The sequence below is a fragment of the Nocardia terpenica genome (assembly GCF_013186535.1).
Taxonomy (GTDB): Bacteria; Actinomycetota; Actinomycetes; order Mycobacteriales; family Mycobacteriaceae; genus Nocardia; species Nocardia terpenica.
This window is the reverse complement of sequence record NZ_JABMCZ010000003.1, coordinates 1700692-1757747: the sequence shown is the minus strand read 5'-3', so window position 1 is coordinate 1757747 and position 57056 is coordinate 1700692. Positions and strand designations below refer to the sequence as shown.

Genomic DNA, 57056 nt, shown 5'->3' with positions numbered 1-57056 from the left:
AGTCCCTGCTCCCGATCCTCGAAACACTGATCTTCTCACCGGACTCGGTGGTGGTGTTCGACACCGATATCGGCTACGACCTCGACGACATCATCGCGTTGTGGTGCGCCGCCCGCCTGGTCGGCGACCATCGTCTGGTCGTGGTCACCTCCGACGAGACCCGCGACCGGCGGGCGCGGCTGGCCCGGTATTTCCTGGATTTGATCGGCCGCCCCGATGCGCTGGTGATCGCGGGCCGCGACCTCGGCGGCCACCACCGATTCCTGCTGGACGACCGGTACCTGAGCATGGACCGGCCGGTGTCGACCGATGTGATCGAGGTGATCACCCACCTGTGCCACACCGCGACCGCGCCACTGGTGTGGGTGGGTCTGGGACCGTTGTCCAATCTGTCCGACGCCCTCGCCGCCCGCCCGTACCTGACCGAGATGATCGACGTCACCTGGATGGGCGGCTGGCTGGACCGGTACCGCCGCCCCGACCGCGCCTCCCACAACTTCCGGATGGACCCCCTCGCGACCGGCCACGTCCTGCGGGCCGCCCACCGGCCCCGATGCGTCCTGTCCACCCACACCGACCACCCGGCACTCGAACTCACCCCCGCCAGCCCTCTGCTCGCATGGTCGTCCACGCCGGGGCGCCCGGAATGGGCACAACTGATCGCCGCGCACGCCGACGCCTGGTTCGCGTACTGCCGCACACGCGGGGCCAAACCCCGTAGCTGTCAGGCCGACCCGCTCACGCTGGCCGCCGCTCTGGGGGCGCCTGTCGTCGAGTTCGGCACCGAGACAGTGACCATCGCCGACGACGCGCGCCTGTATCGCCGCGGCCGCGGCCTCAACCTCACCGTCTCCACCCACGTCGACTACCCGCGCTTCGGCCAGTGGCTCGCCAACGCCCTTCCCGAAACCGGTCTGCACCCCGCCATCCCGATCACCACACCCTCACCACCGACCCAGTAATCCGCCCGAATGTGCCCACTGTCCAAAGACATTCAGCACCCACCACGCAAGGAGCACCCCGTGAAGACAAGTCGCCGAATCACCATCCTGGCCGCCTACACGACCGCCGTCGCCGCCACGGCCAGCATTCTCACCCTCCTCGTCCGAGACCTGCGCTGGCTGTGGCCCCCAGCCCTCGACAGCGTCATCGGCCTCGACCACCGCCCGACCGCCTGAGCACCGCCTGCCACAGCACTGCACCGCCGTAGTCGCGGACGGTCGATGAGCTGATCGGTGACCTATCACGACCACCCCGCGCCCACCCTCTACCGACAGCGCCGCGGTGCCGTACGAAACGGTTCGGCGGACCGACGCCGTCGAATCCGTTGCCCTTGTTCATTTTCCGGAACCAACCGTAAGGAATAGCCCCGTGCCGACTTCAGTACGCCGCGTCGCGGCCTGGTTTGCCTACGCCGTCGCGGCAGCGCTTCTCGCCGATCTGATCGCCGAGATTGTCCACGTATCGATCGACATTGCGCGCCTGGCCGTGCGCGCCGTTGTCCGCCGCAGCATCCACCACGACGACGCTGGCGAGTATGCCTGAGCGAATCCCGGTCACAGCCCGGCATTTCCAGAGCCACGAGAGTGCGCCGATGAGGACCGCCAGCACCGGTCACGATGGGCCGGTCACCCACGCCAACGGGTGGCGAAGGTGGACATCCTGTTCTCGAGGTGGCGAATATCGTGGTCCCGTTGCTGCCCGCCTGACGGTTCCGGCTACCGGTCGAACCAGCCTCGGCGGTGGCGTTCTTCGAAGAACCGGTCCTCGGCTTCCTCGCGTTCGCGCTGCCGCCGGGCTTGTTCGGCTTGTTGCCGTGCCGCGTTCGCGTCCACGAAGGTGGACACGGCTTCGAAGCGGGGATCGGCTCGCAGTTCCCGCATGGCCTCGTCGGTCTTGGGTTCCTTGTCGCGCAGCGCTGCCCTGTAGGCGGCCAGGATGTCGGCTTCGTCGTCCACGGTGACCGATAGCAGCCGGTTTTCCGAGTCCACGACGACCCTGATCCCGTTCGCTACGCCGACGCCGCGGACCTGCCGCAGCGCGTAGTGGGCACGCTGTACCTTCGCGCCGAGGTCTCCGAGGTCGTTGTGCTCGGGCGACATGCACTGGTCCCTTCAATCCGATCACCGGCAGAGTTGTTGTCAGGATGGACGTGTCAGCTCGGGCGGTTGCGGTGTGGCTGTGCCCTTGGCGGCCTTCGGGAAGCAGGGTGATCCCGCGCCGATACTGAGTGAGCCGTCGCCTTTACCGGCGTCTTGCACGTTCAGCCGGTATTGGTCGGGTGTCATCACGGCGGCCCAGCGGGAATCGGAGCCCGGATGGAGGTGGAAACCGCGCCCGGTCCAGTAATCCCGGATAAGTTGGAAGTAATGGTCGTTCTGACCGCGCGGCACCCCGACCACCCAGTAACTGGTTTGGGCTTGGACAGGTCCGTCGGGATTGCTGTTGTCGTCCTCACACGGCACGGTGTTGGCTGCGCCCGTGCCCAGAGTTCCGAGGTTCGGGTTGTCGGGGGTGCGTGACAGGCCAACCCCAGGCGGCAGCGCCTCGAGCGTATCGAGAAGATAGGTGTTGATCTGCTCCCGTGCCGCGGCCTCGGTCAAGGGTGAATCCATCTGCGCTCCTTTGTGTTTGCCACACCCGGTGAGCAGCACGACCATAGCGATCAGCACCACACCCGCAGCGGCGCGCGCTGGCCGGGGTCCTCGCCGTGTCGATGTCATTTGATCTCCACCGCCGCATCGCCGTTGTTTGCAATGATGTCGCCGATGCCTTGCAGCGACTTGGAGCCTTGGTCCCAATAGTTGCTGTGCGTGCCGGGGTTGAATCCGGCCCACCAGCCCGCGTCTCCCGGATTCGATTCGAATACCCTTGCACCGTAGTCCTTTTCGGTGGGGTCCTGGCCGTAGTCGTCCAGGCCGGGGGTATACCGGGCGATCTGGCTGCGCGCGTACTCGGGCACCGGATCGTGGTCGGCCTTGGTGGCGAAGACGTGATTCGCCACGTCGTCGTGGGACACTCCGGTCAGGGTGAGTTGATCAGCACCCTCGACGGTCGTTCCGGGGCTGGCGACGAAGATCACCGAATCGGCATTCAGGCTGCGCCCGTGGGCGGCCGCATCGCCGACCGCGGTGGTCCCGTAGCTGTGCCCGAGCACCGTGTTGTACGACCGGGGACCGTCGTGGGACACCCGAAGACCATCCTGGAAGCTGTCCAGGGCAGGAGCCGCCGAATCCGCCCAATGCCGCTCGGTGGCCTCCGGCAACGACGGAGGCGCGGTGAGGTAGACCTCGGGCGCGGTGTCGGCGTCGCCGCCGACCCGTTTCCCGAGGCCCCCTCCCGCACCCGGCGTGCCCCTCTCGAGGCACCGGGCGCTCCATGTGTCTTGCCTGTTGGTCAACATGCTTGTGCTGTTGCCGGTTTCGGTTGCCAGGGGTTCGGGATCCGGCTACCGCGATAGCGGTAGCGGGTCACGGTGACGCTGGCCGCGCCGGTGAATACGACCCCGTTGTGCGCGAACCTCCATCCCCGATCACAGAAGCGGCGACGCATCTGTTTCATCGTGAGACGGTTCCGCCCTTTGTATTTCACCCTTATCCACCGCATCACTCGATTCCAGGTGAAGTCGTCCACCGCCTTGAACACGACTTTGGACACGCCGTAACGGAAGTAGTTCGCCCACCCCCTCAACGCCCCATTCAGGATGCGTAATAAACGATCCAGTTCGAGGACGCGGGTGGATCTGTGCGTCTTCTCCCGCACCTTGCCCTTGATCGCCTCGATCGCTTTCTTGGACGGCACGGTATAGACGTAATACTTGTTCGTTCCCCTCTTCCGGAAGCGCCGGATAGTGAACGAGAGGAAGTCGAAGCCCTCGTCGACATGGACCACCCGGGTCTTCTCCGATGACAGCCGTAACCCCATCGGGGCCAGCACGTCTGCCATTTCCTCGCGCAGTGCCTCGGCATGTTCCCTCGTACCGGACACCATGACGACGAGGTGAGTGGCCGGGCGGAGTCTCACCGCCCGGCTCTCGCAGAACCGGACTTGAACCTCTCGGCTCATCCGGCTCCCATTGCCCAGCCGTCAGGACGTGCGCCGAGCCGCCAGTGCGCGAACAGGCGGGGAGATCGGCGAGCGATCTCGGCCAGCCATGCCATCGCGCGGCGTTCCCGACGCTTGAGCCGTTTGTATTTCCTTGTGGCCCACCGCATGAGATGCCGGTTGAGCCTGCGGAGGAAGTAGAGCAACTCGGAACGGTAGAAGCGTCCGTAGTAGTTGATCCACCCCTGCACGACGCTGTTGAACATCAACGCAAGGTCATCGAGAGACTTGTCGCTGCGCTTGGCCATATGCCACGACCGGATCACCGCGCCCATCGCCTTCTTCGCGTCCCGGCTGACCGCGGGCAGGAACGACACGAAGTGCTTGCCGTGCCGGTTCTTGGCCATCCTCGGCCGGAATTCGTAGCCCAAGAACACAAACGACGTGACCTCATGATCGTCACGCCGATCGGCGTCCTTGCAGTAGACGATGCGCGTCTTGTCCGGATGCAACTCCAACCCGATCTGCTCCAACCGGGCAGCGATCGCGTCCCGGACCCGATAGGCCTGAAACTCGCTGCCGCAGTGCACCACCGCGTCGTCGCAGTAGCGTTCGAACCGGATGTTCGGGAACTCCCGGCTCATCCACACGTCGAACGCGTAGTGCATGAACAGGTTCGCCAGCAACGGACTGGTTACGCCCCCAACGCAGTTGGCAATGTTCGCCCTCCGTGTCGGTGTCGGCGGCGGACTCCTCGCCGCTGTTGGTGCGTTCACGCAGTGGGATGCGGTGGCGGATGGTGATCTTCTCGGGGCCGATGAGGACGTCTTTGACCAGCAGTTTCACCACGCGTCGGCGGTCGTCGACGGTCGCGGTCTCGGCGTTGGAGCGAAGCTGGGCGAGGAACCCTTCGAGGTCGCTGGCGAGCGCGAGGTAGCCTTCGCGGTCGGCTTGCTGGGCGTCGAGGGCGCCGATCTGGTTGCGCAGGCTGGTTTCGCGGGCCCGCAGCTCGGGCATGCGGGCGCGCAGTTCGTCGATCGTGATCAGCTGCTCACCGAACGCTTCGATCATCGCGGCGATCCCGGAGCGGGTCTTGGCCAGCGCGGTATCAAGTCGTTTGCGTTGCGCCACAACGGGGTCGGAGGATTTCGCGGTGTCGAGTCGTTTGTCGATCTCGGTGCGGATCAGCGCGGGGTCGGCGAGCAGGGCGGTGAGGTGGTCCCAGACGACGTCATCGAGGTAGTCCGCGCGGACCGGTTTGTTGTCACAGACCCGTCCGCCTTCGTAGCGGTAGTTGTCCGAGCCCAGGCATCGGTAGTAGGAGATCCGCTTGTTCGTGGTGCGGGTCGCGGTCCGGTAGTAGCCGTAACCGCATCGGGCGCACGCTGAAAGTCCTTGCAGCAGATACGATTCGGTGTGTCCCCGGCCTCGTCCGCGGCCTGTGGTGCGTTTGTTCTCGGCCAGCCGCGCGGCGACCCGGTCGAAGGTTGCTTGCGACACGATCGCCGGGACCGCGATCTCGATCCATTCCTCGCGTGGGCGGTCCACGGTTTTCGACGCGGTCGGTGTCGAGCGGCCCGCCAGCCGCGCCACCCGGTTGAGGTCCGCCGATTCGTGCACGACCTTCGTCTTGCCGAACACCGCCCGTCCGGCATAGGCCGGGTTACGCAGCATGCCCCAGATCACCGACCGATCCCACCGGGTCTTGCCGGTGCGGGTCGGGGTGCCGGTATCGGTGAGCCAGCGCGTCAGGTCGGCGATGGAGGCCCCGTCGTCGGCGTAACGCCGAAACATCTCCGCGACCAGCGTTGCCTCATGCTCGGCGATCTCGTAGACCGCGCCACTGTGGTCGGTTTTGCGCAGATAGCGGTAGCCGAACGGGGCACCGCCGAGCACGTTGACCGACCCCGATTTGGCGCGGTGGGTCTTGCCGCGCCGATACCGTTCCATGATCTGGGCTTTCTCGTATTCGGCGAACATGCCCTGGAACTGCACCATCAGCTGGTCTTCGGGGGTGTCGCCGCGCGGTCCGCGGACGAACTCGACCCGGACCCCGGCGCGGGTGAATTCCTCGATCAGCAGCGCCTGGTAGGCGAACTTGCGGGCGAGGCGGTCCGGTGAGTAGCACAGCACCACATCGATATCGACGCCCGCGATCAGGTCCCGCAACCGCTCGAGCGCCGGACGGATCAGCGTGGCCCCGGAATGCCCGTCGTCGCAGAAGATCCACTGCTCAGGCACCTCGAGCCCGAGGTCTGCCGCGTGGGCGCGCAGGGCTTCGATCTGGGAGCCGATCGTCTCGTTCTTCTTCTGCCGGGCCGAGGACACTCGGGCGTACATCACCGCGTTCGTCATGCGGTGTCATTCCTTCCTGACCGGCTCGCGGAATGCGGGCCCGTCGTTGCGGTACCAGAATGGCGTAGGCCACCGACACATCCGTGGCCGCGTGACGGTCGAACACGAACTCCGCTTCGACCGCCCGCTCGTTCACCTGCGACGCAGCTGTCCAGGGCCCCGCGCCAAGAACTCCGTCAACGCCGCCGCCACCAGGGCGGAGATCGTGATCTGCGAGCCCCGCGCCCGGTCCCGGACCCGCCCCGCCAGCACCGCCGGCAGCTTGACGGTGAAAACCACCGACTCGCCGGGAACCGTGACCCGGCCCTCGCGCACCGCGTGATCGGCATACCGGCGGGCTTGCCGCGTCGAGCAGTCGAACCGAGCTGCCACTGCCACAACAACTTCGGCGACCGATAGCCCCGTGGCGAGGAGATCGGCAGCGGCATTGACCCGCCGCGCGTACTCGACCGCACCCACCCGGACACGACCATCAGCCATGACATAAAACTACTACCCGACATGTCAATCCCGCTCCGGAACAGAGGAATTGGCACGAGGCATCAGCTCGAGCCGACGGTAACTCAGCTCGACGTCGAAGCAGAAGTTGCCAACTGCGTTGGGGGCGTAATCGCCGACCCTTGCGGGGTGCCGCGATCGCGAGCGACCAGCATGCCATCGCGTTGCCGCAGCGGCGCGGACAGCCACCGCCGCACATACAACGCAATCCACTGCTGGTCCGGTGAGATGTGGTGTTCGACCGCCTTGATCACCAGGTCGTGGGGCACGGTGTCGAAGAACGCCCGGATGTCGAGATCGATCACCCAGTCCGCCTTCCAGCATCGCTGCCGACAGGCACCGACCGCGTCCAACGCCGATTTGCCAGGACGATATCCGTAGGAATCCGGATGGAAGATCGGTTCGACCTTCGCCTCCAAATACATCCTGACCACCGTCTGCGCGACCCGGTCGGCCACCGTCGGCACGCCCAGCACCCGAACCCCTCTACCCCCGGACTTGGGGATCTCCACCGCCTTCACCGGCGGCGGAAAATACGAGCCCGACGACAACCGATTCCAGATCTTGTAGAGATTCCGGTCCCGATCCGCCTCGAACTCCTCGATCGATTCCTCGTCGACTCCCGCCGCGCCCTTGTTCGCCTTGACTCTCTGAAATGCTTCCCAGACCGACACCTTGTCGATCCGAAACGGCTTGTCCTGCAACCTCGATCCGCTCACCCGGCTCCTCCCAGCACAGCTGGTTGACCGCCGAACGAATCCGGGCAACCCGTCCCCTTCGCTCCACCCGCATTACCGGGCTTCACCGCTACTACGAGACGGTCCGTCCCTGTTCCCCGCACCGGTACTCGACTCCTCGCAGTTTCCGCTGCTTGGAGCACTCCCTTCGGCCGGTCGGTCCAACACCCGACCGGCACCGCTGGGGCGACAGGTTCCCACGTTCCGTGCCGGAGCCTGATCCGAGCTCGCGCCACCTTTACGCCGGTCACCACCTGGCCAATAGACAGGCACCCGCCAGACTCGTCCCGGGGCAACAACTGGACCCCGGTTTCGATGACATCGATACGCTTACGACGCTTCCTCAGTGGTTCACTCACGTTCGCCTTCTCGGACCACACCTGACGCATCACGTGCGCCTTTTCCGCAACGCTCACCACCACGACTCTTGACCGCAGCAGCTTGCGGTGGTTTGAGACCTCCCCCTGCAGGGCGATCCCGGAGGACCTACCTCCATCACCGACACGACACCGCATCCAAAGACCTTGGGCTCCTACACCTTTGCCTCCTTCAGCGTTCGTGGCGCACAGTCGTCCGCATAGCGGATCAACCGCCAGTTGGCCAACCCGTCCCGTCTGCGCACGAGCCGCTGGTACGACGTGGCCATCACGTCCCGCCGTTGCTGGTCGTAGTATTCATCCAGCACCGACAGGGCGATATTGGCCAGCAGCGGGGAGAGTATCCCACCCTGCGGCGTTCCCTGCGGTGTCTGTTCCCGGTCACCGGCTTCCGATAACACACCGGATTTCAGGAAGGCTTTCACCAGCGCACACACCCGCTTATCCGCGATCCTCCCACGCAGGCGTCTCATCAACGCCGTGTGCGAGATCTCGTCGAAACACGCCTCGATATCCGCGTCCACGACCCAGTAGTAGTCCGCGTTTCCGGTACTGGAGTGATGGATCTCGGCGATCGCGTCCTGCGCGCGCCGGTTCGGCCGGAACCCGTACGAGCACGGCAGGAAATCCGCCTCGAAAACAGGCTCGAGCACCAACTTCAGACTCGCCTGGACCACCCGATCCGTGACAGTCGGAATCCCCAGCTTACGGAACTTCCCGCTCGCCTTCGGAATCACCGCACGCCGCACCTCGACCGGACGGAACTCACTGGCTTTCAACAAGTTCCGCACATGTTCCAGAAAAGCCGGAACCCCGATAACCGACTCGATCCACGTCACCGTGACCTTATCGATCCCCGGAGTTCGCGCCCCAGCGTTACCGGACACACGCGTCCACGCGTGCATCAGAAACGCCGGGTCATAGACGAGGTTGAACAAATCCCCGAATCGACGGGAGCGGTCCGCTCCCGCCCAACAGTGCAGTTTGGTCTGCATCCTCCGTACCGTGAAGGACGCCGAATCCGCATCCGGCCACTCCACAGCACCGGTATTCACCGATGCGTCTCCGGGCATCGCAGTCCCTTCCTGACCGACACACTGCCGCCCTTCCCGATGTGCACGGCTTTCCCGCACTCGCAGTACTACGGCGGCTCCGCCCCGCTCGCGTTCCTCGGCTGACGTCGCACCTCTCTGCCCGCCGGTCCCTGGCTGAGGACCGATCACGCAGCACGAACACGAACGGTTCCCACGTTCACTGGCATCCGGTCGACGAGTTAGGCACCCGGCTCTACCCCTGCGGCATCACCATGGCTACGCCGTAGTCCTTCACCATGATCTCCCGGCCCAAGCTACGAAGACCCGACCGAAAGTTGCTCGCCCACAACAACTCTGGGAAAGCACGCACCGCGATCCAGCCCACATCCACCGGGTTCGAGCTGGCGGCTTGTCAAGAGGCGTAACAACACCGGTTCCTCTCGTATGCCTTCTCGTCTTGCTCACCACGCCCGGCCCATCCGGTAGTACTGAACCGTCGTGACTTTGTCGAGGCTGCTCCCACCCTCCCCAGCGACTCCCGGATCAGGCTGCCTCCAGCTTCAATTCCCCGCTACGACGAGGAACAGACGGCAGGTCTCTCACCCCCATCCGGAACTGCCAGCGCCTCGTGGCGCACTCATAACCGATCCAGGCAACGACCGACGGGTCCTTGGCTCCGCTTCGTTGAGCCTGTTCCCGCATACGCTCCGACCGATCCATTTCCCTGTCGATCGACGACGGGCGTGAGGTCGTGCCCGGTACGTAGGTCGCGACGTTCGACGCGGTGTCCGGGTTGCCGGTCGCAATCGCCGCGTGCGGGATTGCGCCGCTTTGACTGTCGAGCAGCAGCAGGTAGCGATCCGGCATGGCAACCGATTGCGAGACGGTATGCAGATCGCCGAGCTTGTCCTTGACGGTCGGGTCACCGGCTTGGGCTCGGGCGAGTTCGTCTTGCAACTTCAACCTGTTGTAGTGATCGCGGTCGACCGCCGGAAGCCCGTCACGATTTCCGAGGTACTGGTCATGGCGCCACAGCGCATCCTTCTCCGCTGGCGTCAAGGTCTGCCAGAAATCGTGCAGCTGCCTGGGGTCGGTCGGCAGCTGCGCTTTGCCGTCGAGGATGTCTTGGACCTGTGATCGGACCGGTGGCCCGTCCGGGGTCTTCTCGTAGATATCCAAGAGTTGCAGCTCGGTCGTGATCGCTTGTGCGGCTTTGTTTTCCGTGTCACCGAACTGTGCGAGCAGGGTCTTGATCCGGGCCTGGAACCCCGCCGCGTGACCATGTAACGCCTGCTGGACAAGCCCTGCCGCGATGCTGTTGGCCGCGCTGCTACTAGCGGACGGCAGCGTCGGGGCGGTGACGTTGCCCTCATCGTCCACGCGCAGCCCGGCGAACGGAAGTTCACCGTCGACGATGGTCAACAGGGCGGTCCGGTAGCCGTCGAGTTCGCTGCCGTAACCGTTGAAAAGATCCGCCACAGTCACGACCGTTTCGCTGAGGTGATTCCCGGCCAGCTCCTGCGACAACCCACGCGCCGACGCAGCGGCGGCGGCTTCGCCCTGCCAGCTGTTCAGGGTGGTGTCGACATCGTGATTCGCCTGCTCGACCCGCTTGGTGAAGGTGTCGTTCTGCGCAGCCAGATCGGCGGCGAAGGTGACCATCGACTGCGGATTGCACTGGCGGACATGACTGATCGTGGTCACCGCGGCGACTCCCCCCGGACATAGCGGCGCAGCTGGCCAGCGAACAGCTGATCGACTTCGGCGTAGGTGGTGGCCGCCGTGTTCGTCGCCTCCGACATCTGCCGAATGTTACCGCCGATCAAACCGTACGCCTTGATCACAGCATCGGTGACCTGCATCGACACATTCGACAGCGGCCAGTCGGGCATCGTGACCGTCGCCGAGATCGTGACCTGCCCGATAGCATCGGCATGCCCGGCGAGCGTACCGCCGAGCCTGTGCAGCGTGTCCAGGTCGGCCTGAAGCATCTCGCCCAACGAATCCCCCTGAAGAACCCGAGTTCCAACCGCAAAGCCTCCAGCGGACGTTAACACGCCGCCCCTGGTCAGGGCCATCACGACCCCTTTGGGGGCGTCGGCACCTGCCGCCTGGAATCGGGCCGCGCGCCTCGGCGGCTTCCGGGTGAACGCGAGAGCGGAACCATGTTGGCCCGTATGTTGGCCACCGATGGCTAAGAGTGCTTCTCGCACAGCAACATCCGGGGAAGATCGACACCATGACGGTGACCCCACTGCATCGTGAACTGGAACGCTACGGACGCAACGCGCGGCGCTTGGCTCTCGACACCGTGCTGGCCGCCGACACGTTGCTGGAAGCACTGGCCGGACCGGCGGCGATCACCGACCCAGCCGACCGTATCCGGCTCGCCAACTGGGTCCACGATCAACTGGAATGCATCATCGCCGGATTCTCCGACTACATCGACCACCGACTAGTGCCTTGTCACGCAACCTTCGGTAGGTAATCGGGTCGCCGGATCTTGGAGCCGACAGCGAAGTTGCGGACAGGTCCGGCGTGCTGGTTACGCCAGCGGATGTAGTCGCCGATGACCGCGTCCTGCTCGTCATGGCTGCGGTGATCGGTACCGTTCAGCGCGAAGTAGCGCAGGGCGGCGAACTCGCATTCGATGCGGTTCAGCCATGAGGAGTAGGTCGGCAGGAACACCAACTCGATCTGGTTGGCGGCGCACCACTCTCGCACCTCACGCCGTTTGTGGACCGAGTAGTTGTCGCAGATCAGGTACAACTTCTCGCCCGCCCAGCGGGCCCGCAAGGTCTTGAGGAAGGCCAGAAATTCGGTCCAGCGTTTGCGGTCACGGATCCGGTAGTACAACTGCCCGCTGCGCAGGTCCAGGGCGCCGAGCATGTGCCGCACGCCTTGGGTTCTGTTGTAGGTCGCTCGCAGCCGCTTGGGCCGGCGACGCGTGAACCAGCCGCGACCGGGCCGCGGCTGCAGATTCAACGGACCGAACTCGTCCACACAGATCACGCGCCCGTCTGCGGGTGGATGGTCGTAGAGGTCGAGCACCCGGTTCATCTTCTCGGTGAACTCGGGATCGTTGCTGGCCTTCCAGGTTTTGGTAGCCTGCCACGACACCCCACCGGCCTTCAGGATCCTGCGCAGCGTCTCGCGGCTGATTTCGGCGATCCTGTTGACCGCCAATACCTCTCGCAGTTTCGACAGGCTCCACGTCGTGAACGGCCAGCCTAGATCGAGGGGGCAGCACCGGGCGATCCGACAGATCCGATCACGCATCGCCTGATCGGTCTTCGCCGGTCTGCCCCCTCTCCATTTTGGGTCGAGCGCCTCGAAGCCCTTCTCGTTGAAATCGTGGATCACTTGCCGCACATACGATTCCGATACTTGCATCAGCTTCGCGATGAACCCGACCGGCTGATGCTGCGCCGAGGCCATCACCACCACCGCCCGCCGCATCCGCACTGGTTGCTTGCTGCGCCGGGCGATCTGGGCCAGCTTGCGACCCTCCTGCGGGGTCACCGCTCTGACGAACACATCCGGCTTCCGAGCCACCGGCACCACCTCCGCCAGGCAGCATCACCGGCCGACCAGTGGCGAGCAACCCGACACCCCGACGATTAACGCATCAACCTTTCCGGACGAGGCACTAGCCGAAACCATCCTCGCCGCAGGCCGCGAATTCCACGGCAAAGACGTCCAACAACGACGCGACTACCTGCGCAGTCACGACGAGACCTACGTCGAAAGCGCGTTCAAACGCCGCCGACGCCCCATCCTGGCCCGCATCGCCGCCGAGCCGGAGCAGGCATATCGCAACCGGTGTACCCCGCGCGTCGTCTTCTCCGGCCGCTACCTCAACGAACAACGTCAACACTCCCTGGCCCGCGCCCTGGGCACCGCGCTCGCCGCGTTGCCGATCACGCTGATCTGCGGCGGATCCCGCGTCGGCGCCCACACCGCCCACGCCATGGCCCGCGGCCTGCAAGCCAACGGCACCTACACCCCGCATCGCACGACCATGTACGTGCGCACCGCCTCGACCCGCCTCACGACCGTCTACCAGCCCCTCGGCAAGATCCTCCACCTCGACACCGGCCGCACCGAGATCCGCCGCCTCATGCTGCGCAACGCCCGCGCCTGCCTGGTGTTCGCGGGCGGCGACTTCGGTGACGCCGACGGCGACGGCACCGCCGAGGAAGTCGCACTCGCCCACCACCTCGCCATCCCCCTCATCCCCATCGCCGCCTCCGGCGGCACCGCCGAACACACCTGGCACCACATCCGCAACGAGCTCGCCGGAACGCCCCTCGCCGCCGACTTCGACAACCTCTGCAGTCCCGACCCGACGATCGTCATCGACGCCGCCGTACGGCTCCTTGCCCGCTATCTCGACCTACCGCACTAAGTGCCTACGAACCTGACTGCACCACAACCAATGTCAGAGTATCGGTGCCCGCAATGTGCGAGTTCGCATAACCGCGTCGCCGCGAACGCTGTCGTAGCGGATGCACCGACGGTGCACATCCAGCCCGACCGAGATCATGCCGGACTGCGCCCGGACAGCATGACTGAACCGCGAGGACAGCCAGAATTCGCCCGGCACCGCCCACGATTTATCAGCAAGGCCACGCTGTCATATACGGTCACAGATGACCAACGGAGGGCCTACGCTCGACAAACTGCAGTTCGGAAAGTGTCTTCCCCACGCGCGTGGGGGTGCACCAGCTCACGCCAGCGGACGATGTTGGCGGCCTCGGTCTTCCCCACGCGCGTGGGGTGCACCGTAGCTTGCCCAGAAGATCGCGAACGACCGCTGGCCCTCCCCACGCACGTGGGGTGCACCTGCGAAGCTCCGGGCCCCGTGGTGCGCTAGACCGATGTCTTGCGTCAAGAAGCTGGCAGGATCTCGGTGGTCATAAGGTTTACGCCGGTGGTGGGTGATCGTGCCAAATGCGCGGTAATAGCCGAGAAGCGCGCATCCAGACGGATACGCGCTTCTGCTGTTTCAGCATGCTGTACCGGGCGGGCCCGGTACGGCCGATGCCATTTACCCGGCGGACTCCTTGGTCTGGTCGTTCGGGTGCTTGGGCAGGTAGAACATCAGCGCCCACATCGCAATCAACGTGCCACCGACCCACCACAGCACACCGGTGAACGCGTCGCGGTTGAGTGCCCCGTCGGGTGAGCCGTCGGTGACGGCGAAGAATACGAGGCCGTTCAGGGCGATACCGAGGGCGTAGCCCAACTGCAGGGCGGTGTTGAACAGGCCGGAAGCCGAGCCGGCGCGTTCGTGTGGAACCTTCACCAGCGTCAGGTCGGCGAGCGGTCCGCTGATCATGCCGAGTCCGAACCCGAGCAACAGGACCGGGACGGTCATGGCGAGCAAGGTCAAATCCTCGCGCCCGCTACTGATCTGGAGCCCGTAGGCCGCCAGCGCGGCGAGGGTGATAAGTGCTCCGGTCTGAGGCAGTCGACGCGCGAAGCGTCCTGCGGTTTTCGTCGCTAGCATCGCACCGACGAACTCGCCGACGGCGAGCAGCACGAAGGCCAGTCCCGCCATCAGCGCACTCATGCCCAGGCCACGCTGCAGGTACAGCGTCCAGGTCATGAAGAACAACCCGACCAACAAACCCATCATCAGCTGCGCGGACAGACCACCGGAGAACTGCCTGACCTTGAACAGCGACAACTCCACCAGCGGGGCCTTTCCGGCGCGGCGCTGCTGCTGGCGCAAGAAGACACCGAGCACGGGCAGCCCACCGGCGAGCATGACGAAACACCACAAGGGCCAGCTGTGGGCGTGGCCCTCGGTGAGTGGGAAAACGATCAGCACCATCGCGATCGCGGACAGCCCCACGCCAGTGAGGTCGAGCCGGTCGGCCTTGGCCGCGGTCGACTCGGTGATGACCTTGCGCCCGAGGATGATCACGGCGAGCCCGACGGGCACGTTGATCAAGAAGATCGGCCGCCACGACAGCCCGAACAGGTCGGCGTCGGTGAGCACGCCGCCCAGCACCGGGCCCACGACATTGCCCATCGCCAGCACCGCCCCGAACAGGCCGAAAGCCCTGCTGCGGTTCTCGCCGACGAAAGTGACATGCAGGGTCGCCAGGACCTGAGGCATCATCACCGCGGCGGCACCGCCTTGCAGCACGCGCGCGGCGATCAGCATGCCGGGATCGGCGGCGAGCCCGCACAGCAGCGAGGCCAGCGTGAACCCGATAGCGCCCAGCAGGAACACTTTGCGCCGGCCGTAGATGTCGCCGAGCCTGCCGCCAGTGATCAGCGCGAGAGCGAAGGTCAGCGCGTAGCCCGCGGTCACCCACTGCACCGCGGCCGGTCCGGCACCGAGGGCCTGTTGCAGGGTCGGGATGGCGGTCAGGACGACCGAATCGTCGACTATGTTCATGAGCTCGCCGGTCAGCAGGACCGCGAGGGCGATCTTGGCGGTCGTTGTCATCGCTGAGGACGTGCCGGACGAATTCTGGGTTGATGGCTCGGGGATGTGCTCGGGCTCGTTGTCGAGCTCGGAGGAACTCACGATCGGACTCCTGTTCAGGAATCGGGGAGCTCACCGTCGACCACACCGGGGCAAGACAACACACACCTGGGGCAGACGGCAGAGCTGCACCCGGGAAACAGCGGAAAAGAATGGGTGGTGACGCAACTCAGGCCAGCGCGACGTCCGTCCCGCACACGTCCGAACGATCAGGACATACGGGTACACGGACGGCTACATGGCCTGGGATATAAGTCACCACCTCCGATCCACTACAGAAACAAAAGTCCACGCCCGCCTCCGCAGGAAAACATGCGGGGCAAGACCCAGTCCACCATACGACAACCCGTAGATCTCCCGACACCGGACCTGCGGTGTCCTCCGCCACTCTCATGCAGACAGCGCGCCTCGTAGCCCCAGGACCCCGTAGCCATAACTATCCGCTCATAGCCGCTTATCGGGCGGTTTTCCGCTGGTCAACGCCGGTGTAGGCCGTGGCGGGTGTTCGGTCGTCGAGCGCCTGGTGTGGCCTGGTCGTGTTGTAGAGGATGCGGAAGCGGTGGACTTCCATGTCCAGCGCGTCGCCGTCGGGCGATCACGCCACGGAACAGGTGCTCGTATTTGAGGGTGCCGAAGAACCGTTCGATGACACCGTTGGACAACGTCGTCAACTACACCCAGTCCCGACGATGCGGCGCGGAAGGTGCGGGTGACGCATCGGTTCCACCCGTTGTTCGGGCAGGAGTTCGAGTTCGTCGAGCATCGCCTGAACTGGGGCGAGGACCGGGTGAGCATGCGCGACGAGCAGGGCGTGCTGTTCTCGCTGCCAGCAGGCTGGACCGATGTCCCGGCGCCGGATCCGTTCGTAGTGATCGCCGAGGGCCGTTGCCCGTTCACGACCCCAGGGTTGCTCGAGTTGGCCGAGTTGATCGACCGGCTGCGCGCTCAGCCGAAACCCGACATTGCTGTCGACGAGATTTCGCCGTAGACGTCAAATGAATTACGCCGCAATCCAAAGGGTGCCGAGCATTCCAGATTGTCCTAATTTCAGTGCGCTGGACAGACTTTCACTGGTCAGTGTCTAGCTGTTGATCTCACATCGTTGTAATCTTCGGCGAAATCTATCGAACTGATTTCCGGAGAGATGGTATGGCGCAGCAGGGTTCGCCCACCGATCCCAAGGTCACCGAGTTGGCGGCGACACGGTGTTTGAATCCGCATCCCGAGGCGGTGACCGACGCGGGCTTCGCCGGCAGCGAGTTCTTCGATGCCCGCGACGTGGTGCAGGTCAAATACGAGATGGTGCGCCGTGTCCGCGTCGACGGGATCCCGGTGGCCGAGGCTGGCGCCGCGTTCGGGTATTCGCGGCAAACCGTGTATCAGGCGGCCGCCGCGCTGGATGCGTCCGGGCTGGAGGGCCTGGTGCCGGGAAAGCCCGGCCCGCGCGGCGGTCACAAGCTCACCGCGCAGGTCTGCGCCTTCGCCGAGGCGCAGTTGGCCGAGCACCCCGAATGGCGCGCGAAGGATCTGGTCGCCCCGATCCAGACGCGGTTCGGGGTGCGGGTGCATCCCCGCTCGATCGAACGCGCACTGACCCGATATCGGGACGGTCACTCCAAAAGTGGTTGAGCAACAACCCGATCCACCACAATCACTCCCGCAGCCGGAACCGAGGGCCGGTGGCCTGGATCCAGGCTACGAGCAACTGCGGCACGCCGCCGTTCACGCGCGCGCCGAGGCGTTCCCGCTCGGGTTCGCCATTCTGACCCGTCGCGGCGTGCTGGCCTGGCGGGCCGCGATCGGCCGAGCCGTCGACGCCTCGGCCGCGCCGAGGCCCGCACCAGTCGCCGCACTGGTGCGGTTGTCCGGGGTCGTCACCGCCGAGCTGGTCGACGCCCTCGCCGGTCTGGCACTCACAGGAACGTGAATCACGTTACTACCCAACTATTTTCGATTCCCACCGTCGGTGGGAGGAAGGATCGTGCTCGTGTTCGTCGACGCTGTCACGACGAAAGTGACCGCTACACACCTGAACAGAGCAGCCTTGCTCTATGTCCGCCAATCCACGCTCAAGCAGGTCATCCACAACTCCGAGTCCGCGCACCGGCAATACGACCTGCGCTCCCGGGCGATCGCGCTGGGCTGGCAAGCCGACCAGATCCAGGTCATCGACGTCGACCAGGGCCACTCCGGGGCCTCGGCGGCGGACCGGGAAGGATTCCAGCACCTGGTCGCCGAGGTGTCCCTCGGCCGCGCCGGGATCGTGCTCGGACTGGAATGCTCGCGGCTGGCCCGCAACTCCGCCGACTGGCACCAGCTGCTGGAACTGTGCGCCATGACCGGCACCCTGATCTGCGACGAGGACGGCCTCTACGACCCCAGAGAATTCAACGACAGGCTCGTACTCGGCATGAAAGGCCAAATGTCGGAAGCCGAGCTGCACTTCATCAAGGCCCGGCTGCGCGGCGGAGTGCTATCGAAAGCTCGTCGCGGCGAACTGATCACCCCGCTGCCGGTCGGACTCGTCTACGACGGCGCCGACCACGTCGTCCTCGACCCCGACCAGGCCGTGCAACACGCCCTGCGGCGCCTGTTCGACACCTTCGCCGCGACCGGATCGGCGACGGCATGCGTGAAGACGTTCCGGTCTGCGGGCCTGCAGTTTCCCTGGCGGCATCTCAAGGGCCCACGCAAGGGCGAGCTGGACTGGAAACCCCTGCAACACCACACCGTGCTGCGCGTGCTGCACAATCCTCGCTATGCCGGCGCGTTCACCTACGGACGCCACGGCCACGGCCCGGCAATCCACTCACGGGTGAAACTTCCTCGCGAGCAATGGATTTCGTTCATCCCCGACGTCCATCCCGGATATATCACCCTCACCGAGTTCGACCGCAACCAGACCCGGCTGGCCGCCAACGCCGCTGCCCACGGCCGCGACCGCACTGCCGGACCACCCCGCGAGGGCTTCGCCTTGCTGCAGGGCATGATCGTCTGCGGGCGGTGCGGCAAACGCATGACCGTGCGCTACCACCGCCGCCGCGGCCGCGATTTCCCCACCTACGTGTGTCAACGCGACGGCATCGAAAACGGCGAACCCGCCTGCGCGGTCATCCCCGGCGCCGACCTCGACACCCGTATCGGGCAACTGCTCATCGACACCCTCTCACCGCTGGCCGTCGAGGCCGCGCTGGCGGTGTCCGCCGAGCTCGACGCCCGCGCCGCCGACGCCGACCGCATGCGCGCCGCGGCCGTGCAACGCGCCCAATACCGCGCCGACCTCGCCCGCCGGCGTTACCTCGCCGTCGACCCCGCCAACCGGCTCGTCGCCGACAGTCTCGAAGCCGACTGGAACACCGCACTGCGGGAACTGCAAACCGCGCAACACGATTACGACACCGCCCACGACCGGCAGACCGGACAACTCACCGACGCCCAGCAAGCCCACATCCACCAGCTCGTCACCGACCTGCCCGCGATCTGGAACGACCCGAATACCCCGTCGCGGGAACGCAAACGCATCGCCCGCCTGCTCCTCACCGACGTCACCGTCTCCCGCGACTCCGACACCATTACCGCCCACCTCCGCTTCCCCGCCGGCCAGCACGAAACACTGACCATCCCCGTTCCCAAGACCGGGCCCGAGGCCCGCCGCACCCCCGCCGAGATCGTCTCCCTCATCGACGAACTACTCGACCACCACGTCAGCGGCGAGGTCGCCGACATCCTCAACCAGCGCGGACTGCACTCCGGGACCGGAGAACCATTCCACCGCTCGATCATCGACCACATCATCCGCGCCTACCACCTACGCACCCGACGCCGACGATTCCGCGACCAAGGCTGGCTCACCCCCACCGAAATGGCCGAGGGCCTCGGCATCGCCATCCCCACGCTGAACACCTGGCGCCGGGCCGGACTTGTCACCGCCGTGCGCTACAACGACAAAGGCGAATCCCTCTACCAGCCACCCGACCCCGACAACCCACCCGAACGCCCCCACATCGGCCGACCACCGAAAACCACCTGACCAGCAACAACACAAACCACATTCGAATCATGCGAAAGAGGTGCAGTATGCAACCACCGGTTTGGTCTGGGGCGACCGCACGCGGGTGCGGACATGCCGCAGCAGCGGGTCCGGTCCGGCGAACGCGGTCGCGAACACCTCACCCCGGAAGCACGGCCCGTTGTCGGAGACCACCGCGATCGGGGCCGGGGCCACCCCGATCACGTCCCCGGCCGGGCCGAGGACATCGGCATCGCCGCGATCGGACCGCAGATCATCCAGCCCGAGGACCCGCTCGGCCTCGGCCACCGCCTTCTTCAGGCAAGCCAACGCGTCGATGCCGCGGGCGGTCGGGGTGACTGTCACCGCCAAGCAGTACTTGGTCACGTAGTCGATCACCGCGCAGATCCGCCAGATCCCGCCACCGGTGGTCTCGAACTCGCTGAAATCGGTCTGCCACACCCGATTACGATGCGTGGGCGGATCCCGGAACACCTTGCGCCGCAACACCGCCCACGACTTGCGGTCGGCGCGATATCCGCGCGGCAACAGCAGGCCACGTCGACGCAGCGCCCGCTCCACCGTGGAGGTCGACACCTCGTAACCGTCGGCGCGCATCAATGCGGCGATCTTGCGATGCCCCCACGCAGGCCATTCCTCGGCATACTTGGCCGCGATCGGCTCGAACCGCTCCACCTTCGGCGACGGCCACGGCCCGCACGGCGGCGCACCGTCTCGCAAGCGAGCCCGCCGTCGGCGGTAGGTGCGTTCGGGGATACCGGCCAGCCGAGCGAACCTCGAAACCGGCACCCCTTCTGCCGTTCTCAGGGCTTCGAGGTCAGCGAAGGGACCTGATCCACCAGAGCGGCACCGTGCTGCCAGATCCGCAACTGCACCGTCGCCTCCGCCAACGCCAGCTTCAACTGCTCGTTCTCCATCCGCAACCGCCGCTGCTCCGGCGTGCCCTGCGCACCCGCCGGACCGCTCGGACGATCCTCCAGCGCCTTGGTACCGGCATCCAGGAACGCCTGCTTCCACTTGCCGACCGCCATCGGACTCACACCACGCCGCCGAGCGGCCTCCGACGCACTGACCTCACCGGTCAGCACCGACAACACCACGCGGACCTTGTCCTCGACCGGAATCTTCGAACGCTGCGATCTCGCCACCGCGCATCTCCCTCCTGATCTTGTGCGCTCGGAGCGTAAACCGAGCGACCCTGCCAGGAAGTTTGACGCACTAGACCGATAGTATGGCGAACATGTGTTCGAACGACCGTGTGGAAGGGTGGACACCACCGATTATCGATGCTCACCGCGGAATCACGGCTGGGCCCAAACCGGTCTGGGTGCGGCTTGATGCCTTGTATGTGCGCCCGCCCGCGCTGCCGACTCGGTTCAATGGGGCCGGGATCGACATGACCGGCGAGGTCAGGGGCATGCTTCGTGAGTGGGTGCCGACCGCCGATGGAGGCTGGGTGGGGATCGTCAACTTCGACGTCCCCTACGTCGACGGCCGCGACCGTCCCCGCCCCGCGCGAGATCAACTGGTCCCGAGCTACGCGTTGCGTCTCCGCGAGGAATAGGCCCAAGACCTCAGCCTCCCCGCAACGGTCGACGTCGCCGAGGCCCGGTGATACCGAACGATCCGATCGAGTCCCAGTCACCGACGCGTGCGAGAGCCGCTCGGCAGGTAGGTGGCGATGACCGGGAGGTGGTCGCTGGCGTCCAACGCCGTGGGAGAGCCGATGACCTCGAACCCGCAGACGGCCGGTGCGAGGTCGCGGGTGACGCGGATCGCGTCGAGGCGGCGGGGTGGGTAGGGATCGTGGGGCCCGTGGCCTGTGGTCGCTGTCCATGGGTGGTCGACCAGTACGGCGGTGTCGGCGAGTCCGGCGGCGAGTACTTCGCCGGCGCTGCGGTCGGCCCACCACCGGTGCTGGCGTTCGTGGGGCAGGTAGTGGTCGCGGGATTCCCATTGGCACTGGTGGATGAACTCCGCAGACCACTGCGGCGGTGTGAACGATCCGTCTGGCGGGTGGAGGAAGGGGTCGTGGTCGTAGCGGATGTAGCGGGTCCGTTCGTCTTCCGGGTACGGCGTCGGTGCCATGGGGTCGACGCGGAGCAGTCTCATATCGGCAAGGACGCAGTTCCAGTCCGCGCCGATGAACCCGCCCGGAGTTCCTGGTGGCCGGGTCATGGTCGCGACGACCTGCTCGATCTCGCAGGTGCGCTGGGCTCGACCGAACGGGGTCGCGTGGAAACTGGCGTGGGTGACGAGGGTGTTGTCGCCGATGTCGAGGACGACGCTACCCATCGCATGCCACAACGGGGTGTTCCAGCTGTTCCAGTGGACCGGGTCGAGGCCGGGACGCCAGAGCACGGCGACGTGATGGGTGTGGCTGCCCACGGCCATGGTCACCTGTCCGTCGGGCATCTGGCAGCACAGCCCGGTCGCGTCGGCCAGTTCCCGGACGAGCTGTCGGGCGCGTAGCCCGCGGGTTGTTCCGTCGGCCCAGATTTCTTGTACCGCAAGGACATCGGGTGCCGCAGCGCGGATCACGTCATGGATCAGTGGCCGCCGCGCCTGCTGCTTGCCGTAGTCGCACAGGTTGTAGCTCATCATGCGGATCACCATGGCGTCGCGCCTCGACGCTGCTGTCGATCCCGTCGGCTGCGGTCCCGCTGCCGAGAATGCCCGCTGTCGGTACGCGTCCGTCTCGGTCGTAGACGGCCTCGTCCGGGTGCGCGTGTCGCCCCCGTACGGTCCGGATGGCGGCGGCCGTCGGTTTCGGCTCTGGGCTGGGATGTTCGTGATGTGGGCCGGAGGGGACGAGGGGTCGGCGGCGCGGGGGTGGGCGCGAAGGTCGGGTCGAATGCTGAGGCCGGGTGGTGGTCGAGCATGCGGGTGAAGGTGCGGGCGTCGGCGGGCCAGGGGTTGGTGACGCGCCCGCTGGGGTGGGTGTACCAGTTGGGAACCGATGCGGGCCAGACGGTGCCGGTGAGGGCGGTGTCGAGCCAGCGTTGATAGCGACGCATGGCGTGGCCGCTGACCTCGATGGCGGACGCGCCGATTTCCGCGCGCCAGCGCAGACACTTCACGATGAAGGCGATCTGGGCTTCCTTCATGCCCGGGTTGCTGCCCGCCGAGTTGAACGCGTTGGGACCGGCGATCAGGAAAAGGTTCGGGTAGCCGGGGACAGCCAGCCCCAGATACGCCTGGGCTCCAGATGCCCATTGCTGCTGCAGGATTCGCCCGCCTCGCCCCCGCACGGTCATGGGGTGCAGGAATTGCGGTGCGCGGAAGCCGGTGGCGTACACGATGACATCGACCTCGCGGTGGGCGCCGTCGACGGTTTGGATCCCGGTGGCGGTGATCTGCGTGATGGGAGCGGTGACCAGTTCCACGCTCTCGCGGCGCAAGGCCGCGAACCAGTGGCTGTCGAAGACGATGCGTTTGGCGCCGATCGGGTAGTCCGGTGTCAGGGCCGCCCTCAGTGCCGGGTCCGGGATGCTGTGCCGTAGGTAGGCTTTCGCGACCAGTTCCGCGGGGCGCGCCGACCAGCCCCGCCGCATGATGGGCGACAGCACCAGATCGGCGCCGCGCGACAGCGCCTGCCGGTACAGCCGGTGCGCGCCGGGTAGCCGCAGCGCCCGCCGAGTGATCGGCCCGAAGTCGGCGGCGGGTTTCGGTAGCACCCAGTGCGGTGTCCGCTGGAACACCGCCACCCTGCCCGCTTGCGTCGCGACCCGCGGAACCAATTGCGCCGCACTGGATCCAGTACCGATCACCGCGATCGCCCGACCACGCAGGCCCTGGCCGTGATCCCAGGCAGCCGAATGAAAAGCCGCACCTTCGAACCGGTCTCGTCCGGGGATGTCGGGAATATGGGGCCGGTGTAGTTGTCCGACGGCGAACACCACCACCTCGGCGCGGATCCGCTCCCCTGCCCTCGTGGTGAGTTCCCAGCAGGCCGAGTCGGCGTGCCAGGTGACGGTGGTGATGGGGGTCGAGGTCCGCAGGTGCGGGTACAGGTGGTGATCGACCGCGACCTGCCGCAGGTAGGAAAGGATCTGTGCCTGGCCCGGATACCGGCAGTGTCGGTCCTGGTAGGGCGCGAACGAGAAGCTGTACAGGTGCGAGGGGACATCACACGCGCACCCGGGGTAGGTGTTGTCGCGCCAGACTCCGCCCAGGTCGTCGGCTTCCTCGACGATGAGGTAGTCGCTGAAGCCAGCGCGTTGCAGGGCGACGGCCATGCCGAGGCCGCCGATCCCGGCCCCGATGATCACCACCGAAACACTGGCCGGGACATCGGCATCGGCGGTTCGGGCTGAGTCCGAGATCGCGAGGGACATAGGATTTCTACTCCTTGTTCTGTCGCTGCGGCGCGGATTCCCGTGCGGCACACGGTCTTCCACCTCTGGCAGACACGGGGTCCAGGCAGCGAGGTTGGTCAGGTGCGGGCGCGCAAGGCGCGGAAATCGGGGCCGAAGCCGAGTTCGTCGACCGGCACGTTGGCGATGCCGAACCAGTTCGGGGCGACCGTGCTGGTGGGCAGGCCGGGCAGGGGGATGTGGCGGTCGGGGGTGCAGCGGTGCAGGGGACCGCGGGCGGCGTCGAGGATGACCCGCATATGCGGGTCGATATGGGCGACGAACAGTGTGGACATCGCGGTCAGGTCGTCGGCCTGCAAGGCCGCCTCGAACACGGCGTGCACGGTGGCGAATCGGATGCAGACGCCGTGGTGGTCCCACCATCGCCGACACCACGTGTATTGGCCCTCGCGCTGGTGCCCGCTGATGCGGACCGCGGTGACCGGCAGCAGCCAGTCGGTCACGAACTGCGAATAGTGCCCGAACCGCCGTTTCGGTGTCTCCTCACCGGGTTTGGGCGTCGCGGTCGCGGCGGGTCCGAACCAACCCGGGGGGATCGGGGCGCTGCTCAGCGCTGGGACGGCGACGTGGGTGGTGCGGGTGCAGCGGTGCAGGGGCCCGTTGGCGGCGTCGAGGATCCACCGCATGTGCGCGTCGATGTGGCTGAGCAGGTAGGTCGAGACCGCGCTGCCGCTGCGGCGGCGGACCGCTTCGAACGCGCGGTGCAAATGCGCGATCCGCACCGCCACCGCCCGGTGGCGCCACCAGTCCACACACCAGGTGTCGGTCTGCTCCCGGCCCGCTTCCGCCAGACGCACATTCACGAACGGGAACAACCACTTCTCGCCGAACTCCACGAAGTTCGGATAGGCCGGCGGGATCGGCTGCTTCTTCCCGCCGCTCCCTGCGGTGGCCGGGCCGGTCATAACTCGACGCCTTCACCGCCGGGGGCACCACCGGATCCGGTCCGCGGCGCGGGTGCGGCGACACCGCTGTCGCTGAACAGGGCCAGCGACTGCTCCACGACCGGCGCGATGGGCAGGTCCCACCAGGGGACCTTCTCGATCAGCAACGGTTCGTGTCCGGGTAGCCGGATCAGCGCCCGGTCCGGCGGCAGCGCACCGAGTTTGGCCACGTTGAGGATCGGCTCGGCTCGCCAGCTGAGCGTTTTCTGCGCGCCGCCGGGTCCGGTGGTGCGGGTGCGGTCGGCGACATCGTGCTCGTCGATCAACTTGGCCCACCCCTCGAGGTAGTCGGGGATGGCGATATTGCCGCCGTAGATTTCGATGGACTGGGCGCGCATGGTCGCTAAACCCCGGGCACCCCACAGCTCCTCGGCCTGTTCGAGGACCTGCACGATGGTCATCAGGATCAGCCCGCACCCGGCGCAGTAGGTGTAGTACTCGGGCAGTTGACCGATCCGGGCGCAGTTGGCGGCCTCGTCGAGCACCGCCAGCAGCGGCACCGCCAGCCGCCCCGCCACCCGGGCGCGGGCCTGTTCGAGTCCGGCGTCGATGATCTGCGCGATCACCGCCGCCGTCAACGGGGACGCACTGTCGGGGCCGGTCATCGACAACGCGTACAAGGTGTCGGTCGAGCCCACGAATGCCGCGATGTCGAGTTCCGGGAGATTGTGGACGGTCTCACCCGGTGCCGCGTCGATGACGATCTTGCCTTCGTCTGCTTCGTAGGCGGTGAGGCGTTTGCGGGTCGGTGGGGTGACCATCCGCGCGTACTCCTCATCGGACAACACGTTCAAAAACCGCCTGGCCATGTCGTACAAGCCGTCTCGCTGCCTGGCGTAGAGGTTCTGCGCTTCGAGGATCCGCTCGGCCGCGCGGTGACGCCGATGGTGGCGCAGGATCAGCGCCGCCGTCTGGTCCTGGTCGTGGGACAGCCATTCCGAAACATGGACCAGATCGCCTTCGGCCAACGCGGCAGCGAACATGTACAGCGCCAGCAGTTCCTGGGCCCCACCGTCGAAATAGCTGTCCACCTTCGCATTTGCCTGCTGAGCGGCGGTGCCCCCAGTCGCCGACACGAACACTTCGGCCAGTCGCCGCGCTTTGGGCAGGCTGGGGGTGCGTTTGAGCAAGTTCAACCAGAATCCGAGCTGCGGTTTCCCGGTGACAGCTTGCAGATCACACAGCCACACCCGGCCCGCATCGCTTCGTCCGCCGACGGTGTGCCGGTACAGGTCGGGCTTGTTCGAGGTCGCCAGCACCGGCCCCCATGCCGACAATACGGCCGGGATCGCCCACGCGGTGGTTTTCCCGGTGCGTTGCCCGGCCGACACGAACACCGATTGTTCGGCGGTAACGAACAACTCGACCCCACCGAGGACCGTGCGCCCCAGCGGCGGGCCACTCAACTGCCGCACCGCTGCGGGCGCGTCGGCCAGTAGCCGGGCCGCTGCCGCCGCGTTGTCTCGGCCCCGCGCCATGGTGATCGTGCGTGGGGATGCCATGGTGCGGGCCGCGGCGTCGATCCCCCGTGACCGCGGCCACCGCCGCCACATCGGGATCCCCACTCCCGTTGCGGCAGCGGCGATCCCGGCACCGATCAGGCTGGACTGCCACGGCCACCGGTGCCGCCCCAGAATCACGCCCAGCAGCGCCCCGACCGGGTGCCTGTCCACCGGCAGCCCCGCCCACCAACTACCCAGGCTCAGCGCAACCCAGGCGGCCAGCGCGAACGCGACCCCGGCGAGGAAGATGATCAGCAGCCAGGTCTCCTCACCGAGCCCGCCCGTGCTGCGGCGGCGGGTTTCTCGCGGCGACATCACCGCCTCACCCCCGGCGACCCTGTGCACGAATCTGGGGATCGTTGTGGATAAAGGTGTGTGCCACCGGTTTTCATAACTCCACCCCCGGCTCTGCACCCGGCACCGGCCGCGACGGGGCGGGGTTCGGGGCGGGGTCGTGCACGCCACCGCCACCGTCGGGAAACACGGTGTCGACCGCGTCGCTGATCCGCTGCCCGCCAAAGCCAGCGATGACGCCCTGTTCGGGCGCGAACCCCGCAGCGATACCGGTTGCCGCTCTGGGCGATTCGGACGGTTCGACGGACCGAGGCTGGTCGCCGGGGTAGTGCAGGTCGGGGTGCTGGTCCGGTTGGGTTATCCGGCCCAATCGTGGGTCGGCGGGCTCGGTCGCCCAGGACACGCCCTGATAGCCGTGTGCTGTGGCACGGTCCACGACCTCCGGTGCCACTCCGGCGCGCACTGCCTCCGCGCGCGCGTTCCTGAGCTCGCTGTCCACCCCGGCCAGCTCCTCGATAAGTTCCCGGTCCGCATCCGGATCGACGCCCGGGTCTGCGAATCCCGTGGTGCGGTCGCTGTGGTAGGCCGCCAGCTCCTGGACCTTGCTCAGCAGCTCGACATGCAGCAGATCCCTGGCCGTAGCGGCGGCATCGGGGCGGTCCAGGATGTCAGGCGTGTGCTGTGTCGGCACCAGGACGTGGGGTTCGGGGGGAGTCTGCGTTTGCGGTGCGGCGTGCACCGGGACGATCACGCCGTCGACGACCGCCGCGGCATTCGCTTCAGCCATCGGCTCCCCTGCCACCGGATTGTGCGGCCCGCCCAGAGTCCGCCAGACCGCGGACCGTCCGTCCTGGCTAGGACCGGCCTGGGGCATTCGCTCGGCATCGGCGGCGCGGCGTGCGATCACGTCGAGATCGGCTTCGAGGAGCCGCTGCGATCGTTCGGTGGCGGCGATCTCGGTAGTGGCGTGCCCGGTCAGCTGCCGGGCGTGCTGCACGGTCCGCCACTGGTCCTCCGGCATCTGGGGATCTCCGGCGGCGCGGCGGCGTTCGGCCTCGGCGAACGCCGCCCGGGTGTCGTTCGGGTCCCGCGCCCACGCACCTACTGCGCGTTCGGAGTCGGTCCACATCCACCGGTAGTGCTGCTGCTCGTGACCGGTCCACTTGCTGACCAGCTGCCCGGCCAGTCGATCGAATTCGTGTGCCTTCTCCGCATCGGCGGTCTGGTTCAGGTAGTTGGCCGACCGGTGCAGAGAGCGGGCGGACTGGGTCAGGTAGTGGTACTGGGCGAAATCGGCGCGCAGCTCGCGTTCGGTCGGGTCGGGCGTGTCGGTGTACCAGGCGGGATCGGTGAGCCCGCTGCGCTCCTCGGGCCAGCTCACGGCTCGACCTCGGGTCCTGATTGCTCCCGATCCCCGGCTGCCGCGTCCTCGGCACCGACCTCGGGCGCTTCCCACCGCAGGGCCGGATCAGGGGTGACCGCGGTGTCGACGGCGTCGGTGATCACTGCTCCGGTGCGCAGGTTCTCCGCTGGCCGGGACGTCACCGGTTGGTGGCCGTGTCGGCCGGGACGGATGCGCGGACGGCGCAGGTCCTCGATCTGCTCGCGGAGCTGCTCGACGAGATGTCCTACCCGCACCGGGCGCTCTCGACCGGCTACCTGAGCGGCGTTATCCGTCGGCGCGCTCGCAGCCGGGGTGGTGAGTTGTTCGATCCGTCCCAGTAGCGGGTGCGAGGGCCGCGCCACCCATGGCACCCCCGCCGACCCGAGTGCTTCGGCGGCGAGGATGTCGGCCGCGTCCAGCCCTGCCCGCTCGGCGGCCCGGCGCGCGTTGTCCAGCGCATCCGACACAGCGCGGCGGCGATCGAGGTGATCGTAGTCGAGGGGTATCCCGGCGACGAGTCCGGACCGGATCGCTGCCAGGTTCTGCACCTCGCGCAGGCACGCGGCTTGGCTGGCGTGCTGGGCGGCGTCGGTCTCGTAGGAGTAGAGAATGGGCCCGTCGCGCAATGCCGGTGGGACCGTCCGGCGATAGGTCTCGGCGATCCACTGCGCAGCGGTGTCTGCGGCGCTGGGTACCTGTCGCGCGCTCGATTCGGTGACCGGGTGCCGATCGAACGCGGCATGAGGGGTGGGATTGTCAAAGATGTTCTCGGACATCGTGCCTCAGCAATCGAAGCGAGCCGCCGGCCCCGTCGTGCCCACCGGAGGTACCGGCGGGTCTTTGGGGTCGGGACGGCGGGGTGATGTCCCTCGCGAGAAGCAGGTGGCAGCCGGTGGCTCGGCGTCAAAGCCACCGCTGCCGAAGACGCAGCAGCGCAGCAGCACAGCCGATTACGGATCACCAGCCAGACGAGTCCGCCACCGCGAGAACGCATCCGGGGCGCCCGGGCCGCTGAGGAGGCCGTCCATGACACCCATAAACGCACCGAGGGGCTGGACCGACTGCGGTGACGGTGGCGTGGATTGTGGTGCCACTGCGCCGATCTCGGCCCCGAATACCCCGGTGCGTGCGGTGATGCGGTGTCGCCAGCGGATCACGCGCTGGCGCGGGTCACATTCCGCGGCCTCGACGTCGCCCAACCGTTGATGCCGCGGGTCCTGCACCTGGACGCGGGCCCGTTCGAGTGCCGTGGCCTGGGCGAGGTGCTGGTCGAGACCGTCGGCCTCGCGTCGATACCGGCCCCGCGGTCTCCTCGGCATCTGGTCGAGGTGCTGGAGGCGCTGGTGGCCGATGGCCGCGAATTCACCCTCGGCACACCGGCATCGGGTACTGCTACGCCGTGACATGGTCATGGAGATCCTCACTGATCGTTTCCCGCACGGTGGGGGTTAGGCGTCGCGGCTGGCGGCGGTGGCCGCGGTCGCGGCGGCGGCCCGCTCGGCGGTTTCGACGGTGCAGCGGCCCAGCCCGCACGCGGTCGCGACCGCGTACGCGGGGCGCCCGGCCGCCTCCTCGAACAAGCCGAGCGCGTGGATGCTGGCGGGAATGCTGGCCGCAGACACCACCCCGGCGATCACCGTCCAGCCCGGATCCAGCCGGTGTAGCGGCGCGTAGAACTCCGGGTCCAGCGGCGCGGGCTCGGCCCCATGCGCGCAGGGAATGTGCACCACGGGCAGCGGTGTGCGCGAGCGCCGCAACCGCAGCGCCACCGCGTTCAACAACACCACGGCCGGAGCCAGGTCGCGCGGGGCCAGCAGGGCCTGGTGCTCGTGGTCGCCGTAGCACAGGTGCAGGCTGGTCGCCGCCCCGATCCGATCAGCGCGTGCCAGCAGATCCGCGAGTTGCCGGGCGATCCGCCCGGTCACCGCCCACCGTGCCCGCAGTTCGACGGCCTTGACCATCGACAGCAGCGCCACCGGGGATTCCACCTGCCAGACGATCCCGTCGCCGTGCGCGGCGACCACCCGCTCCATCTCCTCCAGCACCGCCTCGGTCACCACCGGCAACAACCGCATCGCGGTCGCGAGCTGCCCCAGATGATGCAGGCCCGGCCCGATCTGTAACCCCTCCGCCACGCAGCTACCGGCGAACGCGAACAGGCTCATGTCCAGCGGGTTCGGTTGACTGATCTGCACTCTGGTGTGCTCGAGTTCGGGCCGCAGGTGCTGCAGCGCCCGATACTCGCCGACGATGTCGCCGATCGCGGCGATCCGGTCCATCGCCAGATCGGCCGGTTCGAGCGTCACGCCGGTGCGGGGCCGCAATGTCGGGATGTGGTCGTAGTCGGCGTAATCGGCGGCGCCGTTGCTGTGAGTGAGTTCCAGGACCTCGGTGCGGGTGGCCAGCTCGCGCAGGTAGGCGATCAGCCAGCCCGGATCCAGATCACACGGCACCGCTGTGAGCTGCTGTCGCCCAGCGTGTTTGACGAACCACTCCAGGACCTCGGAATGGCTGGTCCGCAACGCTGCGGGCAGGCTGCCGACGAAATGCACTCTGGTGGTCATCGCGACCTCCTCCTTTTTCGACCGAATGGTCGCTGTCGAAATTTCTGGTTGTGGTGAATGTGGTTGCGCGGTCGCCGGATTCGCCCGGCGGTCGTGCAGGTGCGCCGAGCGCGCGACCGGAGAGGAGCCGAGGGCAGTCCTGTGCGAAACGCGGGCGCACCGGGCGGTGCCGCGCGGGGTCAGGTCCCTATCCGGGGCGGGCGCGCCTGCGTAGGCGTGGTGTTCTATCCCCGTGTGCGGTTCAGGGTTCGGTGCCCAGGTCCGGTGACCGTGACGGCTGGGGCGTCTCGATGTCGGGTGCGGGGTCCCAGCTCTGGCCGGTGTAGCCGAGGGTGGTGTCGACGGCCGTCTCGGCGGGGTGCTGGTGTGCCGGGAGAGCGGACGTGCCCGCGAGGGTGAGCGCGCGGTCGATGAACTCCTGCGGCGACGGCGGCAGCACGGCCTCGCCCGCGAGCACGGGAGATCCGGTCTGTGGGTCGGTGGGAATGGTCGCCGGGGTCGGCGAATCCGGCGACGGCTGCGCGTGCGCGCGCCACCCGAATTCCAGCTCGTCGCGGGCCGCCGCCTTCAATCGGGCCGCCCGCATCCCTCGCATCTGCGCCGCGAAACCGGTATCCCCCCACAAGAACTCGGCCTCACCGGCGGACAATCCCACCGCGCGCGCAAAGGTCGCGACCCGCTCGTGCCGAAGCTCCATATTGCGGGCGAAATCGGCCTCGGCCACGGGATCGTGCCCGAACATACCGCCACCGCGCCCCCACCGGGCCTGCCGCTCGGCGGCGTGCAGCGCCATATCCTCGAGCTGCCACACATCCAGCGTCATCAAATCCAGCGAGATCTGGCGCACGTCCCCCGCCCTCGAGCCCGCCGCCGCATCGGCGGCCGGGCGCGCAGCCACGGGTTCCGTACCCGGGCTCGCCGCCGTCTGCGGCGTGGCGCGGGTACCCGCTGCGGCGGCGCCCGCTGCGGCCCCGGCTGCTCGGACATCGGCGATGACTCTCGGGTGCAGGCCGGTCCTGCGCGCGCGGTCCTCGATCTCGGCCAGCATCGCCGACACTTCGCCCCCGTACGCACGCATCTGCGACTGGTGGTCGGGGTCGGCGGCACCGTCGTAGCCGCTCGTTCCCTGACTGGTCACCCGAGCGTGTTCACTGCTGAGTATGTGGATCTGCTGTAGCAGGGTGGCCTGCCACTGCCGCACCGTCACCGCGTCCGGTGCCGGTTCTGGTTGGGTCATGATGACAACTCCGTTTTCGTGAAATGGCTTGATGATCAACCCGTTCGGCGACGGTTCACCGGCTCAGGGGTCGGGCCCGGTCTCGGTACCGGGTGCGACACCGGGCCCGATGCCGGGGTCGGGGTCGCCGGGGCCGGTGTTCGTGGGCGTGTCGGTGCCGGGCAGCGCCGCCGCGATGGCGGCGCTGGTCGCCTCGTAGTGGCGGTGCTGGGCGAGCAGGGTGTGCGCGGCGGCGCGGGCGCGGGTCAGCATCTGCCCGGGCGGGGCTGGCAGGCGGTCGGTGACGGTGCTCGAGACCGCGGGGTCGCCGCCGACACCGGTCGCGGTCCGCAGCCGCCGCACCGACTCCCGCAGCACCGCGACGTGGTCGTCGGTGGCGTGGATGCGCCCGATCTCGTCCAGTTCATCCCCGGGGAAATGCAGGAACCCATTGACCTGGTCACACCAGCCGCGGTCGTCGATCGACCAGAGACGGTCACGTTCCTGCGGGGTCATGCCGATCGCATACGCGGTCAATCCCGCACGCGCCCACAACAAATCCATCACTCGCCGCATCCGCGGCGCCAGCTGCGGGTCCGAATCACCAACGCTGCCATCGACACTGAGACGATGCTCACGCACCACCGTCACCGCCACCAGCCGCATCAGCTGTGCCGCATCCTGTTCGACTCGCTCCGCCGTCCGGCGACGCCGCGGATGCGGTGGTGGTACCGGCAACAACTGGCCGTCGTCCCACAGGCGTCCGGCCTGTCCCAGCCGGCGCACGCGACCGATCCACCCCCTCGGCACACCGGCGACCTCCGCGGTCATCTCCGCGATCGAGCGCGCACGCCCGGCAGCGCTGATCTCACCAACCAACTGCACCGACCGCCGGAAATCCCCCGGCGCTTGCGACGCCGCGTGCAGGCGTGCCTCCTCGGCCGCCAGCCGCTGCACCTCCCTCAGCACCGCGGCCTGCTCGACCGGAATATCCCCGCCGCGCACCGCGATCGGCCCCGACCGCGCCATCACCGCTGCCATCTCGTCTGGCGGGCCGAGGTCTGTGTCCTGCCCGCGCGCCGCGCACGACAGTCCGGTAGCCCTTCGTGGATATTCATGGGTCGATACCGGGGTCGCTCGGTCCGCGCATCCGGGCCTGCGGATCACGCGTGATGTGGCTGTCGTCCTCCCACCCGACGTCCTCGATCGCAGTGGTCGACGTGAGGGGGGCTGGGTCCGGCCGAGGTGCCCTGCGGCCCGTTAGGTGCCCGTCGCTGCTCACGGGTCGATACCCCGGTCGCTGGATCCAGGCGGCCCGGACTGTGAGTTATCGATGGTGTGGCTGGCGGCGTCCCAGCGGGACTCCGGCCCGTCCGGCAACGCGGCGTCGATAGCCGCGTTGTGTGTGGCGGCGTCGACCGGTGTGCCCCGGGCGAGGTCGGCGAGCGCTCGCTCGGCCCAGGTCATCAGCTCCTGCGGTGTCGGTCCGGTCCGGGCCAGCAGTCGGGGCGGGCTGGCGACCGGTCGCAGGATTTCCAGCACACTGCGCGCCCGGGCTTCCCGCCGTGGCGACGCCTGCTCTGTCCACCGGGCCACCACGATGGCGGTGCACAGTTCGGCGGAGATCTGCACCGCTGACCGCCGCAGCGTCTTCGGCCATTCCCACAACGACGTCCACTCCTGGTCACTGATTTCCAGGACATGTGCTAGCGCGTCGACCTGCGCGCCGAGCAGATGCATGTTGGTCAGATGCCGTGCCGCCGTGACGTTGTCAGGGTCGGCGACCACCGCCATGGACCCACCCTGCCCACGCAGCCTCTGCGACCGCACGGCAGCGATCGCGGCCATCTCGTGCAACTCCACGATGTCACCGGCAACCCAGTCCCCCACAGTCGATTTCATCCAGTCCTCGGTGACGGCAAGCCCGCCAAGAGCCCGCAGCTGGATACGCTGATCCCCGAGCAACTCGGCCAGCGCGACCTCGCGCGGGGAAGCTCCGGTGTTCTGCGCCTGCGCCCTGCCATCGGCGATGGCGTGGTCGACCATCTCCACCGTCGCCAGCAGCCCCGCCCGGGTGACCGGCGACAGCTGTTCTCGTTCGACCGCATCCCGCAGCCACCGGCGTTGATACGCAAGATCGTTCACCTGCCGCAGCTCCCGATCGACCGGATCGCGAGACTCGTTCCAGGGGCTCATAATTCGAGCTCCGATCCCGGCTCGACCGCGCGCTCGTCGATCGGGCCGTCGGGTGCGCCGCGTCCGTCGCGGTCCGCCCACGCCCTCGCGCGGGCGGCATCGATCGCGGCCTCGATGTCGACCGTCGGCACGAGGACGGGCGGATCGACCCGGTGACGGAGCGCGTCGGTCGCGGCGGTGATCATGTCTGCCGGTTTCGGTGGCCACCACACGTCCGGTCCGGCGGGGGCGCCCTGCTGCCGTGCCGTGTCTCCTCGTGCCGACGTCGTGAGGATCTTCACCGGTTGCGCGGTGGCGTAGGCGATCCAGCGCCGGTACAGGTCCCGGTCGCTGTAGGTGTCGACCGTTGCTGCGACGATTCGCCGCCAGCCGCGAATATCGCTGGCCCACAGTTGCTCTCGTTCGGCGTCGTCCGGTTCGATGGTGCGTACCGCGTCACAGGTCCGTAGCCAGAGCTGCACCATGTTCTGATCGAAAAACGTGGCGTGCGCGGGATCGGGCTCGACCATGATCCCCACGGCGGCTAGACGTTCCAGCCGGGCCGCAGCCAGCGCCGCCACGTGCTGTAGTTCCCACAGGTCCGCGGCCAGGGCCTCGATGGCGTTGTTCCGCGGCGTATTTCGTCTCTTCGGCCGGTGTGTGCCGGTGGGTCCGCTGCCGCATCGGCCTAGTATTCTGGCGTGTTCGATCCACCAGGGTGGCAATCCGATCGCGACAGCACGTGCTTGGGCATCGATGAGTGCCTGGTGACGGTGTGGGCCGACAGCGGACGTGGACAGGTCCTGGATGTGTTCCAGGAGCCGGGCTTTCCACGACGGTTCGTTCGCCCACGGTGTTTCGGTCACCGGATACTCCTTTCCTTTGTCGAATGTCGAAGGGCTGGTTACAGGCCAGCTCCGCTGTTGGCGTCGGCCTCGACGCTGAAGACCGGTGTGGCGACCCCGACGGTCGAGGCGGAGGCCGATGCCGTGATCTCGGTGGCCGAGGATGCCGGTTCGCCGAGACCGGCGACGGCGACGGCGTGCTCGATGGCCCACCCCGGTGCGGCTTGCGCGGCGTGTTCCGCAGCCGAGTTCCGGTCCGCCAGCGCCGCTTTCACCTCGCCGACCATCTGCGTGGGTGTGGGTGGCACATGTCGCGCGGCGTGTGGGGTGAGACCGGCCGCACGCAATGCTGTGGCCTGCAATCCGATCCGTTTCATGTCGGGATCCAGTGCTACCCATCCGTGGAGTCGCTCCGCGACCGCACCGGGTGGCATCCGCGATACCGTGTCCGCCGCCTCTGCTGCCCATCGTCGGTTGGTCCCCCACAGGTGCACAGCCTCCTCGGCCGCGACGGCCAGCAGATGGGTCAGCGTGACCGCCCGGTCCCACATCACCCGCACGCGCCGCTGCACGAGCGATACCGTGCGGGCGTTCACGGTCGGGGCTCCCGCGCTGTGACCGGCGACAACGCCGACGACCTCGTGAATCCGGCCGATATCGCGTCCCAGAGCGTCCAGCAGCGCGGCCCGGTCGACCGGTTCCGGATCCTTCAAGTACAGATCCGACCGCCACTCGACGCCTCGGTGACCACGCTCGAGCACGTGTGCAATCCAGGCCCGTGGCACTCCCCCGGCGATGCCCGCGAACACCAGTTCACGTCGCAGAAGGTCTCGCTCCGCACCTTCGGACCACCCGAGGCGTGCCCGGGTGTCGTTCTGGATGCTCTTCAAGACCTTCGCCTGAGCCGCGGTAGGCCGCTGCGGCGTCATCGTGCCCACCCGACCCCGTATTCGCGGCCCGCGACCGGCCCGCGCGGTACCTGCCTACCCGTGGTGCTCACGGCTCTGCTCCGGGATCGGGGCCCTTCAGCCTGCCTGCCCCGCCCGTTTCGGCCGCGAGGTCCGGCTCCACCGCGATCGACGGATACGACGCGCGAGACCCGCCGTCGACCGGCAGGAGCACCGAGACCGCGTGTTCAGTAGGCCGACACGCGCTCGGGCCGGGCGTACTGCGCTCGCGGGCACCGCTGTTGTCGGGGCTCGCCGCGGTGGCGGTGCCGAGCCGATCCGCGTCACTGATCTGCGTCAGGACCGCGCCGAGTTGCGCCAGCGCTGCGTCGATCTGTTTCACCAGATGCGCCGGTCTCGGCGGAGCATGGTCCACGGCGGCGGTGAGCCCGGCCGCCCGCAACACGGCGCCCTGCAGGCCGGTGCGTGTCAGGTCGCCGCTGGCGAACTCGCGGACCGTGGCATGGGCCGCGCCGGGCGGCATCGATAACACCGAGACCGCCGCCCGCGCCGCCCACCCTCGGTGCACACCCCACAGCCGCACGGATTCCTCGGCCGTGACGTCCAGCAGATGACTGAGCGCGACCGTGCGGTCCCACACCAGGTCCAGACGCTGCTGCACCCGGTGCGCTGTCCCGGCGTCGGTCTCGCCGAGCACCGCGACCGCGATCGAGACATCGCGGACCATGCCGCTGTCGGCGGCCAAGGCGGCCAGCAGCCCGTCACGGTCGACCGGTTCGGGATCGCCGAACACCACATCCGATCGCCACCGGATTCGCTGCTCACCCCGTGCCCGGACCTGATCGATCCATGTGCGGGGCACGCCCCCTGCGCACGCCGCGTCCTGCAGCAGCCGACACACCCCCTGCCGGGCGGTCAGTTCCCGATACCACGACCGTGCGGCGATATCGCCCACCCTGCGTTGCCGGGCCATCCCCCGATCGAAAAACCCGGCGGTCTCGGCGATCCGATTCTGGATCGCCTGCAAGATCTGCTGCTGCGCCGGGGTCGGACGCGGGCGGTTCATCGCTCCCACCGGTCCCCACCGAGGTGCCGTGGTATGCGAGCACCCGCTCTCGCTGGTTCCGCAGCGCTCACAATCCCACCTCCGCATCCCCCGACCGTCCGAACCACTCGGGCTCGGCCGCGGAACTGAACACCGGTGCGGCGTCGAATGCTCGACGGGTCACGGTGATGGCCTCGTGCGACGCGGCGGAACTGAACACCGGTGCGGTCGGCGGCGTGGCGGACCCGCCCAGGCCGACCTTTTCCAGGGCATGCTCGATATCTCGCCCGGGTGTGGCCTCCTGCTCGGGGCCGACTTCCGGGTCCCTCACGGCCAGCGCGGTTTTCACCTCGCTCACCAGGTACGCCGGGGTCGGCGGCGCATGACGGGCGGCCAGTGCGGTGAACCCCGCCTCCCGCAGCGCAATCGCTTGCGGCCCAATACGTTCCATATCGCGGTCGACGTATGCCAGCTCCATCAGCCGGTCCCCCACCACAGTCGGCGACAGCCGCGACACCGCGTGCGCGGACCGCGCGGCCCATTCCGGCTCGGTGGCCCACAGCCGCTCGGCCTCCGCCGCCGTGATGCCGAGCAGTTGTGTGAGCATGGCGGCGTGTTCCCACCGCTGGTACAGACGCCGTTCCACGATGGACGCCGCCTGCGCATCGGCGTCACTGCCCACCAGGGCGTAACGGGCTCCCAGAGCCGCGATCTCGCGGATCGCCGCGATGTCGCGGCCGACCACGCCCAGCAACGCGTCCCGGTCCACCGGCTCCGGATCCCGCAGATACAGATCCGATCGCCACCGCACCGGGCGCTCACGTTCACCGCGCTCGCGCACGTGGTCGATCCATCTCTGCGGCACTCCCCCGGCCCGCGCGGCCGATTCCAGCCACCGGCGCACGTCTTGGCGTCCCTGGATGTCCTCGTGCCAGCGGTGCGGTGCCGGTTCTGCGGTGTTCTTCGTCCACTCGGCGATGCGGCGGGAGCCCTCGGTGATGTCGACGGTGGCGTTCTGGATCGCCTTCAACACCCTCGCCTGGCTGCGAGTCGGCCGGATCATGGCGCCCACCGGACCTCATCCAGCCGCCGAGATCCGCGACCGCGCGCCCGGGATAGGTCACCGGCGGTCATAACTCCACCCCCGGATCCATAGACGGCGGTTCCGGCCCCGGGTCCGTGGTCCTGTCCGGTTCCGGGGACAGGTGCGGCTCCGGGGACAGGTGCGGCGGCACAAAGACCTCGGCCAGCGAGCCATCGGGCATCAGCACCGAGACCGCCTCACCGATCGCGAAGCCGGGCCCCCGGCCCGCGTCGGCCGCGCCCGGCGAGTTTTTCGCAATGACCAGGTCGCTGTTCCCGGACACGAGGACCTCGGCCAGCGCCTCGACCAGTGTCGATACCCCCCGCGGCCGCTCGGCCGCATCACCGGTATCCGCCCCGTGACTCGCCGACTCCGAGGCCGTGTTCAGCAGGGTGTCCGGTTCCTCGCCGGTGTCCTCGCCGTAGCGCACGGCGAACGCGTCGGCCCACCGCTGGTGTTCCTCCGACAGGTCCGCGGTGGCGTGCGCCGCCGCCCACGCCGCCGCCGCGGTCGCCGCTCGGGCCTCGGTCCGGCCGGACTGCTCGAGGGTTTCAGTCAGCCCCAGCACCGCCCGCCGATGATCGATCCGCAGCTGCTCGAACTCGATCTTCGTGTTCGCGAGTGCGACGTTCTTCGCGTGCAGGTGCCGGTCCTGCACGGCCCAGTTGCCTCCCCGGCGCAGCTTCTGGCTGTGCAGCGCATCCTTCTGGTTCAGGTCGGCACGCATGCCCCGCACTTCGAGGGAATGTTTCGCGTCCTGCCGCCTTTGGTATGCCTCGTCGGCCTCCTTACGGTCGGCGTTGCGCTCCTTCGCCAGTTCCAGCTCGAGCTGGTGTTTCTCCTCGCGCCGCCGCTCGAACGCGGCGTCGGTCTCGCGCTGGTTGGTCTTCTTGTCCTCGGCCGTCTGTTTCTCCACCGTCTTGACGGCGATCTCCAGATCGTGGACTTCCTGCGCTTTCCGGGCGCGGTCGATGTAACCGGCGACCTTCAGCTGGTGGATCTGACCGTCGCGGCCCTCCGCGGTGAAGCGTTGCAGCACATTGACTGTCATCGCCGCGCTCTGCATGGCCTGGGTGAACATCTGCGCGAAGTCTCTGCCGCCCTGGGCGATCGGATCGGGCGAGTTCATTGCCGCACCTCGATTCCCGAAACCAGCCATCCCGCACCGGGATTCGCGCGGCTGGCCCGGGTGTAGGCGGCGAATCCGATCGCGGCTTCACCGTCGCTGGGGCGCAGCTGCACCGCGAGGACACGGGCCGCCGCGGTGGCGGTATCGGTGGGGTGATCGTCACCGGTCACCTGCACCGATGCCGCGACCGAGGTCCCGGTGGTCTGCCAGTGCCGCCAGACGACGGCCGGGACGGGGGCCAGCACCACGGCCGCCGGTTCACCACCAGCCGCGAACCCCGGCTCCATCAACGCTTCCGCGCTGCGGAACGCCGCCCGCGGATCGGACTGCTGCGCGGGGCGGTAGCTGAAGATCGCCGTGACGGCGGCGGTCATGACCCCCGCGGCCGCGCATGGGTCCACCTGCTCGAACGGTGCGGTGAATCCCGGCCCGGCACAAGCACCGTCGTGTGCGGTGTGCGCCGACGGGTGTTCGCCGCTGGTGCACGCCGCGACCGCGAGCACCCCGATCACCACGATCAACGCGCGGGCGGGGCGGGTCATAGCGGCCGTCCTGGGTCGTAGAGCAGCTGGTCGAGGCTGGTGCTGCGCCAGAAGATCGGTGCCCGGTCGTTCAGATGTCCGACCGCGGGGTTGGCGGCGGCGTCGTCGACGCTGAGGTTGAGCAGCAGGCCCTCGGCGAACGCGGCGGCGTGGATCGCTCCCATCGACAGGTCGTGCTGACCAGCAATGACCAGATGCAGGATCGCGACACCGATTCCCGCGCGGCGGCAGGCGCGTCCGGCCACCACGATCGCCTGCAACGCGGCGAGCTCGGCGGCGGCCGCCGCACTGTCGACGACCAAGCCGTGGCGGAACTGGGCGTGCCAGACCGGCAGCCCGTCCTGCCGACACAACGCGATTGCCTGCCGCGATGCCGCCGACCACAGCAACAGCTGCGGTCCACTCCCCGATTCCAGGGCTCGGCGCGCATCCACGGTCCGCTTCCCAGAGCTGCTATCAGAGGTGATCGAATCCGAATTGTGGTTTGTCACAACAGTTTTCCCTTCATTGCTCGTCGCCGGATCCGGTGCCGTGTATTGGCGACAGTGGTGGTGGTGATGTAGGTTCTCGTTCTTGTTTGCGCTTCCGGCCGTAGCGAAGTGGGCGGATCATGGTGTTTCTCTCCGTTTTTGCGCAGCGGTTTCCCATCGGCATTGCGCTTTCCTCGGGTTGTCAGAGTTGCTGGGTTGAGGTGCCAAGACCGGCGTGGTGAGGTGAGGCATCGCCCAACCTCACCGACGGGTGCCCTACCCGCGTGCGTATGGGCACGCCGACGTGTGAGACTGCTCTGGTGACCAGCCTCGATGACCCCCTCCGGCGATCCTTGCTGCGCAGAGGATTCGCGCTGGAATACGCCACGCTCGGGTGGAACGTGGTCGGTATCGTCGTGCTCGCTGTCGCCGCGTTCACCGCCCGATCGGTCGCGCTGGCTGGGTTCGGGCTGGATTCGTTGATCGAGATCGGTGCGTCGACTGTTGTGATCTGGGAACTGACCGGCACGGGCGAAGCACGTCAACGCTTCGCGCTGCGGGTGATCGGCATTGGATTCGCCGCGCTGGCGGTGTATCTGCTGGCGCAATCCACCGTCGTCCTGGCTACCGGCTTCCACCCCGAGCACTCCCCGCTGGGAATCGCCTGGACCGCCGTCACCGCTATTGCGATGTTCGCTCTCGCTGCGGGTAAGGCCCGCACCGGCGCTGCGCTCGGCAACCCTGTCCTGGCCACGGAAGGCCGTGTCACCCTCATCGACGGGTTGCTCGCTGTCGCTGTGTTGCTCGGCCTGCTGCTCAACAGCCTTGTCGGCTGGTGGTGGGCAGACCCCGTCGCCGGATACGTCCTGGTCGTCTACGCGTTGCGCGAGGTGCGAGAAATCTTCTCCAGCAACGACTGACAACAGCCCACGCCATGTCCGTCCGGCAGGCACCGACGGGACGAGCCTGATTCTCACCGGTCTTGCGCAAGCGCAAGACCGGCGCAAAATCACTGAGAAGGCGCAAGCGAAGCATGAGATCCTACAGGTGAGCTGGTGCCGGGCAGGCTGTAGCGGCGTACGTCCAGGTGCTCGCTGCGCCAGAGCGGTGCCAGGGTGACGGTCTGGCCGCTCTCGGGCGCGTGCACGATCACGTCTTGGCCGTGCTGGTCGCGGCCCACATACACCGCGACGTGATGCGGCGCCGTCTCGCCGGGGTCGGTGAAGAAGATCAGATCCCCCGGTTGCCGGTCGTTGAACGGGATCGGTTGTGCGCCCGGGGCGTTGACCTGTTCCCGGGTGGTGCGGGGCAACCGGATGCGTCCGCCGGAGGCTTGGAACAGCGCGTACTGCACCAGCGCGGAGCAGTCGAAACCACCATTGGTGGGGCCGGAGAAGTCGCCGCCGCCCCACACGTAGGGGGTGCCGATCCAGCGAGTGGCGGCGCGGATCACGGCCTGCCCGAACGCCTCCTGGTCCTGGGTCAGGGGTGCGCCCTGCCCGTCGGTCCCGCACCCGCCCGGCGTCTGCCCCGGCGCTGCGGGCAGCTGGGACACGTCGATGCCCGCGAACATCTGGTACAGGCGTTGCGCTAGGTCCAGACTCGCGCCGTAGGCGTCCGGGGCCGAGTTCTCCACAGCCTGGGCAATATCGGCGACCGACATCCGGTCGCGGCCGGTCACTCGGTCGGCTTGGGTGTAGAACCAGTTGAACTGATACGGCGGGGTCATCAACGCCGCGATCCCGGCCGCACCCCAGACACTGGCGCGCATCTGGTGTGGGCCGACCGAGTCGTGGTCGTAACCGAGCCCGTCGTTGGCGTAGGTCAGCGATTGCGGCACAGCGGGATTCGCCAAATTCCGGAGGGTGGATTCGGTGATCTGCGCGGCCAGTTCGGCCACGATCACCGGCGCGGGCTCGCGCCGCTGTTTGCCGATCGCGACCCCGTTGCGCGCCAACTGGAGTTGCCGCTCCGACATACCCGCCACCGGCCCCCCGGTCCGGCCGGTCACTCCTCCACCGTCGACCGTCGCCGCGCACGAGATACCCGGCCCGCCGCCGATCACCACGATCACCACAAGCAGTACGAGCGTGCTCGATAGCGTCAGCGCCACAGCGGCTTTCACAGCGTTCACGGCTCACCTGCTTGCCCCCTGCCGATCGGCGGCCACATGATCCTGTGCCGCCTCGCCGCACTCCGAGTCCACCAACCGCGGCGTACCTACCGTTCCGGTGCGGGTGAGATGGCTGAAACGCCGGTTCGTGTTGTGAATGTCGGCATCCCGCTCGCTCGGTGTGATGGTCAGCCGGAACGGGATACCGGGCTCGTTGGCTTCCCCGGTTTTGAGCAGGAAGCAACCGGTCCCGGGTGGCACTTGAGAAGCGTCGGTGTGGTCATCGCTGGGTGGGCGGGGTGCGGCCCAGGAGGTAATGAGTAGTTTCTCGGTCTCGCTGATGGCGACTGCGGCGCGCAGGCGGTCGATCTCCTCCGGCCCGACCGGACCGATAACTTTGGCGCGCGCTCTCTCGAAGAATCCGAGGGCTTTCGACTGTGCCGCAACACTATCAAAGCTGGCGAGGTCTTTGAGGGTGTGGCTGCACATGATCAGCTCGGTGCCCAAACCACGGTTGAGCCGGGTGAGGGCGTCGGTGCGGTCGACCATGGCTGGACCCGCACCGAGTACCCGCCAGATCTCGTCCATGATCACACCGAAGGTGCGAGCGGGGCCGAGGCCCGCGTCGGCGAGGGCGTGCGCCGCGGCGACGGCCCCGAATCCCTCACTCCAGCAGACCATCAGCACCGCGGCCAGCAGTTTCGTGTCGCCTTCGGGAATGCGGGAGACGTCGATGCATACTGCGGGGCTCGTGAGATCCAGTGGGACGCTGGTCTGGGCATCGAAAATGCCACCCCACGGCCCCTCGATCAGCGCGCGTAGCGACCGCCGCAAGGCTTTGGTGCTGTTTCGGTACGCCTGCGAGGAGTCCTCCTCCGCGAATTCGCGCATCCGGTCCCCGCCCTCACCGATGACCGTGAGCAGATCCGACAGCAGCGGCGGCTGGTCCGAGGTGAAACCACCTGCGGGACTGTAGAGCTGGCGCAGCCCAGCGGCGATCAGCGTTTCCTCGTAGTCGGCGACCCGAGCCCCGCGCACGAGTTCGATCAGTCCGGCCACGATCATGACCTGCCCGGCCTCCACCCGGGCGGCGACTTGGCGGCGCTGGTCGGGGTCGGTCAGCCTGTCGATGATCGACCCGAGCGCACCGACGGCGAGCGGGTTGATGCTGGCGTAGCCGTAGCCGACATCGATCACCTGACCGTCGAGCCGTTGCACGAGGTCCCGGTAGTCGGGTTTGCTGTCACCCATGCACAACACGGTTTCCCCGGCCGCGACCGCCCCGGTCACCAAGCGGCGAATGAACGTGGATTTGCCGAATCCGTTGAGTGCCAGCACGAACGCGATCGGCGCGGTGAGGTGCCCACGCAGGAACCAGGACATGGGGTCGAAGTGCACGGGGGCGCCGGTCACGTAATGGGAGCCGACCGGGGTGCCGATCACCGGGGCGACGGCACCGACCGCGAACGGCCACAACCCGGCCACCTGCACGGTGGTGGCGCGCCATTCCGGCATCGCGGGCACCACCGCCGCGCGCCCACCCCCTGGCCCGGCGTAGCCGCGGTCGGTCAGCCGCGCCAGCGGCCGGTCGAACCCGTCGCGCGCGCGATCCTCGCCGCGCCGCGCCGCCGTGGCGTGGCGGTGGTCGTCGCTGGACAACACCGCCCGCGCCCGCATTCCGCGCCACCCGCGCGTGGTCGCGGCGGCTTCGGCGGCGGCGCGGGCCTGCGGGGTCAGGACACGAATTCCCGCGATCTGCATGGTCTTTCGCGTGTGCGGGGCTTTGTTCCGTAGTGGGGTCATAACGAGACCCGCTTGGAGATCGAGGTGTGCTCGGGCAGGATGACGCCGATGCCGAGACTGGCGGCGAAGGCTGCGGCCTGGTAGGCGTAGCAGCGGCGCACTCCCAGCCGCGCCGCCGCCGCCATCGCTTCGACCGACGCCTCGATGCCCGGCATATCCCCGCCGAGATGATCGGTGATGGTGATCAACGCGCCGAACCGGGTGAGCCCAGCGCCTTGGGCTTGTTCCTGGCGGGCGGCACCGGTGTTCTGGACGCGGATTGACGCTGCCGCGCCGGGCACACCACGCTCGGTTTGCTCGGCGGCCAACGCATCCCGGAAATCGGAGTCGACGATGTCGGTGGCCTCGGCCGCCGAATGCAGCCGATAGATGATCGCGACGCGTTTGCGGGGCACGTCCGCACGAGGTTTCAGCAGTTCTTCCAGCCCGGTTTCCAGGACCGCGCCGCGGGGCGCGGCGTCCATCTCCCAGGTGATCGACCGCGCGCCGTCGTGAACGAGATGATCCCAACGGTCGCTGTGCGCGATCGGCCCGACCGTGTCCCACGACTGGGTGCCGGTCAGGTCGCGACCGGCTAGCTCGATGTCACGCTGGGCGGCCAGGTCATACCGTGACCGCACCAATCCCAGCACTTCCCACGCTTCCAGCGGCGTCGCGGGCAGCCCGGCACGCGCCAGCTGCGATAACGCGCCTGGAGTCGTTGGCTGATCTCGCGGGCCTGCTCGGCGATGTCGCGGCGACCCCTGCCCCTGCCGATGGCGCGATAGGTGAGCGCGACGCGGGCCTCGACCCGCACCCCGACCCCGCCGATATCGGCGGCGGCCTCCCGCATCACCGCCCGCGCGAACTCGGGGGCCTGCGGGCGCAGCAGACGGGCGACCTCGCGGTGCTGCCGCAGATGGGTTTCCACCACGGTGTCCAGCACCGAGGTCACCGCCACCACCTCACCACCACGCGACTGACTAGCCAGAAAGTTCCCGTATTCGCTGACCCAGTCGTCGATCTGGGTCTGATCCACCAACTCGCGCCCGCGCGGGATAACCCGCAACACGACCGTGTAGTGATCGGTGCGCCGGACATGGATCAGCCCGAACCGTTTCCCACCCGGTGTCTCGTACTCGGTCAGCCACGAATCCGCCAACAGCCCCGGCAATCTCGCCGTGCCCGGGATCGAGGAGAAGCGACCGCTGCGATACTCCAACTCGCCGCGGCTACGGGCGAGCGCGAATTGGATCCGCAGGACCGCGATCTCCCAGCCGGTGCGGCCCCCGATCGTCACCGCCATCGGGACGAAAATCGCTGCCGCACAACAGATCGCGATCCCAGTCACCGACAACGAGTGGGTGACCATGAAAATCAGCATGATCGCGATCACCAAACCCAGGCCCAGCATCGACACACCCCAGGTGAGGCCGAAAAACCCTGCGCTGCGGGGCTTTTCCCACCTTCCGTACATGCGGGTCGTCATCGCCGCACCTCCATCGGGCCCGGCCTACTCGGATCCGGCACTGACGTCCCGGGCTCCGGGGCCGGTCCTTCCACCGAGGAATTCAGCGCCTGCACCCCGTGCTGGGCGGCCTGTCCGGCCGCCATCGCCACTCCCGCCACCCCTGCAGCACCCGCAGCTCCGCCACCGGCCGCTGCCTTACCGCTCGCGCGGTTCCCGCCGGTGGACCCGGAGCTCGCCGCGCCATTGCGGCTCGGTCGATTACTCGCCCCGGACCCTTGCCCGGTCGGGGCCGGGGGATTGCCACCTCCCCCACCACCGCCGGACGGTCGAACACCGCCTCCGCCCGGCGGGGTCGGGGCCGAGCCACCGCCTCCCGCGGAGGGAGACGTCGGCCCGCCCCCGGTCGCCTCACTGCCTTCGGTTACCTTCCGGGCTCCGGAGAAGCCCTTGCCGCGCCCGCCGACTCCTAACCCCACGCCGAGGGCACCACCGGCCAGCACTGCCGCTCCCCCGCCACCGCCCCCGAGGGCGGCGACGGCGGGCGCGATCAGCCGCATCAGTGCCGGCAGCACGATCGGCACCGACAACAGCAGGATCATGCCGAGTAAGAGCAGTTGCGGATCTTGCGGCCGCCCAGCACCGTTCACCCCGGCTGCGGAGAACGCGATCGCATAGACCAAGGCGCCGACGGGTTTCCACAGCACCAGCGCGAGCGCCCATTGCAGCATCCGCTGATACGCCTGCGACCCCGGCCCGGTGCCCGCCGCCGCAGCGGACAGCGGCAACGCGGCGACGACGAGAATTAAAAACGCCTCGCGCACGACCAGCATCACCAGTTGGATCAGTGCGCTGATGGTGCCCAGGAACCCCAGCACCAGCATGACGCCGGTGCCCAGGCCGCCCGCGGTCAGCACCGCGACGTCGAACAGCCGATCGGTCACTCCGCGCACGTCCGCTCCGGCGCCGTGGTCGATCACCCAGGTGCTGAACGCGTCGCCGCACTTGGTGCCGGTGGTGATGACCGCGCCGAGCAACATCGACGCCATCACGGCCCGACTGAAGATCAGGAAACTCTCCTGCGCTTCACCGGCGACCGCGCCGCGTTTCGCCACCGCCAGCCGGGCCGCAGCGAACAGGATCCCCGCGATCATCAGCACCACTTGCAGGCCGCTGGTGTAGGACCGGACCGACGCGAGTATCGGGCCCGGCTCGCCTGTGGCCGAGGCCAGTTGGGGGGACGGCAGTCGAACCCACCAGGTGAGACCCATTCGAATCAAGGAGGTGATGCCGCGAAGAAGTGTGTCGACGAGGTCGCGCAGAACCGAGCCGGCAGCGTCACCGGCCGCGCCCTTCGTGAAATCCTCGATGTGTTTGCAGACATCCAACGCGGGGTTGAGCAGATCACAAGGGCTGGGCAACGGTATCTGAGTGCGAACCCCTGTCCAGGCATCGACCGCCAGGAGTGCGATGGTCATGGGGTGTCCTTCCAGGACCCGAATCCAGTGAGCGAGGTCATCGGGACGCCGGGTTCCCACAGGGTGTCGATGTCGTCGGGGACGCGGACGTGCCAGTCGCCGTCGGTGTAGGCCATCGGCCAGGTCGAATACACCCAGCCCTGGTCCGCGGGGACCGCGATCTCCACGACGGCGAAGTCGGGCCGGTACGGCATGATGCGGATCCCGTCGGGCACGGTCACATACCGCGCGGCATCGGGCGTGTTCCGGCGCGAGCGAGCGATCCGGTCTTCGAACGCGGGCCCGGCACCGAGATACCGTTGCCGGATCACGGTCTGCCACACACCCTCTGGTGCTGCGAGGACGCGGGCGATCGCGTCGCAAGCGGCCAGTGCCGCGCCTTGAGGAGTGTCGGCGAAGCCGGAGGCGACCCCGGCGTCGATTCGGGTGGGTCCGTCGCTGCCCGACACCGGCAGCGCCGCGCCACCCCACCCGCGTTGCCACTGCAACCGTGCCGGTGGCATCCACAGGTAGTCGGGCAGGCTCGGGCTCGGCCGCAGGCTCGGGTCCTGCGGTAGCGCTTGCCCGGCGTCGTCGCCGACCACCTCGAGCCGGTTGCCGAGCAGATCGGCGGTAGGCACCCGGCCGGGATCGAGGGACGGGACAATCGGTGTGCCGGTGGTTGTTTCGGGTGTGCTCCGGTCCGGTGTTCTCGCGTCGGGGTGCCGGGTGGCGGCCAGCACAGCGAGTGCGGCGACGACCAGGACAACGCTGACGGCCAGCACGATCAGGCGGCGAATGGTCATGATGTCGTCCCGCTCATGAGGTCGTCACCGAGACCATGTCGGCCGGTGGGCTCGCGACCGCGGCCACCACCGGCGTTGCTGGCCGGTCGGGGAACAGCAGTTTCCAGTCGTCGTCCTGCCAACCCACGACGGCGGTATTGCAGGTCAGCGACTTGTCGGATTGCCTGCTGTAGATGCCGAGATCGGCGCGGTCGGGCCGGTACCGGGTAATCCGGTAGCCCAGCACTGTCGGCGGAGTGCCCACGACCGCGATGGCGGACAGTTGCGCGCGGGCGAGTGCCCAGGCGTCACCCACCCCGGGGGCGAGCATGTGCTGGCCGATCCGAGGCCACTCGGCGTCGGTGGCGACCGAGATCCGAACGATGGCGTGGATGCCCGCCAACGCCGCCCCGACCGGATTGTGGTCGAACCCGGTAGCGACGGTCCCGTCGTCGTGATGCGGCCCCTGATCCGCGATCGGCAGCGTAATCCCGTGGAATACCGTCGTTCTCAGGTTCGTCGGCGCGGCGTGCAGATCAGGAAGGACCACCGGCGCGGTCGTTCCGGTTGGCGGGGTGCTCCTGCCGCATCCGGTCAGGATCGTGAGAGCGACCAGGCCGACAGCCGCCACCGACACGGCAGTTCGCCGCCGGATTGACGTGTTGATCATGGTGTCGTCCAATCGTTTTCGGGGTCAGTGCAGGGGAAACAGTGCCGCGGCGATGCCGCTCGCGGCGCCGACGAGAACGGCGGCCAGAGCCGAGCCGGCCAAGCCTTCGACGGCTTCGTCGCGGTAGAGGCGGATGGCGAGTTGCCCGCCGGTCCAGATCGCGCGGGCGATGCAGCACAGCAGCACCAGCCACGCCAGCCACCCCAGCAGCCGGACCAGCGGCTCCAGCACCGTCGACGGCAACGGAGTGACCGGACCAGCGCTCACGGCCGATCTCCGCTGTCGCTGCTGCCGGTGATCTCGGTGCAATAGGCGAGGTCCAAGGCCGCCAGGATCGGTGCGGCGGTCTGTTCGGGGGCCGAGCGGGGCAGGCAGTGCCCGCCGCCGGGGACCAGGTCGTAGTCGGCCCACACCATTTCGGCCAGCCAATGCGAGTGCGCCCGCGAGAACCTGCTGTCCTCACCCCCGGCGAGGACGAATGCCGGGACACCGCGCAGCACTGGCGTGGCCGGGCTGGCGGGCCACGATCGGTCGGTGACCCCGTTGATCAGGACCAGTCCTGCCAGCGCGGCAGCGCGATACGGGTAGCGGTGCGCGTAGGCGTGCGCGAGCAGTGACCCGGTCGAGTGAGTGACCAGCACAACCGCGCCGACCGCGCAGGTCAGCACTATATCCAGCTCATCCACCCGGTGCCTCATCTGTGTCGCCACGCAGGCGGCAGGCGCACCGGTGGCGCGGTCGCGCGGGGTGTAGGTCAGTTGCGCGATGCCGCCCGCAAGCAGGCCGTGCAGATGCGTGATCACGGGGGCCCAGAGGCTCGAATCACTGTGCAGCGCACCGACATACACGATCGTGGCCGGGGCGGTGGCCGCCCCCCAGCGCTCGACGGTCACATGACCGCCATCAGTGCTCGGCAGGGACAAACAGACATGGTCGCCGCACATCAGCAGGCTCCTAGCGAAACACGGTGAGAAATGCACCGGTGCCCCGACGACACGGGCCGTCGATTCGACACGGAGGTGATCGGGTGTGGTGCAGTCGCTTTCGTGGCGTGACGGGTCATTTGGCACTCACGATCTGCTGCATGATCGTTCCGGCGCTGGTGGCGATGATGCCGCCCGCCAACGCGCCGAGGACGATCTTGGGCGATTCGACGGCTCCGCCGTGCCAGCGTTCCCAGCCGAACTTCCCGCCCGCGTAGATCAGCGCTGCAATCCCGGCCAGCGTCACCGCCCACGCCACCCAGTTGACGATCTTGGTGAGTCCCCCGGCGCCCGGCGGCACCTCGGGAGTGATCTTGATTTCCTGTGCGAGAACGACGGTGTCGAGTAAGTGGATCATGGGGTGCTCCGGGGGTGCGGGGTGGTGCGGGTGGCGGCGATGCGGGCGGTGATCGCGATAGCGGCCCGGTGGACGTCGGCGGGGACGGCGTGGGTCAGGCGGGCGCGGCGTGGGGGTGGCGGGTCGCCGGGGGTGTATCGGGCCAGCTCGCAGACATCGAGGAGGACGAGTTCGTCGTGCCAGCGGATCGACCAGACCGCGTCGTCGACCAGCTCGGTCACGGTGCGCCGGTAGCGCGAGACCGGGGCCGGGAGGCGGCCGGGCCGGGCCGCGGACAAGACCAGGCCGATCACGGTGACGCCGTCGGGGGCGAGTCCGGCGTGGTATTCGCGCAGCCGCTCCGCGGCGGCGATCAGGCCGGGCATGCACAGGCGAGCGGCGATCAGGACGCGCTGCGTGGTCCGAGGGGAGGCGGGCCAGGCCGGTCCGGTGTCGGCGGCATGGGCCCACCACCGTGCCAGCGTGGACGCACCGGCACCGCCGTGTGCGGCCAGCACCGCGAACAGCGGCGGGTGCGGCCCGGTCACCGGCAATGGCTCCACCCGCACCGGTGCCCGCTGCTGCGGTGGTGGCGCGCTGATGGTCGCCGGTTCGAACCGCACCGGGCGCGGACCCTCGGCGGCGGACGGCGCCGAGAGTGGCTGGCGAACGGTGGTGGCGTGCAGTCGCATGGGTTACGCCTGCTGCTTTTGGATGTTGGTGATCAGTACCCGGCCGTTGTCGGTGCGGGTGTTGATGATCTGCAGGTAGTCCACGCGGGTCCGGTCCGGATGAACCTCGACCAGGTGCACCGATTGCGCGCCCTCGGCCAAGGGCGTGATCGCGACGCAGTGGGTGCTGCCCGCCGGGATCGAGGCGATGCCCGCCGCGAGCGCCTGCGCCTGGATCCCGGCTTCAGGGGCCAGCACCGCCATCGCGGCATCGGCGGAGCGTTGTGTGTAGTACGCGTACTCGAATGCGGCGATCACCCCTGCCGGGGTGTCGGTCGAGCCCGCGCCGTCGGTCACCGTCCCGGACAACCCCGCACACGCCGCCGCCACCGCCGGTACAGCGCTGAGGGTCGGTGGCGCGGCGGTGACTGACGGGACCACCGGCTGCCCGCCCGGGTGCACCATGAGGGCACCGACGGTGACCATCGTTGCCGTGACGATCAGTGCCGCGCTGAGCGCGATCCAGCCGCGCCGCGGCAGTCGCGAGTTCCGGGGCGCATCGCCGGTGTCTGTCGGCGGTTCGGGCGCTGCGGCGGTGAGCCAGTTCCAGGCGTCGTCGGGGCTGGGGTCCTCGGCGGGGGCACCGGTGCTGGCGTGCAGGGGAATTGGTGGGGTGGCCGTGGCGTCCAGCCAGCCCCAGCCCTGCTCGGTGTCGGTGGTGTCGGGATGGGGCATCGAACCTTCCTCCTTCCGGAAAGTGGTGTGGTAGTGGGATGTTGGGTGTGTCCGGGCCCTCCGGGTGACCTCTCGCGAGGGGTTCTTCCGCAGCCGGACAACTTCGCAGAGAAGGCGCCATGTCAGGCTCGGCTGGTCACCCGAAGGGGTCTGTGGTGCCCGACATCGGAGCGGCCGAGGAGTCGGGGGCTGTTGGTGATGGACTGTCTGTCGTGCTCGGCTCGGTGGCGCTGCTGCTGTCGGGTGGTGGGGAGGCCGCAAGCGGCGCGGTGCTCGTCTGGCCGGTCCGGTCGCCGAGGTCGTGGGCGAGGGCGGTGAACCAGTCCGCGACCGCGGTCAGGGGCGGGTCGCCGCTGGTGGTGGCGGGGACGCTGGTGTAGGAGCCCTGGCGGCCGGCGGTGTCGCTGTACTGCGTGCGGGCGGCCAGCTGGTAGAGCTGGGTGTTGTCGGTGACGGTCGACGAGATCGCGTCGAAGGCTTGATCCACCCAGCCGAGCGCGGTTTGCGGCGGTATCAATTCCGCCACCGCGCCAGCGACTTTCGTGCCCAAATCGGCGATCGCTGCGACCGGGTTCGCCATGCCGACGGTCGCGAGTTCGGCGATCGTGGCCGGGGTGAACACCTTCTGTGCCACCGACACGACGGTGTTGAACCCGATTGTCCCGAGCCGGAACAGCACCGCCAGCGCTTGATCCGGCCCCGGCACCGGGGTGTTCGGGTCTGATGCTTCGGCCAGGCGTTGGCCGAGTGATTTGGTCGGCTGATAGGAGAGCTGGTCGAGGCTGTCGCCGGACAGGTCCTCGGTGACGACCCCGGCGGCGGTTTTCCAGGCGGTGGCGGCGAGGGCTTGCGCGGTGGTCGCGATGGCCGAGACCGGATCGCGCAGGTCGGATTGGGCGGCGATGTTGTGAATCGTTTGCGCCAGTGGCGATCCGGCCGGGGTATCGCAGGTCATGTCCCCGGCCGCACACAGGTCCGCGACCCGCCCGGTCAACGACCCGAAGCTGGTGTCCTGCCCTGTGGGAGTGGGGTTCTGGTCGATCCCCGCCCCGGCGGGGGTGGTGGTGACCAGCTGGACCTGGCCGGTGGCGGTGCCGGTCGCGCCGGGCGCCGGGTCGGGGGTGGCTTGCCCGGGACGTCCGGGAAAGACGGGTGCACCCGGTGCGCGGTGGGGGTCGGCGAGCAGGGCTATCCCGGCGACGGCGCCGGCGGGGATCGGGTCGGCACCGCCGCCGACTCGGTGGGCGAAGGCGGCGACCGCCGCGGCGCCCTGCCCGTATCCGGCGGCGGCGATTCTGGTGGCCGGGCACCGCTGTTCGACGTCGCGGGCCATCGCTTCCAGACGTTGATCGGCGTCGGAGACGGCCTGGTCGTAGGGCAGTGCGGTGCCGTCATCGCGGTACCCGTAGCGCACGTAGGCGCGCTGCACCAACGCTCCCGCGTTCGCGTCGAGAGGTCCGAACAGTTGCCCGAGCGCCCCGGTATCGGTGGTGGGTGCGGCGTCCGGGGACGTCTCGTCGGGGCCTTGCACACCCAGCACGTACAGTGCCGGGCACGAGGCTCCCAGCGGAGCCCCGACGGGGTCCGCGACCGCCGACACCGCTACCACCGTCACGATGACCGCGGTGCCCGCCGCGACGGCGGCCTGCAGCAGCGCGCGTACGCTATTGGTGTTGTGCCACAACATCATCGGCCTCCGCTTCGGTCGTGTGCTGGTTGTGTGTGCACGGCTGGTCGGTGGTCTCTACAGGGGCCGGTGCAGGTCGTCGGCGAGGCGGGTGAGGATTTCGTTCGCTGCTGTCGCGGCGGTCCCGCGGTGCCCGGTGGGGTAGGTGCGCCAGCTGACATCGACGTCCAGGGCGTCGTAGGTGTCGTAGACGCGCAGGCCGTGTTCGACCGGTACGACGGGGTCGTCGAGGCCGTGGTACAGGTGCACCGGCACTACTGGCCCGGTCCTGCCGCGTCGTTCCTCACCGAGGACGAACCGCCACATCGGGTCGTTCCAGGGATCCTCACGAACGCACCAGCGGCCCAACGGTTCCGGGAACCGCTCCGCCAACCGCGCCGCGTCGAGTTCCCCGGCCAGCGCCGCGGCCTCGCGGCCTTGCTCGGTGAGTACGTGCCGCAGCGGCAGATGCGCGTAGGCGCGAGACAGTCCGACCAGGCCCGCCAGGCCCAGCACCGCCCACGGGCTGTGCTCGATGTGGGTGGCGAGCGCGGCGGGGTCGGCGATCACGGCCCCGGCCGCGACCCCTCGCAGCCCGACCTCGGGGGCATAGACGGGATGTAGTTCCGCGGCCGTGATCGCCGCGCGGCCCCCGTCGGCGTACCCCCAGATCAACACCGGGCCGTCAGCGTCGATATCGGGCAGCGCCCGCACCGCCCGCGCCATATCCAGCGTGGTGTGCCCGGCGGCACGGGCGGCGAGGAACGTATGCGGGCCGGGAGCGACGAACCCTTCGCCGTCGGGGACTGCGACCGTCCAGCCCCGGTCCAGCGCCGCGTCGATCCGACCCGCGTCGGGCTCGTCTCCGGCGGCCAACCGCTGCGAGGGCGCACATCGGCCACCGAGGCCGTGGAACGGTGGGTCGTACACCAGAATCGGGCCCGCGCCGAGGGCGGCGGCCGTGTCGGGGACGATGACGATGCCCGACACCGCGATCGGTTCGTCGAACGAGTCCTTCGACACGTACACGATCAGCCAGGCATCGGCGGTATCGCGCAACTGCGGCGTCGCGACCTTCCGCAGCCGCAGCAGATCCCCCGGCTGCCTGCCGTGCTCGACCACCCGCTGCTCGTACAGATCGTCCGTAGTGGCGGGAACGGAGTCGGTGTCGGTCGACGGGTCGGACGGCAGCGTGTTGTCAGGGTGCTGGATGTCGGTCATGGGTGCCTCCAGGCGAGGTCGTGGGCGACGGCGATCAGCCAGGCGATGCCCGAGGCGAGCTGGCCGCTGACCGCGTAGCCGTTGTGGACAGCGATGGTGTTCGCGTAATGCGCCCACACCGCCGGATTGGTCAGATCAGCGTCGTCGGCCAGTAACTGCCCCCACGCCGCCGACAACTCCCCCACCAGCCGCGGCACCACGCCGAGAAGGTTGTTCGCGACAGCCGCCGTGATCTGGCCCCACCGCGCCGCCGCGGCAGCAGTGTCCGCAGGGGTCGGGGCCGGGATGCGCGGGTCGGAAGCGTCGATCAGCCGACGCGCCAGCGTCTCGGCGGGCACGTAATCCACCGAGCCGCCGTCGACGCGAAAATCGTTGAGCACCACCGTGGTCCACGCATCCCCCAGAGCGCGCGACAGCACGGCGGACAGCGAGCCGAGCGCGGCGAGCGGATCGCGCAGATCGGCTTGGGCGGCGATCTGCGCGCCGACCCGCAGCAGCGCCGCGTGGTCGGGCGCCGAGCACGCCAGGTCACCGTCGACGCAGATCGATGCGACCCGCCCGGTCAGGGCACCGTACGAGGCACCATCCGCAGCGATCCCGCTCCCCCCAGCCGACACCGCCGTCAGCTGCACACCGCTGACCGCCGCGCCGCTGGTCCCGGGAGCCGGATCCGGAACCGTCTGCCCTGGACGGCCGGGAATCGTGGCGGCGTCCGCGGGCCGATCAGGATCGGCGTACAGCACGATGGCCGCGATCCGATCCGCAGGCACCGGCCCACCGCCCGCTCCCACCTGTTGCGCGAACACCGACATCGCTTGCGCGCCTTGGGAATACCCGACACCGGCCAGCAGTGTCGACGGGCACGCCGCCACCACCTCGGCCGCCGCCGCCATAGCCAGGCGCGCGGCGTCGGCGACCGAATCGGCGTACGGGGCGGTGCCGCCGCCGGGCACAGCGCCACCGAATCCGGCCCCGTAGGGGATATAGGCGCGCTGCACCAGACCAGGTACCGCAGCCACCACCGGCCCGATCAACGCACCCACCACCCCGGTATCAGCGCGGGGATCGGCCGTGGGTGACGACTGCCCGGTGCCTTGAATGCCGATGATGTACAGCGCCGGACAGCCAGGACCGATCGGCACCGCCTGCGCTGGCGCCGTCCCCGCCAACAGCGCCAACGCCACACCGCACACCAGCGCGACGGCCCGGCCCAACGTCGAAAAACTGGTCACCGCTGCCCCACCCCGACACCAGCACCGAATCCGGCACCCACCGTCCCGCCGATCACACCGCCCACCGCGGCCGCCGGAGCACCCGCGACCGCAGCCCCCGCGGCAGCACCAGCCGCCGCACCGATCGCGGTCCCCGCGACACCGGAAGTGACAGTGCCGATCACCGGCACCGCGATCACCGTTCCCACTAGCGCACCGGCGATTCCACCGATCGTGCCGCCGATCAACCCACCCACGACCGCACCCACCCCAGCAGCGGGAACACCCGCCACCGCGGCTCCCGCGGCGCCACCGAGACCGGCACCGGCCAGCGTCGCCCCGCTTACTCGATCCGACCGTCCCGCAGGCAGCCCGATCGAATCCAGCGCCTGCGCCACCTGCGCCTCCGCGCCAGCGGCGGTGTTGTTGATGCAGTCACGCACCTGCGGCGGCAACCAATCCGGCGACGGGGTCTCGAATTGTCCGATCCGAATCGTGTTGTCCGGCGGCTTCACCGGCGCAACTGGTGGAACCGGCTCGGGCAGATGTAGATCCGCCACTTCCACCGGCGGCGCGGGATCCGGCGGCGGTACCGGTCGCGGTGCCGGACCATTACGCACCTCCGGCGGCTGCTCGGTGTACGTGGGAGGCGGCGGTCCAGGCTCAGGCGCAGGTGGCGGAGGCGGGGGCGGGGGCGGGGGTTGCGGCGCAGTAGTGCCCGGCTGCGCCGGGCCGGTGACGCCCGGCTGATCCGAAATGGGCTGGGCGATAGCGGCTTCGGCGACACCACCGCACCACAGCACGAGTGCAATCGGCACCGCAGACGCGGTGAGCATCAGCGCCGAACGGTGATATCGCGCGCGCAGACCGATACGGCAATCCGATATCCGGTTGGTCTGCGCGGAAAATCCGCCACCCAGAGAATCGAACGCCGTTACGGCCTGAATAGGTAATCCCAATTTGGGCATGCCAAATAACCCCTCTACTGGGAAGTTTTCGACAGCTGGAAAATATCGATAAATGCTCCAGCAATGCACCCTGGCCTTGCTTTACGCAGGCCAGGGCATCGAGAGCGACTTAATCCCTCAGAGGAAGGAGAAAATGATAGATAGAGCCTGCGCGGCCACCGTCAATCCATTCGACAGCAATACGAGGCCGTCGTTGATCCATCCCACAATCACGCTCGGATCCACTGTTGACCATCCCTTCGAGGCGGTTTTAACTTCCTGCCTCCACACAACACTCAACCGGATCGAAACTCCAGACCTCGATGTCACACAGATTGCATGCCATGCACTCAGCATCAACCGCCGAAAACTAGCGCACGCAGGACTTTTACCCTAAATTTCACGCCGCCCGCATCAGTCGAGATTGTCGGGATTTGGCTCCAGCCACCTGCATTCTAAATGAAGGTTTTTCCCTTTGCTGTCGCCTGATAGACCTCGGCGGCAGAGAGCCGTGCGGGTCCGCGCTTACGTGTAGCGCCATGACATCCAAACGTTCTCACCGGCCACACGAAACCGACCGGCCCGGACCGGGCACTACCAGGCGTGAGGAATCAACCTCTCGACTACACCCGGTTTTCAATACCCGTAGCCGCCTCGCAGCTGACTTGCAGGATCTCCGTTCCCAACCTCAATGGGCGTTCATAAGGTATAGCCTTACCGCTGGCGGGCCGCTCCGTGTGGCTATGGACTCCGAGGGGGTAACAGCATGACCCGAACGTTTCAGTTGTCGGGGTCGAAGGTCTTGCTGACCGGTGCTACGGGTGGCCTCGGTCATGCAATTGCGAGATCGCTCAAGGAGTGTGGGGCCGAACTAATTCTGACTGGCCGACGCGTCGATGTGCTCGAGCGCTTGGCCTCCGAACTCGACGCTCGATCGATCGTCGCTGATCTCGGC

59 protein-coding genes and 2 pseudogenes (2 of these 61 only partly in view) are annotated in these 57056 nt (G+C 68.1%); 13 read left to right on the top strand and 48 right to left on the bottom strand.

The features are described 5' to 3' along the window. From HPY32_RS29790 to HPY32_RS29780, 3 genes are all read left to right on the top strand, one after another. Positions 1–962 carry the 3' portion of a nucleoside hydrolase gene (locus tag HPY32_RS29790; RefSeq protein WP_067577764.1) on the top strand. The gene continues 40 nt to the left of window position 1, outside the view, so only the last 962 of its 1002 coding nucleotides appear in the window; the start codon falls outside the window, past its left edge; it ends in the stop codon at positions 960–962. Between the two features lie 60 nt (positions 963–1022). Further along, a complete protein-coding gene (locus HPY32_RS29785; RefSeq protein ID WP_156673829.1) occupies positions 1023–1178 on the top strand; it encodes a hypothetical protein in 156 nt (51 codons plus the stop codon). Between the two features lie 193 nt (positions 1179–1371). Then, positions 1372–1545 (top strand): hypothetical protein, encoded by a 174-nt coding sequence (locus HPY32_RS29780; RefSeq protein WP_156673828.1) that lies wholly within the window; start codon positions 1372–1374, stop codon positions 1543–1545. A gap of 173 nt (positions 1546–1718) precedes the next feature. Here the strand turns inward: HPY32_RS29780 and HPY32_RS29775 are convergent, their stop codons facing one another. The 11 genes and pseudogenes from HPY32_RS29775 to HPY32_RS29725 all read right to left on the bottom strand — a co-directional run bounded on the left by HPY32_RS29775 (position 1719) and on the right by HPY32_RS29725 (position 11123). Continuing rightward, positions 1719–2102 (bottom strand): YbaB/EbfC family nucleoid-associated protein, encoded by a 384-nt coding sequence (locus tag HPY32_RS29775; RefSeq protein WP_067577760.1) that lies wholly within the window; start codon positions 2100–2102, stop codon positions 1719–1721. A 39-nt stretch (positions 2103–2141) separates the two neighbouring features. Beyond that, the gene (locus tag HPY32_RS29770; protein WP_067577758.1) at positions 2142–2660 is read right to left on the bottom strand and encodes a hypothetical protein; all 519 of its coding nucleotides are present in this window, start codon (positions 2658–2660) and stop codon (positions 2142–2144) included. A gap of 59 nt (positions 2661–2719) precedes the next feature. Continuing rightward, positions 2720–3403 (bottom strand): alpha/beta hydrolase, encoded by a 684-nt coding sequence (locus HPY32_RS29765; RefSeq protein ID WP_067577756.1) that lies wholly within the window; start codon positions 3401–3403, stop codon positions 2720–2722. Continuing rightward, positions 3397–4065: a group II intron maturase-specific domain-containing protein gene (locus HPY32_RS29760; RefSeq protein WP_082870529.1), complete on the bottom strand. Its 669-nt coding sequence runs from the start codon at positions 4063–4065 to the stop codon at positions 3397–3399. Before HPY32_RS29760 ends, HPY32_RS29765 begins: the two co-directional genes overlap by 7 nt. Further along, positions 4062–4712 (bottom strand): group II intron maturase-specific domain-containing protein, encoded by a 651-nt coding sequence (locus tag HPY32_RS29755; protein WP_231951518.1) that lies wholly within the window; start codon positions 4710–4712, stop codon positions 4062–4064. The genes HPY32_RS29760 and HPY32_RS29755 overlap by 4 nt, the downstream gene beginning before the upstream one ends. 556 nt (positions 4713–5268) lie before the next feature. After that, positions 5269–6384: pseudogene (locus HPY32_RS44975) on the bottom strand (recombinase family protein); the annotation flags it as partial. A 147-nt stretch (positions 6385–6531) separates the two neighbouring features. After that, positions 6532–6879 carry a hypothetical protein gene (locus HPY32_RS29745; RefSeq protein ID WP_197696320.1) on the bottom strand — a complete coding sequence of 116 codons (348 nt, stop codon included), beginning with the start codon at positions 6877–6879 and terminating at the stop codon, positions 6532–6534. 83 nt (positions 6880–6962) lie between these two features. Then, positions 6963–7616 carry a reverse transcriptase domain-containing protein gene (locus HPY32_RS29740; protein WP_171983109.1) on the bottom strand — a complete coding sequence of 218 codons (654 nt, stop codon included), beginning with the start codon at positions 7614–7616 and terminating at the stop codon, positions 6963–6965. Positions 7617–8166: 550 nt separating this feature from the next. Continuing rightward, positions 8167–9006 (bottom strand): reverse transcriptase domain-containing protein, encoded by an 840-nt coding sequence (locus HPY32_RS29735; RefSeq protein ID WP_067577754.1) that lies wholly within the window; start codon positions 9004–9006, stop codon positions 8167–8169. Positions 9007–9588: 582 nt separating this feature from the next. Continuing rightward, on the bottom strand, positions 9589–10749 hold the full coding sequence (locus HPY32_RS46275; protein ID WP_067577752.1) for an alpha/beta hydrolase: 1161 nt from the start codon (positions 10747–10749) through the stop codon (positions 9589–9591). Then, positions 10746–11123 carry a hypothetical protein gene (locus HPY32_RS29725; protein WP_156673827.1) on the bottom strand — a complete coding sequence of 126 codons (378 nt, stop codon included), beginning with the start codon at positions 11121–11123 and terminating at the stop codon, positions 10746–10748. Before HPY32_RS29725 ends, HPY32_RS46275 begins: the two co-directional genes overlap by 4 nt. A 161-nt stretch (positions 11124–11284) precedes the next feature. On the opposite strand from HPY32_RS29725, the gene HPY32_RS29720 reads away from it, so the two are divergent. Beyond that, a complete protein-coding gene (locus HPY32_RS29720) occupies positions 11285–11533 on the top strand; it encodes a hypothetical protein (RefSeq protein ID WP_067577748.1) in 249 nt (82 codons plus the stop codon). Here HPY32_RS29720 and HPY32_RS29715 read toward each other — a convergent pair. Next, entirely contained in the window at positions 11512–12567 is a 1056-nt protein-coding gene (locus HPY32_RS29715; RefSeq protein ID WP_231951292.1) for an IS630 family transposase, read from the bottom strand. The two genes, HPY32_RS29720 and HPY32_RS29715, sit on opposite strands and share 22 nt — an antisense overlap. Here HPY32_RS29715 and HPY32_RS29710 point away from each other — a divergent pair. Next, positions 12545–13453: a hypothetical protein gene (locus tag HPY32_RS29710; RefSeq protein ID WP_156673826.1), complete on the top strand. Its 909-nt coding sequence runs from the start codon at positions 12545–12547 to the stop codon at positions 13451–13453. The genes HPY32_RS29715 and HPY32_RS29710 overlap by 23 nt on opposite strands. A gap of 642 nt (positions 13454–14095) precedes the next feature. Here the strand turns inward: HPY32_RS29710 and HPY32_RS29705 are convergent. Further along, positions 14096–15589: an MFS transporter gene (locus HPY32_RS29705; protein ID WP_067577741.1), complete on the bottom strand. Its 1494-nt coding sequence runs from the start codon at positions 15587–15589 to the stop codon at positions 14096–14098. A gap of 412 nt (positions 15590–16001) precedes the next feature. Then, on the bottom strand, positions 16002–16118 hold the full coding sequence (locus HPY32_RS46630) for an integrase core domain-containing protein (RefSeq protein ID WP_156673825.1): 117 nt from the start codon (positions 16116–16118) through the stop codon (positions 16002–16004). A 138-nt stretch (positions 16119–16256) separates the two neighbouring features. Here HPY32_RS46630 and HPY32_RS29695 point away from each other — a divergent pair, with 138 nt between their 5' ends. From HPY32_RS29695 to HPY32_RS29680, 4 genes are all read left to right on the top strand, one after another. Next, the gene (locus HPY32_RS29695; RefSeq protein ID WP_082871035.1) at positions 16257–16535 is read left to right on the top strand and encodes a DUF5372 family protein; all 279 of its coding nucleotides are present in this window, start codon (positions 16257–16259) and stop codon (positions 16533–16535) included. A gap of 161 nt (positions 16536–16696) precedes the next feature. Then, positions 16697–17176, top strand: a complete 480-nt coding sequence (locus tag HPY32_RS29690) for a helix-turn-helix domain-containing protein (protein ID WP_067577739.1) — start codon at positions 16697–16699, stop codon at positions 17174–17176. Then, on the top strand, positions 17169–17474 hold the full coding sequence (locus tag HPY32_RS29685; protein WP_067577737.1) for a hypothetical protein: 306 nt from the start codon (positions 17169–17171) through the stop codon (positions 17472–17474). Before HPY32_RS29690 ends, HPY32_RS29685 begins: the two co-directional genes overlap by 8 nt. 60 nt (positions 17475–17534) lie before the next feature. Beyond that, on the top strand, positions 17535–19577 hold the full coding sequence (locus HPY32_RS29680; RefSeq protein WP_171983107.1) for a recombinase family protein: 2043 nt from the start codon (positions 17535–17537) through the stop codon (positions 19575–19577). A 27-nt stretch (positions 19578–19604) separates the two neighbouring features. Here the strand turns inward: HPY32_RS29680 and HPY32_RS29675 are convergent, their stop codons facing one another. Together HPY32_RS29675 and HPY32_RS29670 are read right to left on the bottom strand one after the other, a co-directional pair. Beyond that, positions 19605–20366, bottom strand: a complete 762-nt coding sequence (locus HPY32_RS29675; protein WP_156673824.1) for a DDE-type integrase/transposase/recombinase — start codon at positions 20364–20366, stop codon at positions 19605–19607. A 14-nt stretch (positions 20367–20380) separates the two neighbouring features. Continuing rightward, entirely contained in the window at positions 20381–20725 is a 345-nt protein-coding gene (locus HPY32_RS29670) for a transposase (protein WP_171983106.1), read from the bottom strand. A gap of 179 nt (positions 20726–20904) precedes the next feature. Between HPY32_RS29670 and HPY32_RS29665 the strand changes: the two genes are divergently transcribed. Further along, entirely contained in the window at positions 20905–21141 is a 237-nt protein-coding gene (locus HPY32_RS29665) for a hypothetical protein (RefSeq protein WP_156673823.1), read from the top strand. Positions 21142–21218: 77 nt separating this feature from the next. Here HPY32_RS29665 and HPY32_RS29660 read toward each other — a convergent pair whose 3' ends face one another. From HPY32_RS29660 to HPY32_RS29635, 6 genes are all read right to left on the bottom strand, one after another. Beyond that, complete coding sequence (locus tag HPY32_RS29660) at positions 21219–22181, bottom strand: endonuclease/exonuclease/phosphatase family protein (protein WP_156673822.1); 963 nt, start codon at positions 22179–22181, stop codon at positions 21219–21221. Between the two features lie 5 nt (positions 22182–22186). After that, a complete protein-coding gene (locus HPY32_RS29655; protein ID WP_067577731.1) occupies positions 22187–23914 on the bottom strand; it encodes a flavin-containing monooxygenase in 1728 nt (575 codons plus the stop codon). A 98-nt stretch (positions 23915–24012) separates the two neighbouring features. Beyond that, complete coding sequence (locus tag HPY32_RS29650; protein ID WP_067577729.1) at positions 24013–24858, bottom strand: DUF4913 domain-containing protein; 846 nt, start codon at positions 24856–24858, stop codon at positions 24013–24015. Further along, positions 24855–26714 (bottom strand): type IV secretory system conjugative DNA transfer family protein, encoded by a 1860-nt coding sequence (locus HPY32_RS29645; protein WP_067577727.1) that lies wholly within the window; start codon positions 26712–26714, stop codon positions 24855–24857. Before HPY32_RS29645 ends, HPY32_RS29650 begins: the two co-directional genes overlap by 4 nt. A gap of 73 nt (positions 26715–26787) precedes the next feature. Next, complete coding sequence (locus HPY32_RS29640) at positions 26788–28074, bottom strand: hypothetical protein (RefSeq protein WP_067577725.1); 1287 nt, start codon at positions 28072–28074, stop codon at positions 26788–26790. Beyond that, the gene (locus HPY32_RS29635) at positions 28071–28853 is read right to left on the bottom strand and encodes a hypothetical protein (RefSeq protein WP_067577723.1); all 783 of its coding nucleotides are present in this window, start codon (positions 28851–28853) and stop codon (positions 28071–28073) included. Before HPY32_RS29635 ends, HPY32_RS29640 begins: the two co-directional genes overlap by 4 nt. Before the next feature lie 363 nt (positions 28854–29216). Between HPY32_RS29635 and HPY32_RS29630 the strand changes: the two genes are divergently transcribed. Continuing rightward, on the top strand, positions 29217–29480 hold the full coding sequence (locus HPY32_RS29630; RefSeq protein WP_156673821.1) for a hypothetical protein: 264 nt from the start codon (positions 29217–29219) through the stop codon (positions 29478–29480). Positions 29481–29525: 45 nt separating this feature from the next. Here HPY32_RS29630 and HPY32_RS29625 read toward each other — a convergent pair whose 3' ends face one another. From HPY32_RS29625 to HPY32_RS29575, 11 genes are all read right to left on the bottom strand, one after another. Further along, entirely contained in the window at positions 29526–30641 is a 1116-nt protein-coding gene (locus HPY32_RS29625) for a hypothetical protein (RefSeq protein WP_067577719.1), read from the bottom strand. A 241-nt stretch (positions 30642–30882) separates the two neighbouring features. Further along, positions 30883–31878: a hypothetical protein gene (locus HPY32_RS29620; RefSeq protein WP_067577717.1), complete on the bottom strand. Its 996-nt coding sequence runs from the start codon at positions 31876–31878 to the stop codon at positions 30883–30885. Between the two features lie 63 nt (positions 31879–31941). Then, positions 31942–32898 (bottom strand): hypothetical protein, encoded by a 957-nt coding sequence (locus HPY32_RS29615; protein ID WP_067577715.1) that lies wholly within the window; start codon positions 32896–32898, stop codon positions 31942–31944. Between the two features lie 237 nt (positions 32899–33135). Further along, positions 33136–34053: a hypothetical protein gene (locus HPY32_RS29610; protein WP_067577713.1), complete on the bottom strand. Its 918-nt coding sequence runs from the start codon at positions 34051–34053 to the stop codon at positions 33136–33138. After that, the gene (locus tag HPY32_RS29605; RefSeq protein WP_067577711.1) at positions 34050–34898 is read right to left on the bottom strand and encodes a hypothetical protein; all 849 of its coding nucleotides are present in this window, start codon (positions 34896–34898) and stop codon (positions 34050–34052) included. The genes HPY32_RS29610 and HPY32_RS29605 overlap by 4 nt, the downstream gene beginning before the upstream one ends. A 38-nt stretch (positions 34899–34936) precedes the next feature. Next, positions 34937–35806, bottom strand: a complete 870-nt coding sequence (locus HPY32_RS29600) for a hypothetical protein (protein ID WP_156673820.1) — start codon at positions 35804–35806, stop codon at positions 34937–34939. A 67-nt stretch (positions 35807–35873) separates the two neighbouring features. Further along, positions 35874–36851, bottom strand: coding sequence for a hypothetical protein (locus HPY32_RS29595; RefSeq protein WP_067577707.1), 978 nt, complete (start codon positions 36849–36851; stop codon positions 35874–35876). A 67-nt stretch (positions 36852–36918) separates the two neighbouring features. Then, positions 36919–37893, bottom strand: coding sequence for a hypothetical protein (locus HPY32_RS29590; RefSeq protein WP_067577705.1), 975 nt, complete (start codon positions 37891–37893; stop codon positions 36919–36921). Positions 37894–37960: 67 nt separating this feature from the next. Continuing rightward, entirely contained in the window at positions 37961–39043 is a 1083-nt protein-coding gene (locus tag HPY32_RS29585) for a hypothetical protein (protein WP_067577703.1), read from the bottom strand. Continuing rightward, positions 39040–39585 carry a hypothetical protein gene (locus tag HPY32_RS29580; protein WP_067577701.1) on the bottom strand — a complete coding sequence of 182 codons (546 nt, stop codon included), beginning with the start codon at positions 39583–39585 and terminating at the stop codon, positions 39040–39042. The genes HPY32_RS29585 and HPY32_RS29580 overlap by 4 nt, the downstream gene beginning before the upstream one ends. Further along, entirely contained in the window at positions 39582–40019 is a 438-nt protein-coding gene (locus HPY32_RS29575; protein WP_067577699.1) for a hypothetical protein, read from the bottom strand. The genes HPY32_RS29580 and HPY32_RS29575 overlap by 4 nt, the downstream gene beginning before the upstream one ends. A 356-nt stretch (positions 40020–40375) precedes the next feature. On the opposite strand from HPY32_RS29575, the gene HPY32_RS29570 reads away from it, so the two are divergent. After that, positions 40376–40975, top strand: coding sequence for a cation efflux transmembrane domain-containing protein (locus tag HPY32_RS29570; protein ID WP_082870523.1), 600 nt, complete (start codon positions 40376–40378; stop codon positions 40973–40975). Positions 40976–41064: 89 nt separating this feature from the next. Here the strand turns inward: HPY32_RS29570 and HPY32_RS29565 are convergent, their stop codons facing one another. The 15 genes and pseudogenes from HPY32_RS29565 to HPY32_RS29495 form a co-directional block, all read right to left on the bottom strand. After that, the gene (locus HPY32_RS29565) at positions 41065–42189 is read right to left on the bottom strand and encodes a C40 family peptidase (protein WP_231951291.1); all 1125 of its coding nucleotides are present in this window, start codon (positions 42187–42189) and stop codon (positions 41065–41067) included. Between the two features lie 3 nt (positions 42190–42192). Then, entirely contained in the window at positions 42193–43971 is a 1779-nt protein-coding gene (locus HPY32_RS29560) for a putative type IV secretion/conjugal transfer ATPase (RefSeq protein WP_197696319.1), read from the bottom strand. Further along, positions 43968–45427 (bottom strand): annotated as a pseudogene (locus HPY32_RS46625) (SCO6880 family protein). Before HPY32_RS46625 ends, HPY32_RS29560 begins: the two are co-directional and overlap by 4 nt. Before the next feature lie 8 nt (positions 45428–45435). Beyond that, positions 45436–46896: a hypothetical protein gene (locus HPY32_RS45810; RefSeq protein WP_067577695.1), complete on the bottom strand. Its 1461-nt coding sequence runs from the start codon at positions 46894–46896 to the stop codon at positions 45436–45438. Then, positions 46893–47681 (bottom strand): DUF8175 domain-containg protein, encoded by a 789-nt coding sequence (locus HPY32_RS29545; RefSeq protein WP_067577693.1) that lies wholly within the window; start codon positions 47679–47681, stop codon positions 46893–46895. Before HPY32_RS29545 ends, HPY32_RS45810 begins: the two co-directional genes overlap by 4 nt. A 13-nt stretch (positions 47682–47694) precedes the next feature. Then, positions 47695–48330: a DUF8175 domain-containg protein gene (locus HPY32_RS29540; RefSeq protein WP_156673818.1), complete on the bottom strand. Its 636-nt coding sequence runs from the start codon at positions 48328–48330 to the stop codon at positions 47695–47697. 24 nt (positions 48331–48354) lie between these two features. Beyond that, positions 48355–48597: a hypothetical protein gene (locus tag HPY32_RS29535; protein WP_067577691.1), complete on the bottom strand. Its 243-nt coding sequence runs from the start codon at positions 48595–48597 to the stop codon at positions 48355–48357. After that, positions 48594–49223 carry an alpha/beta fold hydrolase gene (locus HPY32_RS29530; RefSeq protein ID WP_067577689.1) on the bottom strand — a complete coding sequence of 210 codons (630 nt, stop codon included), beginning with the start codon at positions 49221–49223 and terminating at the stop codon, positions 48594–48596. Before HPY32_RS29530 ends, HPY32_RS29535 begins: the two co-directional genes overlap by 4 nt. A 166-nt stretch (positions 49224–49389) precedes the next feature. After that, positions 49390–49671 carry a hypothetical protein gene (locus tag HPY32_RS29525; RefSeq protein WP_067577687.1) on the bottom strand — a complete coding sequence of 94 codons (282 nt, stop codon included), beginning with the start codon at positions 49669–49671 and terminating at the stop codon, positions 49390–49392. Beyond that, positions 49668–50342: a hypothetical protein gene (locus tag HPY32_RS29520; protein ID WP_171983104.1), complete on the bottom strand. Its 675-nt coding sequence runs from the start codon at positions 50340–50342 to the stop codon at positions 49668–49670. Before HPY32_RS29520 ends, HPY32_RS29525 begins: the two co-directional genes overlap by 4 nt. A 3-nt stretch (positions 50343–50345) precedes the next feature. Continuing rightward, positions 50346–51056 (bottom strand): DUF8176 domain-containing protein, encoded by a 711-nt coding sequence (locus HPY32_RS29515; RefSeq protein WP_067577683.1) that lies wholly within the window; start codon positions 51054–51056, stop codon positions 50346–50348. A 136-nt stretch (positions 51057–51192) separates the two neighbouring features. Continuing rightward, complete coding sequence (locus HPY32_RS29510) at positions 51193–52746, bottom strand: cutinase family protein (RefSeq protein ID WP_082870520.1); 1554 nt, start codon at positions 52744–52746, stop codon at positions 51193–51195. Positions 52747–52800: 54 nt separating this feature from the next. Continuing rightward, on the bottom strand, positions 52801–53943 hold the full coding sequence (locus tag HPY32_RS29505) for a lipase family protein (RefSeq protein ID WP_067577682.1): 1143 nt from the start codon (positions 53941–53943) through the stop codon (positions 52801–52803). Further along, positions 53940–55175, bottom strand: coding sequence for a cutinase family protein (locus tag HPY32_RS29500; protein ID WP_231951288.1), 1236 nt, complete (start codon positions 55173–55175; stop codon positions 53940–53942). Before HPY32_RS29500 ends, HPY32_RS29505 begins: the two co-directional genes overlap by 4 nt. Continuing rightward, the gene (locus tag HPY32_RS29495; RefSeq protein ID WP_067577680.1) at positions 55172–55669 is read right to left on the bottom strand and encodes a hypothetical protein; all 498 of its coding nucleotides are present in this window, start codon (positions 55667–55669) and stop codon (positions 55172–55174) included. Before HPY32_RS29495 ends, HPY32_RS29500 begins: the two co-directional genes overlap by 4 nt. Before the next feature lie 1198 nt (positions 55670–56867). Here HPY32_RS29495 and HPY32_RS29490 point away from each other — a divergent pair. Then, positions 56868–57056 carry the 5' portion of an SDR family NAD(P)-dependent oxidoreductase gene (locus HPY32_RS29490; protein WP_067577676.1) on the top strand. 591 nt of this gene lie beyond the right edge of the window, so the window shows 189 of its 780 coding nt (coding positions 1–189); the start codon lies at positions 56868–56870; its stop codon lies beyond the right edge, outside the window.

Bases quoted from the DNA above. Each gene is read 5' to 3' on its own strand.
- HPY32_RS29775 (WP_067577760.1), bottom strand. From the start codon at position 2,102: ATGTCGCCCGAGCACAACGACCTCGGAGACCTCGGCGCGAAGGTACAG.
- HPY32_RS29770 (WP_067577758.1), bottom strand. From the start codon at position 2,660: ATGGTCGTGCTGCTCACCGGGTGTGGCAAACACAAAGGAGCGCAGATG.
- HPY32_RS29765 (WP_067577756.1), bottom strand. From the start codon at position 3,403: ATGTTGACCAACAGGCAAGACACATGGAGCGCCCGGTGCCTCGAGAGG.
- HPY32_RS29760 (WP_082870529.1), bottom strand. From the start codon at position 4,065: ATGAGCCGAGAGGTTCAAGTCCGGTTCTGCGAGAGCCGGGCGGTGAGA.
- HPY32_RS29755 (WP_231951518.1), bottom strand. From the start codon at position 4,712: ATGCACTACGCGTTCGACGTGTGGATGAGCCGGGAGTTCCCGAACATC.
- HPY32_RS29745 (WP_197696320.1), bottom strand. From the start codon at position 6,879: ATGGCTGATGGTCGTGTCCGGGTGGGTGCGGTCGAGTACGCGCGGCGG.
- HPY32_RS29735 (WP_067577754.1), bottom strand. From the start codon at position 9,006: ATGCAGACCAAACTGCACTGTTGGGCGGGAGCGGACCGCTCCCGTCGA.
- HPY32_RS29725 (WP_156673827.1), bottom strand. From the start codon at position 11,123: ATGGCCCTGACCAGGGGCGGCGTGTTAACGTCCGCTGGAGGCTTTGCG.
- HPY32_RS29720 (WP_067577748.1), top strand. From the start codon at position 11,285: ATGACGGTGACCCCACTGCATCGTGAACTGGAACGCTACGGACGCAAC.
- HPY32_RS46630 (WP_156673825.1), bottom strand. From the start codon at position 16,118: ATGGAAGTCCACCGCTTCCGCATCCTCTACAACACGACCAGGCCACAC.
- HPY32_RS29690 (WP_067577739.1), top strand. From the start codon at position 16,697: ATGGCGCAGCAGGGTTCGCCCACCGATCCCAAGGTCACCGAGTTGGCG.
- HPY32_RS29660 (WP_156673822.1), bottom strand. From the start codon at position 22,181: ATGATGAGCTACAACCTGTGCGACTACGGCAAGCAGCAGGCGCGGCGG.
- HPY32_RS29655 (WP_067577731.1), bottom strand. From the start codon at position 23,914: ATGTCCCTCGCGATCTCGGACTCAGCCCGAACCGCCGATGCCGATGTC.
- HPY32_RS29650 (WP_067577729.1), bottom strand. From the start codon at position 24,858: ATGACCGGCCCGGCCACCGCAGGGAGCGGCGGGAAGAAGCAGCCGATC.
- HPY32_RS29645 (WP_067577727.1), bottom strand. From the start codon at position 26,714: ATGTCGCCGCGAGAAACCCGCCGCCGCAGCACGGGCGGGCTCGGTGAG.
- HPY32_RS29635 (WP_067577723.1), bottom strand. From the start codon at position 28,853: ATGTCCGAGAACATCTTTGACAATCCCACCCCTCATGCCGCGTTCGAT.
- HPY32_RS29625 (WP_067577719.1), bottom strand. From the start codon at position 30,641: ATGACCACCAGAGTGCATTTCGTCGGCAGCCTGCCCGCAGCGTTGCGG.
- HPY32_RS29620 (WP_067577717.1), bottom strand. From the start codon at position 31,878: ATGACCCAACCAGAACCGGCACCGGACGCGGTGACGGTGCGGCAGTGG.
- HPY32_RS29615 (WP_067577715.1), bottom strand. From the start codon at position 32,898: ATGGCAGCGGTGATGGCGCGGTCGGGGCCGATCGCGGTGCGCGGCGGG.
- HPY32_RS29610 (WP_067577713.1), bottom strand. From the start codon at position 34,053: ATGAGCCCCTGGAACGAGTCTCGCGATCCGGTCGATCGGGAGCTGCGG.
- HPY32_RS29600 (WP_156673820.1), bottom strand. From the start codon at position 35,806: ATGACGCCGCAGCGGCCTACCGCGGCTCAGGCGAAGGTCTTGAAGAGC.
- HPY32_RS29595 (WP_067577707.1), bottom strand. From the start codon at position 36,851: ATGAACCGCCCGCGTCCGACCCCGGCGCAGCAGCAGATCTTGCAGGCG.
- HPY32_RS29590 (WP_067577705.1), bottom strand. From the start codon at position 37,893: ATGATCCGGCCGACTCGCAGCCAGGCGAGGGTGTTGAAGGCGATCCAG.
- HPY32_RS29585 (WP_067577703.1), bottom strand. From the start codon at position 39,043: ATGAACTCGCCCGATCCGATCGCCCAGGGCGGCAGAGACTTCGCGCAG.
- HPY32_RS29580 (WP_067577701.1), bottom strand. From the start codon at position 39,585: ATGACCCGCCCCGCCCGCGCGTTGATCGTGGTGATCGGGGTGCTCGCG.
- HPY32_RS29560 (WP_197696319.1), bottom strand. From the start codon at position 43,971: ATGACCCCACTACGGAACAAAGCCCCGCACACGCGAAAGACCATGCAG.
- HPY32_RS45810 (WP_067577695.1), bottom strand. From the start codon at position 46,896: ATGACCATCGCACTCCTGGCGGTCGATGCCTGGACAGGGGTTCGCACT.
- HPY32_RS29545 (WP_067577693.1), bottom strand. From the start codon at position 47,681: ATGACCATTCGCCGCCTGATCGTGCTGGCCGTCAGCGTTGTCCTGGTC.
- HPY32_RS29540 (WP_156673818.1), bottom strand. From the start codon at position 48,330: ATGATCAACACGTCAATCCGGCGGCGAACTGCCGTGTCGGTGGCGGCT.
- HPY32_RS29525 (WP_067577687.1), bottom strand. From the start codon at position 49,671: ATGATCCACTTACTCGACACCGTCGTTCTCGCACAGGAAATCAAGATC.
- HPY32_RS29520 (WP_171983104.1), bottom strand. From the start codon at position 50,342: ATGCGACTGCACGCCACCACCGTTCGCCAGCCACTCTCGGCGCCGTCC.
- HPY32_RS29515 (WP_067577683.1), bottom strand. From the start codon at position 51,056: ATGCCCCATCCCGACACCACCGACACCGAGCAGGGCTGGGGCTGGCTG.
- HPY32_RS29510 (WP_082870520.1), bottom strand. From the start codon at position 52,746: ATGATGTTGTGGCACAACACCAATAGCGTACGCGCGCTGCTGCAGGCC.
- HPY32_RS29505 (WP_067577682.1), bottom strand. From the start codon at position 53,943: ATGACCGACATCCAGCACCCTGACAACACGCTGCCGTCCGACCCGTCG.